The organism is Marinobacter excellens LAMA 842 (assembly GCF_001574445.1).
GTDB lineage: Bacteria > Pseudomonadota > Gammaproteobacteria > Pseudomonadales > Oleiphilaceae > Marinobacter > Marinobacter shengliensis.
On the sequence record NZ_LOCO01000001.1, the window covers coordinates 230,687 to 288,032 of the forward strand.

At 59.2% G+C, this 57,346-nt stretch carries 55 protein-coding genes (2 of these 55 cut by a window edge); 33 read left to right on the top strand and 22 right to left on the bottom strand.

Translation table 11 applies throughout. The features are described from left to right. The 5 genes from J122_RS01030 to J122_RS01050 form a co-directional block, all read left to right on the top strand. Positions 1-166: the 3' end of a TRAP transporter substrate-binding protein gene (locus tag J122_RS01030; protein ID WP_061330748.1), read on the top strand. 911 nt of this gene lie to the left of the window's left edge; 166 of the gene's 1,077 nt are visible here — the last part of the coding sequence; its start codon lies off the left edge, out of view; it ends in the stop codon at positions 164-166. Positions 167-266: 100 nt separating this feature from the next. Beyond that, positions 267-812, top strand: a complete 546-nt coding sequence (locus J122_RS01035; protein WP_061330749.1) for a TRAP transporter small permease subunit — start codon at positions 267-269, stop codon at positions 810-812. Then, positions 809-2,107, top strand: a complete 1,299-nt coding sequence (locus J122_RS01040; RefSeq protein ID WP_061330750.1) for a TRAP transporter large permease — start codon at positions 809-811, stop codon at positions 2,105-2,107. The genes J122_RS01035 and J122_RS01040 overlap by 4 nt, the downstream gene beginning before the upstream one ends. Before the next feature lie 162 nt (positions 2,108-2,269). After that, the gene (locus J122_RS01045; RefSeq protein WP_061330751.1) at positions 2,270-3,583 is read left to right on the top strand and encodes an SAM-dependent methyltransferase; all 1,314 of its coding nucleotides are present in this window, start codon (positions 2,270-2,272) and stop codon (positions 3,581-3,583) included. Then, the gene (locus J122_RS01050; protein WP_061330752.1) at positions 3,583-4,707 is read left to right on the top strand and encodes an NAD(P)/FAD-dependent oxidoreductase; all 1,125 of its coding nucleotides are present in this window, start codon (positions 3,583-3,585) and stop codon (positions 4,705-4,707) included. Before J122_RS01045 ends, J122_RS01050 begins: the two co-directional genes overlap by 1 nt. Positions 4,708-4,765: 58 nt before the next feature. Here J122_RS01050 and J122_RS01055 read toward each other — a convergent pair whose 3' ends face one another. From J122_RS01055 to J122_RS01065, 3 genes are all read right to left on the bottom strand, one after another. Continuing rightward, positions 4,766-5,800 (bottom strand): porin, encoded by a 1,035-nt coding sequence (locus J122_RS01055; RefSeq protein WP_061330753.1) that lies wholly within the window; start codon positions 5,798-5,800, stop codon positions 4,766-4,768. Positions 5,801-5,992: 192 nt separating this feature from the next. Continuing rightward, the gene (locus tag J122_RS01060; RefSeq protein ID WP_061330754.1) at positions 5,993-7,894 is read right to left on the bottom strand and encodes a choice-of-anchor I family protein; all 1,902 of its coding nucleotides are present in this window, start codon (positions 7,892-7,894) and stop codon (positions 5,993-5,995) included. A 164-nt stretch (positions 7,895-8,058) separates the two neighbouring features. Continuing rightward, positions 8,059-8,532, bottom strand: a complete 474-nt coding sequence (locus J122_RS01065; protein ID WP_061330755.1) for a Dps family protein — start codon at positions 8,530-8,532, stop codon at positions 8,059-8,061. Between the two features lie 224 nt (positions 8,533-8,756). On the opposite strand from J122_RS01065, the gene J122_RS01070 reads away from it, so the two are divergent. Next, the gene (locus tag J122_RS01070) at positions 8,757-9,023 is read left to right on the top strand and encodes a DUF2061 domain-containing protein (RefSeq protein WP_197463799.1); all 267 of its coding nucleotides are present in this window, start codon (positions 8,757-8,759) and stop codon (positions 9,021-9,023) included. 46 nt (positions 9,024-9,069) lie between these two features. Here the strand turns inward: J122_RS01070 and J122_RS01075 are convergent, their stop codons facing one another. Continuing rightward, positions 9,070-10,509 carry a dihydrolipoyl dehydrogenase gene (locus tag J122_RS01075; protein ID WP_061330756.1) on the bottom strand — a complete coding sequence of 480 codons (1,440 nt, stop codon included), beginning with the start codon at positions 10,507-10,509 and terminating at the stop codon, positions 9,070-9,072. A gap of 153 nt (positions 10,510-10,662) precedes the next feature. Between J122_RS01075 and J122_RS01080 the strand changes: the two genes are divergently transcribed. Then, on the top strand, positions 10,663-11,334 hold the full coding sequence (locus tag J122_RS01080; RefSeq protein ID WP_082780480.1) for a LysE family translocator: 672 nt from the start codon (positions 10,663-10,665) through the stop codon (positions 11,332-11,334). On the opposite strand, the gene J122_RS01085 is transcribed toward J122_RS01080, so the two are convergent. Beyond that, positions 11,279-12,331 (bottom strand): 3-deoxy-7-phosphoheptulonate synthase, encoded by a 1,053-nt coding sequence (locus J122_RS01085; RefSeq protein WP_061330757.1) that lies wholly within the window; start codon positions 12,329-12,331, stop codon positions 11,279-11,281. The two genes, J122_RS01080 and J122_RS01085, sit on opposite strands and share 56 nt — an antisense overlap. A 363-nt stretch (positions 12,332-12,694) precedes the next feature. On the opposite strand from J122_RS01085, the gene J122_RS01090 reads away from it, so the two are divergent. Continuing rightward, on the top strand, positions 12,695-13,480 hold the full coding sequence (locus J122_RS01090) for a secretin N-terminal domain-containing protein (RefSeq protein WP_058092600.1): 786 nt from the start codon (positions 12,695-12,697) through the stop codon (positions 13,478-13,480). Here J122_RS01090 and J122_RS01095 read toward each other — a convergent pair whose 3' ends face one another. Beyond that, positions 13,481-13,981: a DnaJ domain-containing protein gene (locus J122_RS01095; RefSeq protein ID WP_061330758.1), complete on the bottom strand. Its 501-nt coding sequence runs from the start codon at positions 13,979-13,981 to the stop codon at positions 13,481-13,483. A 332-nt stretch (positions 13,982-14,313) separates the two neighbouring features. Between J122_RS01095 and J122_RS01100 the strand changes: the two genes are divergently transcribed. Continuing rightward, positions 14,314-15,411, top strand: a complete 1,098-nt coding sequence (locus J122_RS01100) for an efflux RND transporter periplasmic adaptor subunit (RefSeq protein WP_061330759.1) — start codon at positions 14,314-14,316, stop codon at positions 15,409-15,411. After that, positions 15,411-18,506 carry an efflux RND transporter permease subunit gene (locus J122_RS01105; RefSeq protein ID WP_061330760.1) on the top strand — a complete coding sequence of 1,032 codons (3,096 nt, stop codon included), beginning with the start codon at positions 15,411-15,413 and terminating at the stop codon, positions 18,504-18,506. Before J122_RS01100 ends, J122_RS01105 begins: the two co-directional genes overlap by 1 nt. Before the next feature lie 58 nt (positions 18,507-18,564). Here the strand turns inward: J122_RS01105 and J122_RS01110 are convergent, their stop codons facing one another. From J122_RS01110 to J122_RS01115, 3 genes are all read right to left on the bottom strand, one after another. Next, positions 18,565-19,524, bottom strand: a complete 960-nt coding sequence (locus J122_RS01110) for an AraC family transcriptional regulator (RefSeq protein ID WP_061330761.1) — start codon at positions 19,522-19,524, stop codon at positions 18,565-18,567. A gap of 136 nt (positions 19,525-19,660) precedes the next feature. Further along, entirely contained in the window at positions 19,661-19,825 is a 165-nt protein-coding gene (locus tag J122_RS23715; RefSeq protein WP_227510035.1) for an EAL domain-containing protein, read from the bottom strand. Further along, complete coding sequence (locus tag J122_RS01115; RefSeq protein WP_061330762.1) at positions 19,804-20,697, bottom strand: sensor domain-containing diguanylate cyclase; 894 nt, start codon at positions 20,695-20,697, stop codon at positions 19,804-19,806. Before J122_RS01115 ends, J122_RS23715 begins: the two co-directional genes overlap by 22 nt. A 353-nt stretch (positions 20,698-21,050) precedes the next feature. Here J122_RS01115 and J122_RS01120 point away from each other — a divergent pair, with 353 nt between their 5' ends. The 4 genes from J122_RS01120 (at position 21,051) to J122_RS01135 (ending at position 24,937) form a co-directional block, all read left to right on the top strand. Beyond that, positions 21,051-21,362 carry a DUF3301 domain-containing protein gene (locus J122_RS01120; RefSeq protein WP_058091449.1) on the top strand — a complete coding sequence of 104 codons (312 nt, stop codon included), beginning with the start codon at positions 21,051-21,053 and terminating at the stop codon, positions 21,360-21,362. Between the two features lie 116 nt (positions 21,363-21,478). Next, on the top strand, positions 21,479-22,405 hold the full coding sequence (locus J122_RS01125) for an esterase/lipase family protein (protein ID WP_061330763.1): 927 nt from the start codon (positions 21,479-21,481) through the stop codon (positions 22,403-22,405). 7 nt (positions 22,406-22,412) lie between these two features. Continuing rightward, positions 22,413-23,507, top strand: coding sequence for a lipase secretion chaperone (locus J122_RS01130; RefSeq protein ID WP_061330764.1), 1,095 nt, complete (start codon positions 22,413-22,415; stop codon positions 23,505-23,507). 74 nt (positions 23,508-23,581) lie between these two features. Continuing rightward, positions 23,582-24,937: a sensor histidine kinase gene (locus tag J122_RS01135; protein WP_061330765.1), complete on the top strand. Its 1,356-nt coding sequence runs from the start codon at positions 23,582-23,584 to the stop codon at positions 24,935-24,937. Here J122_RS01135 and J122_RS01140 read toward each other — a convergent pair. Further along, positions 24,906-25,568: a response regulator transcription factor gene (locus J122_RS01140; RefSeq protein ID WP_061330766.1), complete on the bottom strand. Its 663-nt coding sequence runs from the start codon at positions 25,566-25,568 to the stop codon at positions 24,906-24,908. The two genes, J122_RS01135 and J122_RS01140, sit on opposite strands and share 32 nt — an antisense overlap. Positions 25,569-25,775: 207 nt before the next feature. Here J122_RS01140 and J122_RS01145 point away from each other — a divergent pair, with 207 nt between their 5' ends. From J122_RS01145 to J122_RS01155, 3 genes are all read left to right on the top strand, one after another. Beyond that, on the top strand, positions 25,776-27,092 hold the full coding sequence (locus tag J122_RS01145; RefSeq protein ID WP_227510036.1) for a substrate-binding domain-containing protein: 1,317 nt from the start codon (positions 25,776-25,778) through the stop codon (positions 27,090-27,092). A 130-nt stretch (positions 27,093-27,222) separates the two neighbouring features. Further along, a complete protein-coding gene (locus tag J122_RS01150) occupies positions 27,223-28,518 on the top strand; it encodes a pyridoxal phosphate-dependent aminotransferase (RefSeq protein ID WP_061330767.1) in 1,296 nt (431 codons plus the stop codon). A gap of 50 nt (positions 28,519-28,568) precedes the next feature. Then, on the top strand, positions 28,569-29,393 hold the full coding sequence (locus J122_RS01155) for an inositol monophosphatase family protein (RefSeq protein ID WP_061330768.1): 825 nt from the start codon (positions 28,569-28,571) through the stop codon (positions 29,391-29,393). Between the two features lie 521 nt (positions 29,394-29,914). Here the strand turns inward: J122_RS01155 and slmA are convergent. From slmA to J122_RS01200, 9 genes are all read right to left on the bottom strand, one after another. Beyond that, on the bottom strand, positions 29,915-30,502 hold the full coding sequence (slmA, locus tag J122_RS01160; protein ID WP_061330769.1) for a nucleoid occlusion factor SlmA: 588 nt from the start codon (positions 30,500-30,502) through the stop codon (positions 29,915-29,917). A 118-nt stretch (positions 30,503-30,620) separates the two neighbouring features. Next, positions 30,621-31,430 carry a thiazole synthase gene (locus J122_RS01165; protein ID WP_058091455.1) on the bottom strand — a complete coding sequence of 270 codons (810 nt, stop codon included), beginning with the start codon at positions 31,428-31,430 and terminating at the stop codon, positions 30,621-30,623. 51 nt (positions 31,431-31,481) lie between these two features. Beyond that, positions 31,482-31,682: a sulfur carrier protein ThiS gene (gene thiS, locus J122_RS01170; RefSeq protein ID WP_058091456.1), complete on the bottom strand. Its 201-nt coding sequence runs from the start codon at positions 31,680-31,682 to the stop codon at positions 31,482-31,484. A 17-nt stretch (positions 31,683-31,699) separates the two neighbouring features. Then, a complete protein-coding gene (locus J122_RS01175) occupies positions 31,700-32,050 on the bottom strand; it encodes a DUF423 domain-containing protein (RefSeq protein ID WP_061330942.1) in 351 nt (116 codons plus the stop codon). 34 nt (positions 32,051-32,084) lie between these two features. Next, positions 32,085-32,888: a symmetrical bis(5'-nucleosyl)-tetraphosphatase gene (locus tag J122_RS01180; protein ID WP_061330770.1), complete on the bottom strand. Its 804-nt coding sequence runs from the start codon at positions 32,886-32,888 to the stop codon at positions 32,085-32,087. Then, positions 32,881-33,714 (bottom strand): 16S rRNA (adenine(1518)-N(6)/adenine(1519)-N(6))-dimethyltransferase RsmA, encoded by an 834-nt coding sequence (rsmA, locus tag J122_RS01185; RefSeq protein WP_061330771.1) that lies wholly within the window; start codon positions 33,712-33,714, stop codon positions 32,881-32,883. Before rsmA ends, J122_RS01180 begins: the two co-directional genes overlap by 8 nt. Then, complete coding sequence (gene pdxA, locus J122_RS01190) at positions 33,711-34,721, bottom strand: 4-hydroxythreonine-4-phosphate dehydrogenase PdxA (protein WP_061330772.1); 1,011 nt, start codon at positions 34,719-34,721, stop codon at positions 33,711-33,713. Before pdxA ends, rsmA begins: the two co-directional genes overlap by 4 nt. Continuing rightward, complete coding sequence (locus J122_RS01195; protein ID WP_061330773.1) at positions 34,718-36,061, bottom strand: peptidylprolyl isomerase; 1,344 nt, start codon at positions 36,059-36,061, stop codon at positions 34,718-34,720. The genes pdxA and J122_RS01195 overlap by 4 nt, the downstream gene beginning before the upstream one ends. A 69-nt stretch (positions 36,062-36,130) precedes the next feature. After that, the gene (locus tag J122_RS01200; RefSeq protein WP_061330943.1) at positions 36,131-38,452 is read right to left on the bottom strand and encodes an LPS-assembly protein LptD; all 2,322 of its coding nucleotides are present in this window, start codon (positions 38,450-38,452) and stop codon (positions 36,131-36,133) included. Positions 38,453-38,689: 237 nt separating this feature from the next. Between J122_RS01200 and J122_RS01205 the strand changes: the two genes are divergently transcribed. Genes J122_RS01205 through J122_RS01215 form a run of 3 tightly spaced genes read left to right on the top strand, consistent with a single transcriptional unit; the run spans position 38,690 to position 41,177 of the window. Then, positions 38,690-39,736: an aminoglycoside phosphotransferase family protein gene (locus J122_RS01205; RefSeq protein WP_061330774.1), complete on the top strand. Its 1,047-nt coding sequence runs from the start codon at positions 38,690-38,692 to the stop codon at positions 39,734-39,736. Then, positions 39,733-40,425: an N-acetylmuramate alpha-1-phosphate uridylyltransferase MurU gene (gene murU / locus J122_RS01210; protein WP_061330775.1), complete on the top strand. Its 693-nt coding sequence runs from the start codon at positions 39,733-39,735 to the stop codon at positions 40,423-40,425. The genes J122_RS01205 and murU overlap by 4 nt, the downstream gene beginning before the upstream one ends. After that, on the top strand, positions 40,422-41,177 hold the full coding sequence (locus J122_RS01215; protein ID WP_061330776.1) for a DnaJ domain-containing protein: 756 nt from the start codon (positions 40,422-40,424) through the stop codon (positions 41,175-41,177). The genes murU and J122_RS01215 overlap by 4 nt, the downstream gene beginning before the upstream one ends. 30 nt (positions 41,178-41,207) lie before the next feature. Here J122_RS01215 and J122_RS01220 read toward each other — a convergent pair whose 3' ends face one another. Continuing rightward, complete coding sequence (locus J122_RS01220) at positions 41,208-42,131, bottom strand: DUF3530 family protein (RefSeq protein ID WP_082780482.1); 924 nt, start codon at positions 42,129-42,131, stop codon at positions 41,208-41,210. Between the two features lie 95 nt (positions 42,132-42,226). Between J122_RS01220 and rpe the strand changes: the two genes are divergently transcribed. The 13 genes from rpe (at position 42,227) to J122_RS01285 (ending at position 56,524) form a co-directional block, all read left to right on the top strand. Next, positions 42,227-42,913: a ribulose-phosphate 3-epimerase gene (rpe, locus tag J122_RS01225; protein WP_061330778.1), complete on the top strand. Its 687-nt coding sequence runs from the start codon at positions 42,227-42,229 to the stop codon at positions 42,911-42,913. Further along, positions 42,910-43,599 carry a phosphoglycolate phosphatase gene (locus J122_RS01230; RefSeq protein ID WP_061330779.1) on the top strand — a complete coding sequence of 230 codons (690 nt, stop codon included), beginning with the start codon at positions 42,910-42,912 and terminating at the stop codon, positions 43,597-43,599. The genes rpe and J122_RS01230 overlap by 4 nt, the downstream gene beginning before the upstream one ends. A gap of 236 nt (positions 43,600-43,835) precedes the next feature. Then, positions 43,836-45,323, top strand: coding sequence for an anthranilate synthase component I (trpE, locus tag J122_RS01235; RefSeq protein WP_061330780.1), 1,488 nt, complete (start codon positions 43,836-43,838; stop codon positions 45,321-45,323). A 16-nt stretch (positions 45,324-45,339) separates the two neighbouring features. Beyond that, entirely contained in the window at positions 45,340-45,918 is a 579-nt protein-coding gene (locus J122_RS01240; protein ID WP_061330781.1) for an aminodeoxychorismate/anthranilate synthase component II, read from the top strand. 15 nt (positions 45,919-45,933) lie between these two features. Beyond that, positions 45,934-46,962 (top strand): anthranilate phosphoribosyltransferase, encoded by a 1,029-nt coding sequence (trpD, locus tag J122_RS01245; protein WP_061330782.1) that lies wholly within the window; start codon positions 45,934-45,936, stop codon positions 46,960-46,962. A gap of 164 nt (positions 46,963-47,126) precedes the next feature. Next, a complete protein-coding gene (gene trpC, locus J122_RS01250; protein WP_061330783.1) occupies positions 47,127-47,939 on the top strand; it encodes an indole-3-glycerol phosphate synthase TrpC in 813 nt (270 codons plus the stop codon). A gap of 27 nt (positions 47,940-47,966) precedes the next feature. Then, on the top strand, positions 47,967-49,340 hold the full coding sequence (locus J122_RS01255) for an MATE family efflux transporter (protein ID WP_061330784.1): 1,374 nt from the start codon (positions 47,967-47,969) through the stop codon (positions 49,338-49,340). Between the two features lie 74 nt (positions 49,341-49,414). Then, positions 49,415-51,247 (top strand): IucA/IucC family protein, encoded by a 1,833-nt coding sequence (locus J122_RS01260; RefSeq protein ID WP_061330785.1) that lies wholly within the window; start codon positions 49,415-49,417, stop codon positions 51,245-51,247. Next, complete coding sequence (locus J122_RS01265) at positions 51,234-53,072, top strand: IucA/IucC family protein (protein ID WP_061330786.1); 1,839 nt, start codon at positions 51,234-51,236, stop codon at positions 53,070-53,072. The genes J122_RS01260 and J122_RS01265 overlap by 14 nt, the downstream gene beginning before the upstream one ends. Next, the gene (locus J122_RS01270) at positions 53,069-54,370 is read left to right on the top strand and encodes an AMP-binding protein (protein WP_061330787.1); all 1,302 of its coding nucleotides are present in this window, start codon (positions 53,069-53,071) and stop codon (positions 54,368-54,370) included. Before J122_RS01265 ends, J122_RS01270 begins: the two co-directional genes overlap by 4 nt. Then, positions 54,367-54,636 (top strand): phosphopantetheine-binding protein, encoded by a 270-nt coding sequence (locus J122_RS01275; RefSeq protein WP_061330788.1) that lies wholly within the window; start codon positions 54,367-54,369, stop codon positions 54,634-54,636. Before J122_RS01270 ends, J122_RS01275 begins: the two co-directional genes overlap by 4 nt. Then, entirely contained in the window at positions 54,633-55,652 is a 1,020-nt protein-coding gene (locus tag J122_RS01280; RefSeq protein WP_061330789.1) for a DUF6005 family protein, read from the top strand. The genes J122_RS01275 and J122_RS01280 overlap by 4 nt, the downstream gene beginning before the upstream one ends. Beyond that, positions 55,649-56,524: a sugar phosphate isomerase/epimerase family protein gene (locus J122_RS01285; RefSeq protein WP_061330790.1), complete on the top strand. Its 876-nt coding sequence runs from the start codon at positions 55,649-55,651 to the stop codon at positions 56,522-56,524. The genes J122_RS01280 and J122_RS01285 overlap by 4 nt, the downstream gene beginning before the upstream one ends. Here J122_RS01285 and J122_RS01290 read toward each other — a convergent pair. Next, a complete protein-coding gene (locus J122_RS01290) occupies positions 56,500-56,790 on the bottom strand; it encodes a DUF2218 domain-containing protein (protein ID WP_061330791.1) in 291 nt (96 codons plus the stop codon). The genes J122_RS01285 and J122_RS01290 overlap by 25 nt on opposite strands. 24 nt (positions 56,791-56,814) lie before the next feature. Further along, positions 56,815-57,346: the 3' portion of an ABC transporter ATP-binding protein gene (locus J122_RS01295; protein WP_061330792.1), read on the bottom strand. Its footprint extends 254 nt past the window's final position; only the last 532 of its 786 coding nucleotides appear in the window; its start codon lies beyond the right edge, outside the window — the gene reads right to left on this strand; its stop codon occupies positions 56,815-56,817.

Sequence of the window (57,346 nt, forward strand, 5' to 3'; positions counted from 1 at the left end):
CCAGGCCATGTATGACGCCAATCAGAAATTGCTCAAGGAAGCCGCCGGCAACAATGAGCAGGCTGCGCGTATCGTAAAGTCTCTTGAGGACTACCAACGGGATTCCCGAGCGTACACTCGCATTTCTGATAACGCCTATCTCAATACCATGGCTGAAATCGAGTAAAATTGAGGCCTTCAAGTAACAGAGCCGGGATCGCTCAACGCAGTGATCCCGGTTTTTTCGTTTCACAGATACGCATCCGCTTTGCGGAGGACGAAGTTCCATGTACTGGATAATCAAACTCGACAAGAGCCTGGCCTGGCTCTCGAAACTGTGCGGCGTGATTGCCTGCCTGGCCATGATCCTGATGGCCGTGAACGTTTTCTACGATGTCGTTGCCCGTTACGTCTTCAACGATGTGTCCATCGCCATGCAGGAAATGGAATGGCATCTGTATTCCGTGGTTTTTCTGCTGGGTATTCCCTACGCCCTGCGCACGGATGGCCACGTTCGGGTAGACGTGTTCTATACCCGCTGGAGTAACAAGACCAAGGCCTGGGTCAATATTCTGGGTTCGCTGATTTTTGTCATTCCCTTTGCCTACCTGATCGGCCGTTACGGTTACAGCTTCGCCCTGGATTCCTACCAGATGGGCGAAGGCAGTGGTGACCCAGGTGGCCTGCCTCACCGCTGGGTGATCAAAGCGGTGATACCATTGAGTGCCGTATTCATGGCCACCGCCGGCCTGAATATGGTGACCTATGCCATTCGGGTGCTGGCGGGCGAGAAGGAATACGTGGGCGAGCATAGCGCGGGAGGCCTGGCATGATCGGTATGATTATGTTCGGCGTGGCCCTGATCATGCTGATGTTCGGTTTCCCCGTGGCCTTTACGTTTGGTGGTGTGGCTCTGGTGTTCGGTATCTATGCCGAGGGCATGGATCTGTTTGCCTTCATGCCGTACCGCATCATGAGCGTGATGCAGAATACGGTACTGATGGCGGTGCCCTTGTTCATCTTTATGGGGGTAGTACTGCAGCGCACCAAATTGGCTGAGCAACTGCTCACCTCCATGGGTCGCTTGTTTGGCGGCTTGCCGGGTGGTTTGGCCATTTCCACCATTCTTGTGGGCGCGCTGCTGGCCGCCTCGACCGGCGTGGTTGGCGCCAGCGTAGTGGCCATGGGCCTGATATCACTCCCGGTCATGCTTGCGCACAAATACGACAAACGGCTGGCAACCGGCACGATTTGCGCTTCTGGCACCCTGGGGCAGATAGTTCCCCCCTCCATCATACTGATCATTCTAGGTGATGTACTGGGGCTGCCCGTTGGCGACCTGTTCAGGGCTGCCGTGGGACCTGGTGTGCTTCTTATCGGCCTGTACATTGTTTACATACTTATCCTTACCCGGTTAAAGCCGCAGACCGCACCTGCAATGCCCAAGGATGACGACAGCATTAGCCGGGGCAAAGAGATACGCGATGCCCTGCTGGCAATTATCCCTCCGCTTGCATTAATCATCGTGGTGCTTGGCTCCATCTTCACCGGCATTGCCACCCCCACTGAGTCTTCAGCCCTGGGCGGTATCGGCGCGGTGGTACTGGCGCTCATCTACCGTCAGTTCTCGTTCAAGATGGTCTGGGATGCGGCGAAGGATACAGTCAGCGTTACTGCGATGGTCTTCGCCATTCTGATTGGAGCCACGGCCTTCTCCATGGTGTTCAGTTACACCGGCGGCGACTATCTGCTGGAGGAATGGCTGCTGATGCTGCCGGGCGAGCAATGGGGCTTCATCATTCTGGCCATGCTGGTCATCCTGATTCTTGGTTTCTTCATCGACTTCGTAGAGATTTCCTTCATCATCGTGCCCATCCTGGCGCCGGTAGCCGAAGCCCTGGGCATTAACATGCTGTGGTTTGCCATTCTGGTAGCCATGAACCTGCAAACCAGTTTCCTGACACCACCCTTTGGATTCTCACTGTTCTACCTTAAGGGGGTGGCACCACCGAATGTCCGAACGATCGATATCTACAAAGGCATTGTGCCATTCATACTGATCCAGATTCTGGTGCTGGCGCTGATCGTCATCTTCCCGGAATGGTTCGGCATGAGCTCCACCTACTGACCTGTCAGGCAGGGTCGGGTATGCAACCCGCCCCTGCCTCCTGTCCTTTTTGCCCCCAAACCTGACAAACCCTGATCATTTTCTATACTAAGTCAGAAACGCGACTCTCAGTGATGCATTCGGGAAAACGCCGGAGAATGAACGCGAAGGGAGAGAAGTTTCATGGCACAGGGTACAGCTCCAAAGACGGACTATTCTGACAGCAACACCAAAGCACATGTTCTTAGCCTGCCATTGGAAAACAGTCAGGCTGATCGCGAACCACACAGCTATGAACGCTGGCTGATCGCCAAGTTGATGCGAATGGCCGGCTCACCCGCCATACGCTTCCAGCTATGGAATGGCGAGGTCATCGAGCCAGAACAAGGGCCCGCCCGCTTCACCCTGCACCTGAAGGATCACAAGGCACTCTACTCCCTCGTTGCCAACCCCAACCTCGCCTTCGGCGATCTGTACAGCGCTGGCCGCCTGGAGATCGATGGCGACCTGCCTGATCTGATGGAAAGCCTTTACCGATCAGTCCACGCCGCCCGACAGAAATGGCCAAAATGGCTGGATGCGCTTTGGAAGAATCACAACCCCAGAGCAACCGGCATTTCCGAAGCCAAGGAAAACATTCACCACCACTACGACCTGGGCAACGAGTTTTACCAACTCTGGCTGGACAACGCAGAAATGCAGTACACCTGTGCCTATTACGAGCACCCCGGTAACACACTGGAGCAGGCACAACTGGCCAAACTGGAGCATGTGTGCCGGAAGCTTCGCCTGAAGCCAGGCATGACGGTGGTGGAAGCCGGCTGTGGCTGGGGCGGCCTGGCCCGTTACATGGCCCGCAACTACGGCGTGAAAGTTCACTCCTACAACATATCCCGTGAGCAACTGGCATACGCCCAGGCCGAATCTGAACGCCAGGGGCTCGATGGTCTTATTACCTATGTGGAGGACGACTACCGCAACATCACCGGCCAGTATGACGCATTCGTCTCTGTTGGCATGCTGGAGCACGTTGGCAAGGAAAACTACCGAGCCCTGTCGGAGCTGATCAAGCGCAGCCTGAAACCCAACGGCATAGCTCTGCTCCACAGCATCGGGCGCAACCGGCCCATGCTAATGAATGCCTGGATAGAGAAGCGGATCTTTCCCGGCGCCTACCCTCCCAGTATCGGCGAGTTTATGGAAATCTGTGAGCACAGCGACTTCTCGGTGCTGGATGTGGAGAACCTGCGGCTGCACTATGCCCAGACCCTGAGCCACTGGACGGAGCGCTTCGAGGCCAATGCCGAGCGCGTTACCGAGATGTACGACGAACACTTCACCCGGGCCTGGCGACTGTACCTGGCCGGATCTATTGCGGCATTCCGGGCCGGTTCGCTGCAGCTGTTCCAGGTGGTGTTCACCCACGGTGATAACAATCAGTTGCCCCAGAGCCGGCAGGACCTGTATGCCTTCCTAGCAACACCGGAGGGCAGTTGATGGAATACTACGACGCGATTATCGTAGGTGCCGGCCCCGCCGGTTCCACCCTGGCACGCAGTTTGGAGGAGGCCGGGAAGAATGTGCTGGTCATCGACAAAGCCAGGTTCCCCCGGGACAAAACCTGCGCCGGCTGGGTAACGCCTGCCGTTATGGAAAGCCTTGAAATCGACCCAACGGATTACGCCAATGGCCGAACCCTTCAGCCCATTCGTCGTTTCCGCATCGGCATGATGGGGCAGCCTGCCGTCGAGAATGACCACCATAGCATTGTTAGTTATGGCATACGCCGCTGTGAATTCGACGCTTTTCTGCTCGACCGTGTGAACGCTCCGAAACAACTGGCGACACCGGTCAAATCCATCGTCCGGAACAATGGCAACTGGGTGATCAACGAGCAGTGGCAGGCCCCACTTCTGATCGGCGCCGGGGGACACTTCTGCCCGGTCGCCAAACTGCTGGGCAATGGCCCGGGCAAGCACGAAACGGTGGTGGCCGCCAAGGAAGTGGAGTTTGAGATGACACCGGAACAGGCCGATGCCTGTGAAGCCCGGGGGGATACCCCGGAGCTCTGGTTCTGCAGGGATCTCAAGGGTTATGCCTGGGTATTCCGTAAAGGCAACTTCCTCAACATTGGCCTGGGGCGGGAAGACAACCACAGGCTAACGGATCACCTGGAAGCATTTGTGGATGATATGAAGCAGGAAGGGCGAATCCCTGCGGACATGCCAGGCCGGTTCAAGGGTCATGCCTATCTGTTGTACGCCCATGCCGACCGGCCCCTGGTAGACGACGGCGTATTACTGATCGGAGATGCAGCGGGCCTGGCTTACACCCAGAGCGGTGAGGGCATCCGCCCTGCCATCGAATCCGCCTTGATGGCGGCCGACGTGATTCTTCACGCGCCCGACTTTTCCGGGGCTGCGCTACAGCGCTACGGTGAGCGCATTGCGGAACGCTTTGGCAACCGTGCCAGCGAGCAGGACCCCGGCTGGGAACTGCCTGAATGGCTGAAACAGCCCCTCGCCAGCACGTTAATGCGCTCGCACTGGTTTACCCGAAAGGTAGTGACTGAGAAATGGTTCCTGCATCAGGATGTGCCTACCCTGAAAGCCGTCGGCTGAAACGCAAAAAGCCGGGCCCTTGCGGGGCCCGGCGAAGTGACGCTACATGAAAGAGGTATTACATGGAGAACTTGTGATCGAAACCGATACCAAAGGTAGTGTCTTTGTCTTCGCTCAGGTCTTCCTCTACCTCGGTCAGGAACGCATACACCTTGCTGTTTTTGCCAACCTTGTAATCAGCACCCAGCGCCCACAAGCTGCGCTCTTCGTCTGTCAGATCACCCTCGGTCAGACCATACTGGGCCTTCAGCTTCAGATTGCCGGTTTTAAACGCACCGCTAACCAGGTAGCTGGTGTCTTCCATGTTGTTGTTGGCGCCTTCAGCCAACTGGTAGAGGAAACCGGCTTCAAATGCGCTGGTGTTTACGCCCGCCACAAAACGAAAGATATCGTTCTGCGGATCCTGTGCACCGCCGTCAGAATCCACAAAGCGGCGGGGAGTGCTGCTACCACGGGTACGAGTAGTCGTTTCAGAATCGTAGGCAATCGCACCGTAGAAGATGTCTTTCTGGAACGTCAGTGAGGCGGAAATCGCATCTGCTGGGCCGTCATTGGCATCCGGGTTAGCAACGTCATCAAACTCTTCGCCCGGAATAAACGCAACGTTCAGGGTCAGCATGTCTGCCAGTTTCGGGGTGCTGTACTGAATGATGTTGGTTGCACGCAGCTGGCCGGTCATCAGGAAATCGATGTCGCCCGGGGTATCGTTGAACTGATCAACGCTCATCTCGGCACGCTTGAGCGGGGTATCAAAGTTACCGGCAATCAGTGTGCCTGCGTTGGCGTGTTTGAAACCACCAAAAATGTTGCGCTGGCTGAAAGGTGTTCCGCCATCATCAACGTTGATCTGGTATTCCGCCTGGTAAACAGCAACCACGTCTTCAATGTTCAGGTCCAGTTCACCTTTTACGCCAAGACGGGAAGCGTTGCTCTGCAAACGCCAAGCATCGTTAGAGAAAGAGGCGCGATCGCGATCCTGATTTTCATAGGAAACGTTCACTTTACCGTAAACAGTCGGGCCCTTGTCAGCCATCGCCACAGACGGCGCGACAACCATGGAACCGATAGCCAGTGCCAGCAATTGCTTTTTCATTACGTTCTTCTCCATCAGTGATCATTCTTGATCGGTGTTGAATTTCGTGATGTCACTATGGCGATGGTTTATGAACGATTTGTTAACTATATATGTCAGTTGTGTGAAACCTGACTTTCAGCAAAGGGTTGCGATGCACAAAGACAAACCCCGCCTCACGGCGGGGTTGTTTTAACAGACTGCTTTGGCGGATTACTCGGCGTATTGCAGGACCACCTTATACACAGCAGTTGTGCCACTCACTTCATTACCGGTAAGCAAGAGCACGTCGCCATTTGGTGACTGGTTCGCGGGTATCACAGTGATGTCCTCAATCCCCAGGTCACCGGCGATAGCCAGGTTGGTTTCCGGGTCCAACACCCATTCCTCTCGGGTGTTGAGGTAGTCCACAATCGACGGCGACTGCGGATTGGTGATGTCAAACACCATGACACCACCCATACGCTCAAGACCGAGGAAGGCGAACGTGCGATCACCAAAGGTGGCCGCTGTTACCGCTTCCGGCTCTGGCCCCTTGTTATCCGAACGGTTCAGGAACGAATCACCGGCACTGTGGTTCGAGTTGAAGAACTCAGCACAGGGGATATCTCGCTGCGACCCGGCAAGGCAGGCATCACTGGCCAGATACTGCTCAACCATGTCGCCGGAATCCCACACCAGATCACCATCAGCCGACCAGATCGCCATGGAGCGGCCACCGAACGCGTAAACCGCGTCATACATCAGTCGGTCACCGGCAGGATCCTCAACACCGGAGGTGTTGAACATCACAGGGTCGCCGTTTTCATCGGTACGGTAGCCCATGGTCCAGGTCACCGTGAGGCGGCCCAACTGTTCATCTTCCCGGCAGCCGCCCGGCTCACCGGCACTGGCTCCGCAGTAGTCGAACACCTCGGGATTCAACAGTGCGCCTTTGGCCAGGGCATAGAGCTGTGGCGGCATGTCATCACCCAGGCGGCGCTCAAAACCGTTCTTGTGGAACAAGTGCTTGAATCGTATTTCCTCGACAAAGCCCTGATTGGCATCACCACCAAAGGCAGGGTCTTCCGAATCTTCAGGCCCCCAATAGGCTGGGTTATCCTCACCCCAGGCTCGGGCATCGCCCTCGTTGGCGGTCAGGATGTATGTCTCGCCGTTGTTACTGAAGCTGGCGATGGCATCCGGATGGTACATACCGAGAATCCCCGGCCAGGGTTTGATGTCGATGGCATTGTTGCTATCGCTGGCATCCAGACCCTGACCTTCAGCACCATGATCCTTGTAGCCCAGCGGCAGGATCTCAGTGATGGTGGCCGAGGCGATGTCCACTTTCGCGAGTGCGTTGTTCTCCTGCAACGCCACCCATGCAGTGGTGCTGTCGGCGCTCACGGTGATGTACTCCGGCTCCATATCCTGGGCAACACTGGCACCCGGCCCGAATACCCGAACACCATCCGCCACCAGCTGCGCTCTCTGACTCTTGAAGGCGGTAAAGTCTGCCGTCCTGACCTGCAGGTTGTCAGGGTCAGTCACATCAATGACTGAAACAGAGCCTTCCGGATCAATCTGGTAGTCGTCACTAGGCTCGCCCTCATTGGCTACCAGAAGGTATTTGCCATCAGGAGTGAACGTCAGCATATCCGGCTGAGCACCAACCTCTGCAAAGCCGCGCAGGGACAGTGTCGCAGCATCGTATATGGCAGCGAATCCCGGTTCAGTCTTCGGTGAAGACTCGATCGCGACGGCAACGAGTCCGTTACGGACCGCGACACTGTTAACAACCGCATCATCAGCAATGTCACCAACCGTCAGGGTATCAATCAGCGTTGGTGTTGATGGATCACTCATATCCAACACGTTCAATGACCCTTCCTGGGCGTTCACGACAAACGCTCTGCGGCTGTCGGCGTCATACCCGGTGATTTCTGCAGCGCTTTCACCAAATACACCGGAGCTATATCGCCCTACGAATTCGAGAGTCAGGCCGGTGACTGCAGGGGGTGCCTCTACTAGCGGGGTATTGTCGTTATCGGATGACAGGCAGCCGCTCAGCAAGGTAGCCGTGATACTGATAGCCAGCAGTGATGGTTTGAAAATGTTTTTTGGGTTTTGCACGGAACGCTCCTTTGCTTTGTTAGAAAACTAACTCGGTAGCAAAGAAACCTATTTCACCGCTGTTACAGGATCGGGAAGGAAACAAGACAGGACAATGACATATTGATGAAAGGCACATGGCGGCCTGATACCACCACGTGCCCTTACGGACGTATTATGACGATCTACTGACCAAGGTAACTCCGGTACATCCACACCGATTTTTCCTGCTGGGAGATATAATCACTCATCAGGGCAACGGTGCCTTCGTCTTGAGCCTCGCCGGCCAGATTCAGCAGATCACGCTGCTTGGCGATCAATTTACCGAAGCTCTCTACGATGTTGCCCACGGCTTCTTTGCCATCAGACACATCCTTACGCTCGGGCACATCGGACTTCTCGATGTAGGTGCTGTAAGCGTGCGCCGGGCGGTGGCCCAAGGTCAGAACACGCTCGGCGATCTCATCAATCTTCAGCAACAGGTCATCATACAGTTCTTCAAACTTGGCGTGCAGCTCAAAGAAATTGTCGCCCTTGATGTTCCAGTGATAGCCACGAACGTTCATGTAAAAAATCTGGTAGTTGGACAGCAACTCATTAAGCGAGTCTGCCAGTTTCTGGGTCTTTTCCGTGTCCAGACCAATAAAGTTCTTACCCATATTGAACCTCCTGATTCGCGTTTTGGGTTTATCTGCCAACCACTCTACTCAGTCGTCGGCTATAGCTGAAGTTTAGTTCTTCAATACTTGCGATAGCATAAGATTATATCAAAAACCAAAAACCCATAGGCCAATGCTATCGACGATAATCATAAGATCTATTTGGAAATAATTCTCGTTTGGTCTTCAATACACCCACAGGCCCTACGAAAACGGAGTTGATCATGAGCGCACTGAAACTGTTCGTTCACAACCACAGTGCCAACGGTGACCAGTCACTGTTAAAAACCATCACCTTTGCAATCACGCACTTCGTGGTGGCGTTCTCCGTAGCCTATCTGCTGACCGGCGACATTCTGATCGGCAGCCTGATCGCCATGGTTGAGCCGACCATCAACACCGTTGCCTACTTCTTCCATGAGAAGATATGGGCACGGTATCAGCGAAATGCAACCGCCAGGCCCTTGATCGTACGGCACAACACGCCCTGAAACGGCTGATTCAGATCAATTACGGATATAACAGAAGCGGGCCAGCTCAGACACCAGGCCCGCAATCCATACAACCCTCAGCGGGTTCCGGCCCCAGCCTGAGGTTTCTGTTGAGGTTTTTCAGGGCGGTCCTCAACCCTTCTTCAATCACCGGGTGGTAGAAAGGCATTTCCAGCATTTCACTGACGGTCATTCGCTTCTGGGCACACCAGGCCAACAGGTGGGCAATGTGTTCCGCCGCCGGCCCGAACATTTCCGCGCCCATGAACAAGCCGCTGCCATGCTCACCATACACACGCAGCAAACCGCGATTCCTGCCAATCACTTTGCTACGGCCCTGGTCCTCAAAGCTGACCTCCCCGATTGCAAAGCAACTCTGACACTTCTCGTCCACCTGATGAATGGTCAGCCCGACCGAGGCAATCTGTGGGTCAGAGAACACCACGGCCAACGGCGTCTTGCGCAAGCCGGTGCGTACATCGGGCCAGGCAGCGGCGTTATCCCCGGCGATACGGCCTTCATCTGCCGCCTCATGCAGTAAGGGCCGGTGGTTATTCACATCACCGGCAATAAAAATATGGCTGTCGCCACAGCGCAGTGTGAAGGGATCAAACTCCGGCATGCCCCGGTCGTCCAGCTCAATGCCGGCATTCTGGATATCCAGGTTATCCACATTGGGGCGACGGCCTGTGGCCGCCAGCAGGTAGCCAAAGGTTTCCTGATGCTCCTCGCCATTCTCAAGCCAGGTGATGTGAACGCCTTCACCCGTGCGCTCGACCCGACGAGTCTCCGCCTTCAGGCTCAATGCCAGTTCTTCACCAAACACGCCCTTCGCATAGTCACGGATTTTCTCGTCCCGCAGGCCGCCAATACCACCGCTGACCCCAAACAGCCGAACCCGCACGCCCAGCCGGCTCAGTGCCTGGCCCAATTCCAGGCCGATGACACCAGGGCCGAATACCGCTACAGATTCCGGCAGGTCCTGCCAGTCAAACACATCGTCGTTAACGATTAACCGGTCCTTGGCTTCTTTCAGGATGCCCGGCACGTTAGGTCGGGAGCCGGTGGCAATGATGATGCGATCGGCGTGCACCTCGGTATGCTCGCCAACCACCAGCCGGTGGCTGTCGACAAACCGGGCATGGCCCATCAATCGGTGTTCCTCCGGCAGTTTTTCCATGGACCGAACCACCGGTGCCACAAACTTGTCCCGCTCTGCCCGCACCCGCTCCATCACCAGCCGGCCATCAATCCGTACATCACCCGCCAGCACACCGAACTCATCGGCGGTTTTCAGGTCGTGGGCTCTTTCAGCAGCGGCAATCAACAGTTTGCTGGGCATGCAGCCCACCCGCGCGCAGGTGGTGCCGTACCGTTCTCCCTCGATCAAAACCACATTGTCGGTGGCTTTACGAACCCGCTGGTATGCCACCATGCCGGCAGTCCCGGCACCGATAATGGCCACATCCACTTCACGCTTGTTCATTTTGCCTCCCGGTAAGCTAGAATTCGGCAGTTAAACTGAAAGTATAGAAACCTTATCATTGCCTGACAGGTGAAGCTGGCAAAAAATCCTCAGCAGTGTGCAGGTTTACCTTCAGTACGTTCGTCTCGCAATGACTATACCCGGAGATCTCAGGTGCAGAATTACTGGCTGGAATTTATGACGGTGGCACTGGTTCACTTACTTGCGGTGGCAAGCCCGGGCCCGGATTTCGCGATCGTTTTGCGCCAGGCGCTCACCCAGTCCCGACGTAATGCCTTGCTGAGCGCAACCGGCATTGGCATTGGTATCTTGCTGCATGTGGGTTATTCGTTGTTGGGCATTGGTTTCATTATTCAGCAGTCGGTGATGCTGTTCACCGTACTGAAGGTGGTGGGTGCCCTGTACCTGTTGTGGATTGCCTGGCATTGCCTGCGAGCAAAACCCGGCGGCATTCATGTGGATGCCAGGGGTAGCAACGAGCAAACCGGCTGGGCGGCGTTCCGGCTCGGCTTCCTGACCAACGTGCTGAACCCCAAGGCCACATTGTTTTTCGTATCTCTATTCTCGGTCATCATTAACCCCGGCACCCCGGTGCTGCTGCAGGCGGGCTACGGCCTTTATATGGCTTTCGCCACCGGCCTCTGGTTTGCCCTGGTCGCGATATTCTTTACCCACCCCCGTGTCCGCCGGGGTTTCAACCGGTTCGGACACTGGCTCGACCGGGCCATGGGGGGCATCCTGGTGCTGCTGGCTGGGCAGCTGTTGCTGTCTACAGTGAGCGGATCAGAGCCTCCGTCTGCTCCCAGCCCAGGCACGGATCGGTAATCGAGCAGCCGTAGATCAGCTCTTCACCGTCATCCTGCCTGCCGAATTCCAGGAAGCTCTCCAGCATCAGCCCCTTGATGTGCCGGTTGCCGCTGCGCTTCTGGGCCATCACCTCCCGGGCGATATCCACTTGCCGCTCAGCCTGTTTGCAGGCGTTGTCGTGGCTGCAGTCCACCATCACTGCCGTCGACAAGCCGGCTTTCTCCAGTTCCGCCACCGCCTTAGCGATGCTCAACTCATCGTAATTGGTCACGCCCCGGCCACCGCGGAGCACCAGGTGGGTGTCCGGGTTACCGGAGGTAGAGATCATCACCGGCGCGCCGTTATGGGAAATACCCATATGGTGGTGTGGGTGCGAGGCAGACTTCATGGCATGGCTGGCCACGGTAATGCCGCCATCGGTACCGTTCTTGAAGCCGGTGGGCATGGGCAGGCCGCTGACCATTTCCCGGTGGATCTGGGATTCGGTGGTGCGGGCACCGATGGCGGTCCAGCTCACCAGGTCACCCAGGTAATCCATCATGAACGGGCTCAGGGCTTCCGTCGCCAGCGGCAAACCCAGCTCAGAGAGCGCCAGCAACAGCTTGCGGGAACGTTCCAGGCCCTGCTTCAGGTCGCCCTGGCCGGTGCGCTCGGGATCGTATAAAAGGCCTTTCCAACCCACCGTGGTGCGTGGTTTTTCCAGGTAGGCGCGCATTACTATCAGGAAGCGATCACTCACCTCGTCCGTCAGGGTTTTCAGACGGGTAGCGTAATCCAGGGCGGCCTGTTCATCGTGAATCGAACACGGACCCATCACAATCAGGGTTCGGTCGTCCTGACCGTGCAGTACGGCGCGGATCTGCTCACGGTAACTGGCGATGGCCCGAACCAGGTGCTCACCGGCAGGAAACTGCTGGCGCAACTCGCCCGCGGTGGGCAGTGTGGCTTCCTGTCGGTGCTGGCAGGCACTTGCGATTTGCTCGCCCAGCGTTTCGGATTTCAGCGGCATGTTCATGTCTGTGTTCCCGTTTCCCTGTGTCAGAATCAAAAAAGCCCCGGCTGGGCTACCAGTCGGGGCTTTTTTGAGTCCGGTGGCAGCCTGGGTTGCTTGCCGGGCTGCCTTCCTCGTTAAATTCGGTCGATGAAGATCTTACGGGCGGCCCGGGCTCTGGCTAAAATAAAAGCCATAACCAAACCACCAAAAATACACAGCAGAACCTGCGGCCTTCAGTTTCTCACCGAAAGCTTTCAAAACATTCAATTGACAGGCTGCGTGTGTGGTCTTCATGCTTTTCACTATAACCCCGCGGTTTTCAGATTGGCAACCCGCAATCCGGAATATTTTTGGCGGGTATGTGTAACGGCTCCGGAGGCCCCGATGACTGAACGCACGACCCACTCCATCACAACCAGCCTGTTGGCACTGGTGTTTGCCCTGTTTTCAACCCTTGCCCTCGCCCAGGAGTCTCGCGTTTACCAGCTCAACAACCGCACCTCTGCTGACGTTGCCAACCAGATTAAAGAACTCTATCAGCAGGCTCCCGTCTCAGTCTCCGCCCGGGGACAGCAACTGGTGGTTCGTGGTGAGCCGGGATTGCTGGATGAGATTGGCATGTTGATTGACTCCATCGACGTACCACCCGTGCAGATGCGTATCAGCGTTCGCTACCGGCAGGACATCGGCGGCAAGCAGTCCGGCGGTGGCGTGACGATTTCCGACAACCGGGCCGGCGCCAATGTCGAACGCCGCACCATAAGCACCAATTCCAGCACTGAACGGCAACTGGTGGTCCAGGATGGCCAGTCCGCCCACATCACCTCCGGCAATGTGCGCACCATACCGTTTGCGGTCCAGGGCGGGCGCAACCCGGCGGCGATACTCGAACAGGTAGAAACCCGCAGCGGCTTTATCGTGACACCCCAGGCCATATCCGACCAGACGGTAGAGCTGAATATCGTCTCGTTTGAGGAAGATCCGGCCAGTATCCAGGGCTATGAAACCGAAGCCTTGATGACCATTCGACGGGTTGAACCCGGTCAGTGGGTGTCCCTGGGTGGCACCAGCACGTCCCAGAATCATCGTCAGGATGGCATTACTTACCGGGTAACCGGCAACCGCTCTGAAAACCAGTCGGTGGACGTGAAAGTGGACATTCTGCCCTGATTACGCTGCCCGTTTACCGAGCAGCAGGTCCCGGGCCTCGTTGAGCTTGGCCGCCAGGTAATCGTTACCACCCCGGTCCGGGTGTACCTTGAGCATCAGCCGCCGGTGGGCCGCGGTCACTTCCTCCCGGCTGCAGCCGGGCTTTAAACCGAGGATGTCACAAGCTTCCTGTTCGGTCATCGGGCCCTGAGTCGCCACATTGGCTCGGGCACCTGACGCTCCACCCGGAGCTGGCCCTTCGTTATCACCCATCGCCCGGCGAACCAGGGGGGCAAACTTCAACAGCGCCGGCAGCTTGCGCAGCAACGGAATGATCGCGGCAACCGCTGCCGTCAACACATGGACCCGCCCGGTCAGCACCATAAACAACAACAGGGCGCCGCCCACCACCAGAACCGCTTTCCAGATGGCGGCTTTCTGGCCTTCCGGTGACAGGGCACCCCATTTTTTCAAGATGACAAACACGGCGGCCGCCAGGGCCAGGCCGAGAATTAGCTGCATTACATCCTCTCACCCGTTCACATCGTGACAGGAGCATAACAGATACACTCCCGTGCCATTATGTATGCGAAACTGCGATTTTACATCCGTAAAGCACAAGATCCGGCCAGACGGCGTCATCGTAGTTTCATAGCAGTAGATATACTGAGATTTAGAGGCAAACTGGTGACAAACCGAAGTGCTTTTTGTAGCATCCTATTGGTTATCGTTAAGCCGACGCATTCTCAACAAGCGTCCGCCTGTCGCCGCCCCCTGATGCGCAAGGAAAGCTGTCAGCCTTCCCATCCCGGCGACGTTATCCGTTTAAAGAAACCTAGCCCAGGAACAGACCTATGCGTACCGCATCCCGTTTTGTCATCGTCATCATTTTTCTGGGTGTCGTCCTCGGCGGCATCTTCGGTTACAAGTTCTATGAATTCGGCCAGATGCAGGAGATGTTCTCCCAGCCACAGCCCCCAGCCATCATTTCCGTGACCGACGCCACCACGGAAAACTGGCAGCCGAGTATCAAGGCCGTGGGCAGTGTGAACGCCATTAACGGTATCGAGGTGGCCAACGAGGTGCCGGGGGTCATTGAGTCCATTAACTTTGAATCCGGCGATACCGTGCAGAAAGGTGACGTACTGATTCGCCTGGATGCCGCCATCGACGAGGCGGCGCTACGTACCCGCCGGGCAGAAGCCCAACTGGCTGGGCAGGAGTTCAAGCGGGTTTCTGATCTGCTGCCCAAACGCGCGGTATCACAATCACAGTTCGATGAGGCCAAAGCCAACTACGACGCCGCAAGGGCGCGGGTAAACGAAGCCGAGGCACAACTGGGCAAAAAGGTGATCCGGGCACCGTTTGACGGCACCCTCGGTATCCGCATGGTCGACCAGGGTCAGTACATCCCTACAGGTACGCCGATTGTCGAGATCAATATGCTGAACCCGATCTACGTGGATTACACGCTGTCCGAGAAGTACCTGCCTGAGGTTGACCGGGGTTACCCGGTAACGGTCACGGTGGCCGCGGTGCCGGATGAGGCATTCAGTGGTGAAGTCAGTGCCATCAACACATCGGTCAACCCGGAGACTCGTACGGTTCGCATCCGCGCCACCCTCAACAACGAAGATGGCAAATTGCGCCCGGGAATGTTCGCAACGATTCAAACAGGCCAGCCCAGGGACAACGAAGTGGTCACGGTCCCCAGGACCGCCATCTCCTATAACACTTACGGCAACTTTGTGTTCGCCGTGAAGGAGAATGATGACGGCGAACTGGTCGTTGAGCGCCGTACCGTCACCACGGGCGAGGTCCGGAACGAACGGGCTGCAGTTCTTTCAGGCCTTGAACCCGGCGAGACCGTGGTCTCGAAGGGTCTGCTGCGGTTGCGGGCAGGCCAGCGGGTAGAAATCCAGGACGAGTCCGGGCAGGAGGCGTCTGAGTAATGAAATTCACCGACATTTTTGTCCACCGGCCGGTGCTGGCCACCGTGGTCAGCCTGCTGATTCTGCTGATCGGTGCCCGGGCAGCCATGGAAATGGAAGTCCGCCAGTACCCGAAACTGGAAAGCACCACGGTAACGGTCACAACCGCTTACCCTGGGGCCAGTTCTGACCTGATCAAGGGCTTTATCACCACGCCCCTGCAACAGGCCATTGCTGAGGCCAGCGGCATCGACTATCTGACCTCTACCAGTTCCCAGGGCGTGTCAACGATTCAGGCCAAGATGGTTCTGAATTACGATGCCAACGACGCCCTCGCTGAAATTCAGGCCAAGGTTGCCAGCCAGCGCAACGTGCTGCCCGGCGATGCAGAAGACCCGGTGATCACCTCCACCACCGGTGACGACACGGCCCTGATGTATATTGCTTTCTACAGTACCGAGCTGGAAGTCCCCCAGATTACCGATTACCTGACCCGCGTGGTTCAGCCCAAGCTGCAGGCGCTGTCTGGCGTTGGCAAGGCCCAGCTGCTGGGGCGTACTTTCGCCCTGCGAGTGTGGCTGGACCCGGAGCGGCTGGCCGCGGTGGATCTGACTCCGGTCGAAGTGGCAGACAAGCTGCGAGCCAACAACTATCAGGCCGCTGTCGGCACTACCCGGGGCCAGTACACCGAGATTGCCCTGACCAGTGATACCGACATTGCCGATCCGGAAGCCTTCCGTAACCTGGTGGTCAAGCAGCAAAACGGCACCCTGATTCGGTTGCGGGACATTGCCGAGGTGGAGCTTGGCTCTCAAACCTACAATCAGCTGGCGCTTTATAAGGGCGAGCCCGCAACCTATGTCGCCATCGAACTGGCGCCGGGGGCCAACCCGCTGACCGTCGCCGGCCTGGTGAAAGACGAGTTACCGGACATCGAAAGCCAGCTACCCAGCGGCCTGAATGTGCGCCTGGCCTACGATGCCTCCGACTTCATTGAAGATTCCATCAACGAAGTCATCCGTACCCTGCTGGAAGCCATGCTGATTGTCCTGGTGGTGGTGTTCCTTTGCCTCGGCTCGATTCGAGCGGCCATCGTGCCGTCTGTGGCAGTGCCGCTGTCGCTGATTGGCGGCGCGTTTATCATGCTGATCTTCGGTTTCTCCCTGAACCTGCTGACCCTGCTCTCCATGGTGCTTGCCATCGGTCTGGTGGTGGACGATGCCATTATCATGGTGGAGAACGTGCACCGACACATTGAGCAGGGCGAATCACGGTTTGACGCTGCCCTCAATGGCGCCCGTGAAATGGCCACACCCATCATTGCCATGACCACCACGCTGGTGGCGGTGTATGCGCCAATCGGGTTTATGGGCGGCCTGGTGGGCTCGCTGTTTACTGAGTTTGCCTTCACCCTGGCGGGTACGGTTGTGATCTCCGGCATTGTTGCCCTGACACTCTCACCCATGCTCTCCGGCAAGGTGCTGAAACCCCATGGCAATCCCGGGCGCTTCGAGGTGCTGGTTGAAAAAACCTTCAATGGCCTCGCCAATGCCTACAAAGCTGCTCTTACCTCGTTGATGCAGACCAAGTCGGTGGTGGTGTTCTTCGCCGTCGTGGTATTGGGTTCTATCTATTTTATGGTGATGATGAGCCAGAATGAGCTGGCACCCACCGAGGACCAGGGCATTCTGTTTTACCAGGGGCTGGGGCCGCAGACCTCGACGCTGGAGTATCTGTTTGATCATGGCCAGGAGGTTCAGGAGCGGATGTCCGGCGTGCCCGGCTACAACGAGGATTTCATGATTCTTGGTATCACCAGCCCGAACGCCGTGTTTGGTGGTTTCAAGCTGGCACCGTGGAGTGAGCGGGAGATCAGCCAGTTCGAGGTACAGCCCCTGCTGGATTCCGAACTCAAAAAAGTAACCGGATTGCAGACGGCGGTGTTCCCGTTACCGGCCCTGCCTGGTTCGGGTGGCGGCCTGCCGTTCCAGTTTGTAGTGACCACCGGAGGCACCTACGAACAGTTGAATGAAGTCGCCGACGAGCTTCTTGGCAAAGCCATGCAAAGTGGCAACTTCATGTTCCTGCAGAAGTCCATCAACTTCGACAAGCCCGTTACCCGCATCAACGTAGACCGGGACCGGGTGGCAGACCTGGGCCTGTCCATGCGTGATGTCGGCCAGTCGCTCGCCAGTATGCTCAGCGGCGGATACATCAACCGCTTCAATATGGAAGGCCGCTCCTATCAGGTGATTCCGCAGGTGGGTAATGACTTCCGTGCCAGCCGTGAAGCACTGGACGACTATTACATCCGCGCCGGCAATGGCCAACTGGTGCCCCTATCCAGTGTGGTCAGCTTCAGTGAAGAGGTGGAGCCTTCCAACCGGACCCAGTTCAACCAGTTGAACTCGCTGACTCTCGAGGGCGTTATCATGCCCGGCGTGGCGGCTGGCTCCGCCATGGACTTTATGGAACAGGCCGCAGCCGAGGTATTCCCGCAAGGCTTCAGCTTTGACTATACCGGCGAGTCGAGGCAGCTGGCCACCCAGGGCAGCGCTCTGATGGTAACCTTCTTCCTGTCGTTGCTGGTTATCTACCTGGTACTGGCGGCACAGTTCGAAAGCTGGCGCGATCCGTTCATCATCCTGGTGTCGGTGCCCATGTCCGTCGCCGGTGCCATGGCGTTTATCGTGCTCGGCTTTGCCTCCATGAACATCTACACCCAGGTGGGCCTGATTACCTTGATTGGTGTGGTGTCGAAGAACGGCATCCTGATCGTGGAGTTCGCCAACCTGCTGCAGAAAGAGAAAGGCCTGAACAAGGTGGATGCGGTGATTGAGGCTGCGGCCATTCGTCTGCGCCCGATCATCATGACCTCCCTGGCACTGATCTTCGCCATGGTGCCGCTGCTGATTGCGGTGGGCCCGGGGGCCGAGAGTCGGTTTGCGATTGGCCTGACCATCAGTGCAGGACTGGGTATCGGCACGTTGTTTACCGTATTCGTACTGCCGGCCTTCTACATTCTGCTGGCGCGAGACCATCATGGAACTGCGGCCGATGAGTATACGGAAGCTGACAACAACGACGGGGCTCCGACCACATCCAGCAGCCATTAAACGCTGACTGATGTTAACACATAGCCCGCACCGGTCATCCGCTGCGGGCTATGTGGCGTCAGGTCATGGCAAAGTCGGCGGGTTCCATCACTGGCTCAACCAGCAGCCGCCGTCGCCACTGCACAGTTTCACTGGGTAGCTCGCCGAAGTGTTCCCGATACAGCGCGGCGAAGCGGCCCAGATGGGTAAAGCCCTCGTCAGCGGCATACCAGGAGATGTGTGGCACGTCGCACTGGCAATCCACCAGGCGTTTACGCACGCGTATCAGACGACAGCGCTGATAGAAGCGATAAGGGGTCATGCCGGTTTCCCGCTTCATCAGGTAATACAGGTTACGTTCGCTGGCCCCGGAATGGTTGGCCAGCTCCTGCAGATCAAAATCCCAGTCCCGTTCGCTACGAATTTTCTCAATCACCCTCGCCAGCCTCCGGTCCAGTACTGGCAGCTCTTCGGGCAGTTCTACCCTGCCCGTTGCCAGTTGCCGTTCCAGGCGTTCAAACAGAGCGAGTGTCTCCCGGCTGGCATCCTGATGATCCTGAAAATAGTCCGCCTTCATTAGAAAACGATGGATATGACCAGCCAACGCCACGTCCAGGCCTGGCCGGGGCCATACTGGAACCAGCTCACTCACCGGATACACCAGTACCAGCCGACTGTTCTTACTGATTCTCAAGCTAAATGTTTGGCCAGCGGGAATCATGATCAACGGAAAGGCGGATACACCAGGGCCACCTTCCGACGATATCTGCGCCGACCCGTGAATGGTGGCTACCAGAGGCCTCTGAGGCATACAGCAGTCGGCAAGCAGCATATCCTGAGCGACATCAAGTACACAGACCAAACCAGCCTCTACATCAAGGGCTGACAACGAACCCACCAATCCCTGAGGACGAGTCAGGCCACAGGTTATTCCCCGGCACCCGAGCAGTTCTGTCATGGCGGCCAGCCACTCTCCACAACCTGCACCGCTCAATCGCAGGTAGGCTTCCAATTCCGGTTTGGCATTCAGAGTTCGCATATAGCTCAAAAAGGCAATTAATGAGCCTGCCGTTTTAAAGTAGCTGCGGACAAAGCCCTAGCCAAATCTTGCAAAATGCGCAAAAGCTGAACAAAAGTTATGTTTTTATTGATAGTTGTCAAAACTGCAGAAGCAGTCAGGCCAATGACAGGTCGGCCAGAGGCGTTGGCCTTGCCAACAGAAAGCCTTGACCACGATGGCAGTTCAGTTCCCGCAGCCTGCGGCGCTGCTCTTCCGTTTCAATACCTTCGGCAACGACCTCCAGATCCAGCGCCTCGGCTATGGCCAGAATGGCTGACACGATGCGCGAGTCGCGACCATCCGGCCCGAGAGCTTGGCCGCGTGCATTGCACGATCAGCATTTTGCAGCAGAGCCGAAGCCGTTTTCCCATGCTTTGGAAACACCGCAGCCCCCACAGAGGCCGACAGGAAATGCTCCCGGTGCTCCACCAGCATTGGCGCCTGGAATATCCCGCTCATGCGCTGGCAAACCACGGGTAACTCAGACTCATCCTCCAGCTCAACAATGGCTGCGAACTCGTCTCCGGATAGCCGGGCAACTACATCCCCATCTCGAAGCACACTCTTCACGCAGGCCGCCGCCTGCTGAAGCACTCGATCACCACAGTCGTGGCCATGCAGATCATTGACTGCTTTGAAGAAATCCAGATCGATGTAGACTACGGCGAAACAGCCGTTGCCTGCCTTGCGTTGTCCGACCCTTGCTTTCAGAAACTCCTGGAACAGCGAGCGATTTGGCAGCTCGGTGAGCGGATCATAGTAAGCCAGAGACGCCAGACGCTCGTTACTGGCAGTCAGCTCACCAACATCCATGAAAACGCCGGCAAACAGCCTCTGTCCCTGGTAGTCTACCGGGTAGATATTGAGCCACTGCGGATAGTTCTCGCCATTTTTGCGCCGGTTCCAGATCAGTCCCTCCCAGCATCCGGTCTGATTCAGGCTGCGCCACATGGTCTGATAGAACTCGTGCGAATGCAGCCCGGAGCTCAGCACCGATGGCTTCTGCCCCACGACTTCTTCTGCCAGATAGCCGGTCACCGCCTGGAACATGAGGTTGACGTAGGCAATCCGGGCATCTGGCGTAGCCAGCATGATAGCTCTGGGGTGGTTGTCCACCAACGCCTTGAAATCCTGTTCTCTCAACGCCTGCATCGTCTTGTTTCCTTCCACGCCGAGCCTGCGGTAACGACAGGCTTTCAACCCAGCATAGATTTAAACTGTCGCAAACCTATCCACATCCTGCAAAAACGCCCTACCTTTGACCAAAGGAGGAGAAAAATGTGACTCGTATTTGGCGATTTGCAATATTGGGATACCCCGCACACGGCGACAGGTCGATAGTGTTCCAGCGAGTTCGATAAAAAGATCCCAGGAGCGACCCATGCGCAGAAACGAACCGGTTACCGACGAACAGTAATTTCCCGAGGCGGCGCAATAGGGTAGTCTGGCGATCTGTCGGCTGGTGAAATCAGCCCAACCCACAAAAGCTCAGGATCGCCAGCACCTTGACCCTCGGAAATCTTTTCTGGCTGTTTGTCGCCGGTTTTGCCATCTGGTACTGGTGGAAAGCCAAGGACATCAAAGACTTCGTGCTACAGGCCGCACACCGTTACTGTAAGACCATGGATGTGCTGTTACTGGATGATGCCGTTTACCTGCGCGGACTCTGGTTCAAACGCGACCGCAACGGAAAACTCCGGGTATGGCGCCGCTTCCTGTTTGATTTCACCACCACTGGCGAAGAACGCTATACCGGGCGCATCATCATGCTCGGCCGACAGATTGAGCACATGGAACTGGAACCCCACCGGTTCTGAGCCCAGCACACGTACACCCTTTCACCTCACCCAAATGGGCGATTACGCCAGACCCGACCGCCGGGCAATACTCCTCGTTGCATTACGACAACCAACAAAAACAACAGGAGTCTTTTATGCGAATTGCCATGCCTTTCCGGCTGATGGCCGCGGCCCTCATGCTGGTCTTCTCAATGGTGAGCCACGCCAGTTACACCCAGACCCGCCACCCGATTGTGCTGGTTCACGGTGTGACCGGTTTCAACACCATCGGTGGTCTGGTCAACTATTTCCATACCATCCCCTGGAACCTTGAGCGCAGTGGCGCAAAGGTCTACACCGCCAGTGTTTCGTTTGTGAATAGCAGTGAACAGCGCGGACAACAGCTGGCCAACTACGTAAACAGTCTTGGTCACTCCAAGGTCAACCTGATGGCCCACAGCCAGGGCGCGCCCACCTCCCGGGTAACCGCCTCCCTGATTCCCCACCGCATTGCCTCTGTTACCTCCATCAATGGTGTTAACAAGGGGTCGAAAGTCGCCGATGTCATCCGGGGCATACTGCCTCCCGGCAGCTACGTGGAAGGTGGGGTGGACGCCATCGCCAATGCTCTCGGCGGACTGATCAACGCTCTGTCCGGTTCCAACAACCCGCAGGATGGCGTGGCCGCGCTGGAAACCCTCACCACCCCGGGCACCACCAGCTTGAACAACGCCCTGGGCTGGAAAGGGGTTAACCGAAATGCCTGCGCTGGCACCGATGAGGACGTCTGGATCAACGGCAACCGGGTGAAGTTCTTCTCCTGGACCGGGCGCGGCATCTGGACCAACGTGTTCGACATCACCGATCCGTTCCTGGGAGTAACCTCTCTCGCCTTCGGCAGTGAGCCTAGTGATGGCCTGGTGGGCGTTTGCTCCACCATGATGGGCAATGTGATCGGCACCCACTACGACATGAACCATGTCGATGCCATCAACCACCTGCTGGGTGCACGCTCACTCTGGACCAATCCGGTCAGCCTGTACCGCAGCCACGCCAACCGTTTGAAGAACCGCGGATTGTGAGAACAGTATGACGAACAAACCCATCGCATTGCGTCGATGGGTGCTTCCCGGGGCGCTGCTGGCCGTTGTGGCCGGCAGTGGCCTCTGGTGGGCACTGACGCCGCAAGCAGATACGGGCACCGCCAACACAACACCTCAGCAGGCAACTGAAAAGGCCGCTCAGCAGTCTGGTTCAACCAGCCTTGCCCCGACGGCCATTGTCGCCCCCAGCGCACCGGTTGCTGAAACCCGAACCCCGGAGTCCCTGGGTCCCAACCCGTTTGCGCCCTCACTGCAGGGTACCGATATAGACGGCGTTCTGCAGGCGGACGACAACGGTCAGCTGATCGTGAATCTGGAGGTCAGGGATTTCTTCGATTATTTCCTGAGCACCGCCGGCGAGGTATCACCGGAAACCGCCATCGGCCAGATTCAGCAAATGGCCCGCCAACACCTGCCAGAACCCGCCGCACAGCAAGCCCTGGCCCTGCTGGATCAATATCTGGCTTACAAACAGGCTTCTCTGGAAGTCATGCAAACCGAACTGGACCCGGCCCGCCAGCATGAACCGGCCTATCAGCTTTCTGCTCTGGGTAATGCCCTGGCTCAGCTGAAGGGTCTGCGGCAACAAACCTTCGCACCCGACGCTCATCAAGCCTTCTTCGGCATGGAAGAAGCCTACAGCGAATATACCCTGGCCACGCTTGCCATTCAGCAGCGGGCCGACCTGACCGATCAGGGCAAACAGGCCCTGGTGGAATGGCACCGCAACCAGCTGCCAGGCACCCTGAAATCCACCGAACAACGGCTGGAAGCCAGCGCACAACAGCACCAGGAACGGGTTCTCGCGGTGGAGTCGGCCACCTCCCCGGAAGCGGCGGGACAACGACTCACCGAGCTGGGGCTTGATCGCCAGAGCGTTGACGGCGTGGTCAGTTACCTCCAGCAACAGGAAGCCTTCCAGGCTCGGTTCGAAAGCTTCCGGAAGGACCTGCAAAGCAGCGTTGCCGGCGGTCTCGTGGACGCCGAACAACAGCAACATCAGGAACAATTGTTACAGCAACACTTCCAGGATGAACAGGAACAGACCTGGGCAAGACTGAAGCTGCTGGATCAAAGCTGATCATAATGTGCGGAAGCGCCTGAACTCGGCGCTGCCGCGTATTACAATCGGGCGAAGACGCAGTAGGACCCGATATGAACGCTGAACAAATCCAACAACAGCAAGCGCTGGGCTTCAGGTCTCTGAACTTTACCCCCAGGCTGGAGCCCGTTTACCGGGAATCCAGGTCAGCCATGATTCGGCAACGGGCAAGGCCCGTGTCGATTGCCGGCCTGGCCCTGTACCTGGTCTATGCGATCGTAGACATTCTCACCCTGCCTCCGGAGCTGGCCAGTATAACCGCCGGGGTTCGCCTGGCCGTGGTCTGCCCGATAATCATCCTGGTGCTCATCCTCGCCTATCAGGACAAGCCTTCAGACCAGACGTTCGAGAAACTGTATACCGCCGCCTACCTTGTTGGTGGTGTCGGCGTGATCGCCATCATCCTGGCGGCCCGAAAACAGGACTATCCGCTGCCCTATGAGGGCATGATCCTGATGCTCATGTTTGGCTATTTCGCCATGGGCCTTCCTTTCAAAACTGCCGCTGTGGCCTCCAGCCTGCTGGTCATCGCCTATCTGAGCACAGAGGCCTTTGCCGGCACGCCCACCCCCGCCGTCCTGAGCAATGGCTTCTTTCTGTTGACCGCAAACGCCATCGGCATGATTGGCTCCTGGGTCAGTGAATACCGGCATCGCGCGCACTTTCTGGACCGCCAGCTATTGGACCTGATGCACCAGGCTACTGAAGCTGAAAGCCGGCGGAAGACCGAACTGATTACCGCCGCCAGCCACGATCTGCGCCAGCCATTGAATGCTATTTACATCACCCTGGAAAATCTGAAACCAGGCGAACAGGATGGCCATCAGAGCTCGGTCATTGCTCAAGTCAAAGATATGGTGGCCCAGCTACGCCGCCTGCTCGGAACCGTGCTCGACAGCGCTCGCCTGAGTGAAGGAATGATCCAACCAGAAATAGTGCCGGTCAGCCTCGAAGCCATGGTTCAGGAACTACACGACCTGATGAACGAGACGCTCGGCCAACACAATATCACTCTGACCATTGAACCACAGCCTGCCGGTTATCCCGTTCTGGCTGACCCGGGCCTGTTGCTGCGTATACTGCAGAACCTGGTGATCAATGCGGCCGACCATAGCGGTGGCAATACCATCACCGTCAGCAGCCAATGCCAGGACCACAGGGTAAGGCTACAGGTAGCCGACAACGGCAAAGGGGTGGCGCCAGAGCTGGGGGAGCAGTTGTTCCAGCCCTACGTTCGTGGCACCAGCCCGGCGCCCTGCCCGGGGCTTGGTTTGGGGCTGACCATCGTCCGGGAATTCACCGGCCTGATGAATGGCCGGTGCGGTGTCGACTCCCGGCCTAAACAGGGTAGCGTGTTCTGGGTTGAGCTACCGGCCACTACAACCAGCCAAGCGCCCGGGCCTTGTTAACGCACTCTGTCCGGTTGTGAACACCGAGCTGGGTGAAGATCGCCTTCAGGTGGGTTTTCACGGTGTGTTCAGTCAGGTCCAGGCTTTGGCAGATGCGTTTGTTGGGGAAACCCTGAGCCAGCAGGGCCAATACCTCCCGCTGCCTTGGCGTCAGGGGAAGGTCGTCAGTAGCGAAAGCCGTCAGGCCACCGGGGAAGTAGCTCTGCCCCTGTCCCACTGCTCGCATCATTCGCACCAGTGATGCCCTGCTTGCGGATTTGGCAAGAAAACCTTTGGCACCGGCGGCCCTGGCGGCCCGCACCGTCCCTTCGTCATCGCTGCTGGAAATAATGACAATGGGCGGTTTGGCACTCTGACCAGACAGCCGGGCGAACAGAGATAGCCCCACCTCACCGTTGAGGGCGACATCCAGCAGCACCAGATCAATGTTGTCATCGTGCCTGAGGGCATCGGCAGCTTGTTCAACCGACGAGACAATTTTCACCTGCGCTGCCAGCATCTCCTGCTGAATCAGACCCGCCAGTCCTTGAGCAAACAGCGCATGGTCGTCCACCAACAGCACCCTCCCGAAGAGTGATACTGCCGATGCCGGGGCGGATTCGGCACCCCGACCAAGCGTTGTCGCAATCATTCACAGTCTCCCGCACTGTTTATTTTTGTTTCCGGGGATACGCCACTATAAGCCAGCCAGACCAATCACTCAGCGGCCTGCTTAACACTTTATTACATAGGTGCCTGTTCTTATCCGCTCACTGCAACCGACTGAAACACAAATGTCATAATTCTGAAGCATGCTTCCCCTTATTCAACCATCTGTTATAAATAGGTTTTTCAACTAATGGCGAAACCACCAAGGAAGTTTTTCACTCTCTGCCTGTTCGTTCTCGCGGCGGTCATGCTGTCTCCGGCATCCGCCCATGAGCTTGAAATTCACGGGTCGAACACCGTTGGCGCCACACTGGCCCCCATGTTGGTCTCCGGGTATCTACAGCAGCTGGGCGACGACAACCCCAGCAGCCGGCCCACTGGTGAGGAAAATGAACAGATCCTCAGTGCCAACGCCGGCGGCCGCAATCTCAGTGTTCTGGTGGCGGCGCATGGCTCGAGCACCGGCTTTCGAACCCTCGCCAGCGGCCGGGCCGGCATCTGGGCATCGTCCCGACCGGTGAAGCCATCCGAGGCCGACCAAGTGCGCGCGCAAGCCGATCTCACCGCGCTGGAAAGCGAGCATGTGATCGCCATTGATGGCCTCGCCATCCTGGTGCACCCATCCAATCCGATCAATCAACTCAGCATCGACACCATTGGCCAGATCTTTGCCGGTGAGATTCGCAACTGGTCAGAGCTCGGAGGCAGTAACCGGGCTATCACCCTGTACGCGCGGGACGACCGCTCCGGCACCTGGGACACCTTCAAATCCCTCGTGCTTGGCAAGAAATACCCGCTGGATCCTTCGGCAATGCGTTACGAATCCAATGATCAGCTCTCTGATGATGTGTCCCGAGACCCGGGTGGAATCGGTTTCTCAGGCCTGGCCTCGGTACGCAACAGCAAGCTGTTGGCAGTTTCCGACGGCAACGCACCGGCCCTGAAACCGAACCAACTGACCGTCGCCAGTGAGGACTACCCGTTGTCCAGGCGGCTGTTCATGTACACCATGGGTGATCGCACGCCGGAATTGGCCGCTCAGTTGATCGAGTTTGCCCTGGGCACCAACGGCCAGGCCCTGGTGGCCGAATCCGGGTTTATTTCCCAGAACCCGATTGCGGTGAAGCCGGACTTCGATGCCTCCGTGCCGCTCACCTTCCGTCGCCTGACCGAGAACTACCAACGGCTGACCGTAAACTTCCGGTTTGCCGAGGGCCACACCAAACTGGACAACAAGGCACAACGGGACCTGATGCGAGTGAAGCATTATCTCGAAGCGCAAGGACGCTCAGCGGAAGACCTGTTGCTGATCGGCTTCGCCGACACCCAGAGCCATGAACTGAGGGCCCAGATGATCTCCGAACTGCGGGCGCTCTCTGTACGCAAGGCGTTAAACGAGGCAGGCCTGCCCCGGGTCGCCTACACTGGTTATGGACACTATATGCCGGTGGGCGGCACCGGCAATCAACGTAACGGCCGAGTGGAAGTCTGGATCAAAGACCGATAGCACCGGATAGACAGGGGGTTCGACGAAAGTTTCGCCCAAGCCTTCGGCAATCCCCTATCCGCACTGGTATCACAGATATGTTTGGGTTTCCTATACTGCCGTTGTCACCACCAACCAACAGACCGGGACAATGGACATCAAAAAAGACCACCGCTTCGCCATCAACCTGAACGTTCGGGGCATTCAGCCCTCTTCCACCCTGCGGATCAACGAGCTGAGCAACCAGCTACGTTCCGAGGGCAAGGACATCATCAAACTTGGCTTGGGCCAGTCGCCATTCCCGGTGCCCGAGCGCGTGGTTGATGCCCTCAAAGAGCACGCCCACGAGAAAGATTACCTGCCGGTGAAAGGCCTCAAGGGCCTGCGCGAGGCCATTGCCGGTTACATTAACCGGGCCGAGCGCATGCGTTGCACCTGGGAAGACGTGCTGATTGGCCCGGGCTCGAAAGAGCTGCTGTTTATTCTGCAGCTGGCCTACTACGGTGACCTGCTGATTCCGCGCCCGAGCTGGGTATCCTATGCGCCTCAGGCGCGAATCATCGGCCGCTCGGTACACTGGCTGCCCACCCACGCGGAAAACAACTGGCAGCTGACGGCGGAAGAACTGGACATCATCTGCCGGGACGACCCGTCGCGCCCGCGTATCCTGATCCTGAATTACCCGTCCAACCCTACCGGTTGCACCTACACCGACGACCAGTTGCTGGCCATCGCCAACGTGGCGCGCAAGTACAACCTGATACTGTTATCGGATGAGATCTACGGTGAAGTGCACTTTGAGGGCAAGCATAAATCCATCGCCCGTTATTACCCGGAAGGCACCATCATCAGCACCGGCATGAGCAAGTGGCTGGGTGCCGGCGGCTGGCGCCTTGGTGCCTTCATCTTCCCGCCGGAACTGCGCCCGCTACAGGATGCCATGGCCATCATTGCCAGTGAGACCTTCACCTCCACCGCAGCGCCCATCCAGCATGCCGCCATCACCGCCTTTGACGGTGGCGAAGACATCGACGAGTACCTGAAACAGTCCCGTCGGGTGCTGAAAGTGGTGGGTGAATACGTTTACACCCGTTTGAGCGCCATGGGTGCCGTGGTGCAAAAGCCGGAGGGGGCCTTCTACCTGTTCCCGGATTTCTCCAGCTTCAGCGACAGACTGGCCCGGAGGGATATCAAGACCGCCCAGGCGTTCTGCACCGCTCTGCTGGAGGACACCGGCGTGGCCATCCTGCCCTCCAGTGACTTCGGCTTTGTGCCGGACCACCTGGGCGCGCGCCTCGCGTTCGTCGACTTCGACGGCACCCAGGCCCTCGCCCTGGCCGGTGGCGACTATGCTGAGCAGGCGCTGGGTGACGATTTCGTCAAACAGGCCTGCCCGCGCATTGTGCTGGCCATGGACAAGATGGAGAAGTGGCTGAGCAGCCTGTAAAGCCGCGCCGTGCTAAACTGGCACCCTCACGTTGTTCAACTGGGGGTGCCATGTCTGATTCCGTTTCTCTGCGCGAAATCACCGATTTTGCCGAAGCCCTGGCCAGGGAGGCCGGCGAGCTGATCCGCCACGAGCGCCAGGAAAACACCCTGCGCACCGACTACAAGCAGCAAACGGAACTGGTTACCCACGCTGATGTGATGGCCGACGAATTCATCACCGGCGCCATCCGCGAACGCTTTCCCAATCACCGCATCCTGTCTGAAGAAACCATGCCGGACCTGTCCCAGGCAGAAGAGCTGGACACGCCGCTGTGGATCATCGACCCCATCGACGGCACGGTAAACTACGCCTACGGTCACCCGCAGGTGGCGGTGTCCATTGCCTATGCGGAGCGCGGCCAGGTTCAGGTGGGTGTGGTGCACGCGCCTTTTCCGGGCGAAACCTTTCGGGCCACCAAGGGCGAAGGCGCTACGTTAAACGGCCAGCCCATTCGCCACAGCGGCGCAACGGAACCCCGGCAAAGCCTGTTTGCCACGGGCTTCCCCTACACCAAGGACAATCTGGAACCGCTGGTGCGCCGACTGGATGCCATGATTCACCAATGCCGGGACCTGCGCCGCATTGGCTCGGCGGCCCTGGACATCTGCTGGGTGGCCTGTGGCCGTCTGGATATCTACTACGAGAACGTCAGCCCCTGGGACTTCGCCGCCGCCCGCCTAATTGCCTGGGAAGCCGGCGCCACCGTCGGCCACTTCGGCGACGTGCCCGATGGCTACCCGGCCGATCTCTGGGGCCGCGACATCCTGATCTCTGCACCGGCGGTATGGGAACCCGTGCGGTCCATACTCCGTTCTGCTTCGGGTTATGACTGAGGCCGTTTTTTTTGTTTCTGCCGGTTTGGGTTGGGAGTTTAGATCTGCCTAGCCTGCGATTTTGCGCGGTTAGGCACTGGCTGGAGGCCCTTTCCCGAAAACGCTACGAGCACATCCATGTGCGCTTCGCTCCGGCCATCCCTGGCCTCCGAGATTTCGGGAAAGGGCCTCCAGCCAGTGCCTTTCGAACTTCACGGGAATCGCATTAACAGCGCCACTTTTCTCTGTAAACCAGCGATAAATCCAGTTCGGTTTCAGTGAATTGGGTATATCACCGAAATCCGATCGTTGTGGGCGGGGTTTGCCTTCGCAGAATCTCGAAGGCCAGGGATGGCCGGAGCGAAGCGCACATGGGTGAGGCAAGCGTTTATGAAGCGAAGCTTCATGCGCAGCCGAACGACAGCAATCTGTGATTGCTGGCTGGACCCGCTTGCGGGTGCTCGTAGCGTTTTCGGGAAAGGGCCCCCAGCCAATGCCTAACCACCAAACAGATCAGGCTAGGGGTAGACGAACACCAAGCCTCAACCCCAAACAGCTTCGGAAACCAAGCTCCAAGCCTCGTCGAAATCAGCCGAAGGCAAACGGGAGAATGAGGAACGAACGAACCGCTGGATGCGGCCTTCGAGGAACACCATCACAAAATCTGCACCGCGAGCCGCGCTGGTTCGAGGCCGCAGGCTCTGGCGGATTTCGCCCTCTTTCAGGGTCTGACGGAACTGGGTTTCCAGGCGCTCGAAGAACTGGGACGCGCGTTTGCGCAGTGTCTCGTCTTCGCCCATCAGGGCATCGCCGGTAAGCACGCAACACAAACCCGGGTTACGCTCTGCGAACACCAGCACCAGATGCACCAGCTGCTGAAGGCGAACCCGCACATCTTCCTGCTCCTGCAACACCACCTGGCAGCGGGAGAACACCGCCTCCTCGGCAAATTCGATCAGGGCCTCGAACATTTTGCGTTTGCTGGGAAAGTGCCGGTACAAGGCCGCTTCGGTAACGCCCACGGTTTTGGCCAGGCCGGCGGTGGTGATCCGGGCCCCCGGGTCATTTTGCAGCAATTCAACAAGGGCCTGCAGGATGGTCTCCCGCCGGCTGGGTTTCTGAGTGGTCATATCAGTACTACAGCGCTCTGTTTTTTTGGCCACCGACAACACGGACCTGCTCGGACACTGGGATTATCTTTCTACCCGTGTCAGTCCGTGCCGTCCGTGGCTAACGTTTTATATTCTTTTAGAAAAACGTGCCGTCGATCGGCGACGACGCACTGGCGTAAAGCTTCTTCGGCATACGTCCAGCAAGGTAGGCCTCGCGGCCGGCTTCGATGGCCAGGCGCATGGCGTTGGCCATTTTGATCGGGTCTTTGGCCTGGGCGATGGCGGTGTTCATCAGTACGCCGTCGCAGCCCAGCTCCATCGCGATGGTGGCATCCGAGGCAGTGCCAACGCCCGCGTCGACCAGTACCGGCACCTTGGCGTTCTCGACGATCAGTCGGATGTTGTAGCGGTTCTGGATGCCAAGGCCGGAGCCGATAGGCGCACCCAGGGGCATGATGGCCACGCAGCCCATTTCTTCCAGGCGCATGGCCAGCAGCGGGTCGTCGGAGCAGTACACCATCACCTTGAAACCGTCTTTGATAAGCTCTTCGGCGGCGGTCAGGGTTTCCGGCATGTTGGGGTACAGGGTTTTGTGTTCACCCAGCACTTCCAGTTTCACCAGGTCGTGGCCGTCCAGCAGCTCCCGGGCCAGCTTGCAGGTGCGTACCGCGTCTTTGGCGGTGTAGCAGCCGGCTGTGTTGGGCAGGATGGTGTAGGTGCTCGGGGAAATGACATCCAGCAGGTTCGGCTCGTCCGGGTTCTGGCCGAGGTTGGTACGGCGCACCGCCACGGTCACAATCTCGGCACCACTGGCTTCGATGGCGTGGCCGGTTTCCATCAGGTCGTGATACTTGCCAGTGCCCACCAGCAAGCGGGACTGGTACACCTTGCCTGCAATTTCCAGGGGTTTGTCTTCGGGGAGCTGGATTTCCGGGGTATCTGTCATAACCTACCTGAGTTCAGTGAAAAGAGGGGGCGCGTTCAGCTGAACGCAAACTTAACCGCCGCCGATGGCGTGCACCACTTCCACCCGGTCGCCATCGCTCAGGGTGAAACTCGGGTGCTGACTGCGGGGCACAATATCTTCGTTGACCTCAACCGCGACCCGTTTTCCGGCCAGCGTGAGATGCTCAATCAAGGTCGCAATGGTTGCTCCACCGGGGAGTTCCATGTGCTCACCATTTACCTGAACCTGCATGGTTCGGATCACCTCCGTTACTTTTTCAGGGCCGCAGCAACCAGCAGGGCCCAACCAATCATGAAGCAGACACCGCCAATGGGCGTAACCGGCCCGAGCCAGTGATGGCCGGATAACACCAGCAGATACAGGCTGCCGCTGAACAGCACAATGCCTGCGAGCCAGAAGCCGCAAGCAATACCCAGCAGTCGCCGGGACAAGCCCAGGGCCGGCATCATGCTCGCCGCCACCAGTATCAAGGCGTGATACATCTGGTAACTGACGGCGGTCTGGAACACTTCCAGGCCCCGCTCGCTCACCACTTGGCGCAAACCGTGGGCTCCGAAGGCACCCGCCATCACCGCCAACAGGCCGCCCACAGCACCCATCACCAGAGCCCAGCGAATCACCGCTTCTGAGGGTTTAAGCGCAGTCACAGTGAATCAGCTCCCCGGAATCCAGGTTCATCAGCGTCAAGGCGCCGCCCCAGACACAGCCGGTATCCAGGCCGATAAACCGGTCGCTGCCGGTGTTGCCTTCCAGCGCAGCCCAGTGGCCGAAGATCACCTTTACGTCATCTTGCCGGGGGTAGGTAAACCAGGGTGCGAAGCCCGGCGGTGCATTATCCGCCGACTCCTTGGTGGCCAGCTCCAGGCTGCCGTCTTCAGCGATAAAGCGCATCCGGGTGAAGTAGTTGGTGATCGCCCGCCAACGGTCCATACCGGTGAGGGTATCACACCAGCGCTCCGGCTGATTGCCATACATTTGGCTGAAATAGTCCTGCGCCTGGTCGCCCCGGATCACCGCTTCTACTTCCCTGGCGCAGGCCACTGCCTGGTCCACGCTCCAGATATGAGGCAGCCCGGCATGGGCCATAACCAGGTTACGTTTCTCGTCGTGCACGCACAGATATTGTTGACGCAGCCAATGGATCAAACGGTCATGGTCCGGTGCATCCAGGATATCGTGCAGGGTGTCTTTGCGCTTCGGGCTGTGGCCCCCCAGGGCAACCGCCAGCAAGTGCAAATCGTGATTCCCCAACACCACCACGGCAGCGTCGCCCAGGCTTTCAATGTAACGCAGGGTTTCCAGTGAGGCGGGCCCGCGATTAATCAGGTCGCCCGCCACCCAGAGCCGGTCCCGGGAGGGCGAAAAATCCACTTTCGCCAGAACATCCCGCAACCGTTCATAGCAACCCTGAATATCGCCAATGGCGTAGTCAGTCATTACTTACCTCATCTACCTCGACGTTAAGCGGGCCGGAGTCCGCCAGCAGGTCGGCAATCTTGACGTAGTCGGCCAGGCTCAGGTTTTCCGGCCGCAGGCCGTCGTTGATGCCCACAGACTGCAACTGTTCCACCGTCACCAGGGCCGCCAGTGCCTTGCGCAGGGTTTTCCGGCGCGCGTTGAAGGCGGTGCGCACCACGGCCTGAAGGGTCTTGAGGTTCTTGGCCGGGTGCGGCAATTCTTTGTGAGGCACCAGCCGGACGATGGCGGAATCCACTTTCGGAGCCGGCCGGAAAGCCCCCGGGCCCACTTCAAACAGCGGCTGCACCTTGCAGAAGTACTGGGCCATGATACCCAGTCGGCCATAATTATTGTCGCCCGGCGTGGCCGCCAGCCGCTGCACCACTTCTTTCTGCAACATGAAGTGCATGTCCCGAACCACCCCGGACTGCGCCAGCAGGTGGAAGATCAGCGGCGTTGAGATGTTATAGGGTAAGTTGCCGACGATTCGAAGTGGGCGACCATCGACCACCAGCTGGCTGAAATCGAAACTCAGGGCATCGGCTTCGTGAATCCGGAACTCGGGATAATTGAAGAACTTGGTGCGCAGCACCGGAATCAGGTCCCGGTCCAGCTCCACCACCTGCAGGCGCGGATTAACCGCCAGAATCTCTTCGGTGATCGCACCGAGACCAGGACCAATCTCGACGATGGCATCGTCCGGTTTCGGATTGATCGACCGGACAATCTTCTCGATCACGCCCGGATCATGAAGGAAGTTCTGGCCGAAACGTTTACGGGCCTTGTGGCCCGGATGGTTACTCATGATGACTCTCCGGCAATAGCCGCCCGGCGGCAGCGGGCCATGTGTTCGCCTACGCGAATGGCGGTGTGCAGGCTGCCGGCGTCGGCCTTGCCGGTGCCGGCCAGGTCCAGGGCGGTGCCGTGGTCTACCGAGGTGCGGACAATGGGCAGGCCCAGGGTGATGTTAACGGCCCGGCCAAAGCCCTGGAATTTCAGTACCGGCAGGCCCTGGTCATGGTACATGGCCAGCACGGCATCAGCGTTATCCAGCCAGTGTGGGGTGAACAGGGTATCGGCCGGCAGCGGGCCGGTCAGTTTAATACCTTCGGCCCGGAGTTTATCCAGGGTCGGCTCGATCACCTCGATTTCTTCCCGGCCCAGATGGCCACCCTCGCCGGCGTGTGGGTTCAGCCCAGCCACCAGGATCCGTGGTTTTTCAATGCCAAAGAAGGTTTTCAGGTCGGCGTTGAGAATGCGCGTTACCTGGGTCAACCGTTCGGGGGTGATGGCCGCAGATACGTCCTTCAGGGGTAAGTGGGTGGTTACCAGCGCCACCCGCAATTCCTCAGTAGCCAGCATCATCACCACCCGTTCAACACCGCAGAGTTCCTGCAGAAACTCGGTGTGGCCGCTGAACGCGATTCCGGCTTCGTTGATCACGCCTTTGTGAACCGGCGCGGTCACCATACCGTCAAAATCGCCGTTCAGGCAGCCCCTGGCGGCGGTGGTCAGGGTATCGAGCACATACTGACTGTTGCCGGCGTGTAACCGGCCCGCGACTGTAGACGCGCAGCCTTCCACATGGCACACCGACACATGGCCAGCCCGGGTGTCCGGCGTCTGGCCCGGGTGCCAGTCGTGTAACTCTACGGCCAGGCCAAGCTGCCGGGCACGATCTGCCAGCAGCGTTTTGCAAGCCACCACCACGATACCAGCCTGGCGCGGTTCAAGCGCCAGTTGCAGGCACAGTTCCGGCCCGATGCCCGCTGGCTCGCCGGCGGTCAAAGCCAGAATCACCGGTGTCGTCATGACGCGTTGTTTTCCTCACTGGCCGGGTTCAGATCGGCGTAGTCCCCTTTGAACTCGACAAAGGCTTCATCGCGAATTTCCCTGAGCCAGTTCTGAAGTTCGGTTTCGAACTTGCGCTGGTAGATAGCTTGCCGGGCCTGGGACTCCCGGTTTTCAGCAGTCACGTCCTGTTGCCGGCGCTCTTCTACCTGAAGAATGTGCCAGCCAAACTGGGACCGCACCGGCCCGTAAATCTCGCCCACATCGGCCTCCATCATGGCCTGCTCGAAAGCCGGAACCATCTGGCCGGGGCTGACCCAACCCAGGTTGCCGCCATCAGAGCCGGACACCGGGTCATCCGACAACTCCCGGGCCAGGGCCGCAAAGTTCGCGCCGTCCTGCAATTGCTGGTAGATATCGCGAATGCGGTTTTCAGCCTGGGTTTCGGTTACCGCTTGGGAGGGACGAATCAGGATATGACGCACCCGGTGCTGCTGGATCACCGTCAGCTGTTCGCCACCACGCTTGTCCATCACCGTCACCAGGTGAAAACCGCTGTTGTTCTCAAGCACCTCTGAGGGCACGCCTACTTCCATGTTCGGCACCACCGGCGCAACCAGGGACGGCAACTGGCTCTCTGTACGCCAGCCCATATCGCCGCCTTCAAGGGCGTTTCCGGCATCCGATTCGGCAACCGCCACTTCCCGGAAGTCGCGACCATCGATGATCTGCTGGCGCAGGTTTTCCGCTTTTGCGCGAGCCTGCTCAACGGAATCCTCGTTACCGGGGTCATCTACCTGGATAAAGATATAAGCCAGGCGGTATTCCTCAGCATCCGGCCCCCGGCCGGCCTGGGCCTGCAGGTAATTCTCAACCTCCCGGTCAGTGATACGGACCCGGTTGCCAACCCGGCGCTGCTGCACCCGGCCAGACAACATTTCATTACGGATCTGTTCCCGGGCCTGCTGGTAGGTAACGCCCTCTTCCGCCAGTTGCTCTTCAAACTGCTCCAGGCTCAAGCCGTTACTACGGGCAATATTAGCCAGGGTCTCGTTCAGCTCGTTATCGCTGATGCGCATCCCCATCTGGTCCGCCATCTGCAACTGAAGAGACTCGGAAATCAGCTGTTCCAATACCCGCTCTTCCAGCAGTTGCCGGGGCGGCAGGCCGGTGCCCTGGGCGCTGAGACGGCCAACAATGGTATTCACCCGCGCATCCAGTTCGGTCTGGAGGATGACATCGTCATCCACAATGGCAACCACCCGGTCCAGCACTTGTCGCTCGGCGTGGGCAGAAACCGACACAGCCAGCATGGCCATGGTCAGCAGCAGTGTCAGTCCGTGGCGTAACGTCGCCTTCATAATCACCTCTTGATGTGTACATTCCCAGCCAGGCCTTCGGAACAGGCTGGCTGATGACATTGGTTCGTTTTAACGGCGCGGAGTTCCAAAACGGCGGCGCTCGCGTTCGTCATAGCCGTAGATGGCATCAGAAATATTGTCGGAAGCGCCACCACTACCCCCGAGCCCTTTCAGTTCAATGCGGAACAGCACACGGTTGTCCAGCTGTTCATCGTCCGTCAGGTAGTTCTGGTGAACCACCTGAACACTCCAGCAGCAGTTGTTATATTCAATACCCGCCAGGGTACCAACCGTCCGGTCCAGGCCGGAATCATAAACCCAGCGGCCGATCCCGCTGACGCGGTTGGTCACTGGGAAAACAACACCAACATCACTCTGTTCCAGCTCGTCTGGTCGGCTGTAGGTGTGGCCCAGGGTGGCCAGGTAACGATAATCCTGTGAGTGGTAGATTAGCTGGCTTCGGCCTTCTTCAGTTTGCTGGGTGTCGGGGTCCCACAGGCCGGCACTGCGAATCTCCAGATTCTCCAGCGGATTCAATACCAGCTCACCGGCCAGCGGTGAGCGGCTTCTGTCGGAGGCTCCCTGGCCGAACAGATCCACTTCCCGATCATCGAAATAGCGCACCTGCCCGATGCTGACCCTGGCACGCTCCGCCCCGGTCACCAAGTCATTGAACCGGCTGGTCAGGGCGACGGTCAACTGGTTGGCGTCACCCACCCGGTCACCGCCGGTGAAGCGATCCCGCTCAAACAACTGGTCGAAGCGGAAACTCTTGAGCCCGGTATCAAAGTCCGGGATGTGATTCTGGTCAGCATCGGCATCGGCCCAGGCGTAATAAAGCCGGGGCTCCAGGGTCTGGTTGTACGGCACATCGAACAGGCTGGAGCGGCGATCGAAATACAGCCCGTTATCCCACTCAAACACCGGCACCGTTCGGTCAAAGCTGCCGCTGCCCTGAGTGTAATCTTCCAGGTCATAGCGGGTGTAATCCAGACTGACCGACGGCCGGGTGAAACCCCAGAGCCTGCGCACAGGCAGGGCCAGTTCCGGAATGGCCCGAACCCGCTGGCCGTTGGCCCGGTCCAGGCCGGTCAGATTCTCGTTGTCGCGATAGAACCAGGTGTACTGGCTCTCGAGATTGGCCTCGACGTGCCCGAATTCGCCGGTTCCGGCGTAAAGAATCTCCGGCAACTGGGCGTAGGGCTTGTCGACATCGGCGATCCGGTCCCGGATGGTCTGGTAACCGTTCAGGTAGGCATCGAAATACTGGTTATTGCCGGAATAACGCACACCCCCGCGACGTTGCAGGTGCGTTGCCTGATCGATTTCCAGGGAGCGGTTGAGGTCACTGAGGTAGTCCTGGTCAGAGACCACCGAGTAGTCCCCGTAACCGGTCCAACCCCCGCCAAACCGGGCCCGGGTGGTGAAATCCAGTGCCCAGCGATCGCCACCCTCGCCTGGATTGTCAGCCTTGAAGGCGGAATCGTTGTCGATATAACCCAGTTGCAGGACCGATTCACCAAAGCGACTCAGGTAACGCCCTTCTACTTCGGTAAACAGCCCACGACCATGAATGTACTGGGGTGTCAGGGTGGCATCGTAATGAGGTGCAAGGTTCAGGTAATACGGTAAGGCCAGATAGCCGCCACTGCCGGCGCTGGAGGAACCGAACTGGGGGTACAGGAAACCGGTCTTGCGGCGGTCATCAATGGGAAAGGTGATGTAGGGCCAGTAGAACACCGGGGTATCCAACACTTCCAGGCGAACGTGGCGGGCGGTGCCAAATCCTTCCTCCTGATCCAGGGCAATATCGGAAGCAACAATAGACCAGTCGTTCTGATGAGGCCCGCAGGTGGTCAGCATGCCATCGGTGATCAGCACCTGGTGCTCCCCCACCCGGGACAACGACGATGCCCGGCCCCGCATCTCGGCGTCATGCAGCAGGAAGGTGGCGGTGTTGATGTCCAGTTGCCCGGACTCCACCGAGTAACGGGCGCTGTCGCCGGTCAGTAAAAACCCGTCGCCACGGCTGACCAGCGGACCGACAAGGTCCAGCTCCCCCGTTTGCTGGTTATAACGGGCTTCAGAACCTGTAGCCTGGAATTCACCCTGGCGCAGGCGCACATCGCCCTGCAGGAACAACTCGGAATTCAGCTCATAGCGGGCGTTCAGGGCGCTGGCCTCCAGCGGTGCCCCGCCGGTCTCCGCTCCGGACAGCAAGGGCATCTGGCCGCCAGCCGACGACGATGGCAGGTATCCGCCTTCACAAAATACCGGTAATCGATCCCTCACCTCGGGCGGCAGCTCACTACGGGGGCGCCAGTCGATTTCCGCCGCACTGGGAGCCTGCTCCTGGGCGTTTGCTACTCCGGAAACAGGCAAAAGCGCCATTGCCAACAGGAGCCTGGCGAACCGGTGCTGGGGCCACGACAGGTAACGGTAACGGCTGGGCACGGTAGCGAAGTTCCTGTTCCGGGTGAATGGGGCTTGAAGAAAAACAGCTGCCTAGTTTACACGCGCCCCACGGGCTTGTTAACGGAAACACCGCTGCAAATCCGTTTTACGCTCTTTATACTGCTCTGCTAACGTTTGCACTCAGTCATTGAACTCAGGAAGCGCAGCATCATCATGGATATCCGCCTGCAACGGCTGACCGAATGGGTCAGGCACATACCCGGTTTTGAAACTGCCAGCCCCGAGCCGGTTTCCGGTGACGCCAGCTTCCGCCGGTACTTCCGGGTTTGGCAAAGCACCACTGGCAAAACCCCGGTGCCGTTTATCGTTATGGATGCCCCTCCCGAGCACGAAGACTGCCGGCCGTTTGTGGCCATCGCCCGACACTGGCGCCAGCAGGACATTATGGTCCCCGCCATTGCCGCTGAAGACCTGGCCCTGGGCTTCCTGCTGCTGGAAGACTTTGGCGACCAGCTGATGCTGCCGGCCCTGGCCCAGGCCAACGCCGAGACACTGTACCGGCAGGCACTGGATGAGCTGGTCAAGATCGGTCAGGTGTCCTCGCCGGGCGATTACCCGCTGCCACCTTACGATGAAGCGCTGCTGGACAGGGAGATGGCGCTGTTCCCCGACTGGCTGCTGGAGCAACACCTGCAACTGACACTGAGCAACCAGGAACGGGCACTGCTGGACACCACCTTTGCGCTCCTGAAGGAGAGCGCCCTGGCGCAACCCGAGGTCACGGTGCACCGGGACTACCATTCCCGGAACCTGCTGGTACTGGCTGGCAGCAAGCGCCCAGGGGTGATTGATTTCCAGGACGCGGTGCGCGGACCGGTCACCTACGATGTCGTTTCCCTGCTGAAAGACTGCTACGTGCGCTGGCCCGAACACCAGATCGCCGACTGGCTCGAATATTTCCGCACAGCCGGCCTCGCGGCCGGCCTGCATCGCGCAGACCCGGATACCTTTCGGCAATGGTTTGAGCTGATGGGCATGCAACGGCACCTGAAGGCCGCCGGTATCTTTGCCCGCCTGGCAATCCGGGATGGTAAAACCGGATACCTGGACGACATCCCCCGCACCGTTTCTTACCTGCGAGATGCCAGCGCCCGGCAACCGGCGCTCCGACACTTCCATGAATGGCTGTGCGACCGCGTACTGCCCGCCATTGAACAGCGCATTGGCCCCGTTCCCAGGCAGGAGAGCAGCCAGCTGTGAAAGCCATGATCCTGGCCGCCGGCAAGGGCGAACGCATGCGCCCGCTGACCCTGACCACCCCGAAACCACTCCTGGTCGCCGGCGGCAAGCCGCTGATCGTTCATCACCTGGAACACCTGCGTGACGCGGGCTTCCGCGACGTCGTCATCAACCACGCCTGGCTGGGTGAGCAGATAGAGCAGCAATTGGGCAATGGCAAGCAGTTTGGCCTGAGCATTCGCTACTCGGCCGAGGGCGAGCCACTGGAAACCGCCGGCGGCATCGTCCGGGCGCTGCCGTTGCTTACCGACCGGGGAGACGACTGGTTTCTGGTGATCAATGGCGACATCTGGAGCGATGTCTCGTTATCGGACCTGCAGCCTCCGGAACAGGATAACTGCCTTGCCGTTCTGGTGATGACGGATAACCCCGAGCACCACCCGGAGGGGGATTTTCACCTTGAAGCCGATGGCGCCCTGATCACAAGCGGCGGCAGCAAACTCACATTCACCGGTATCAGCCTGCTGCATCGAAAGCTGTTCGATGGCCTGGATGACACATCCGGCAAGCTGGGCCCGGTGCTTCGCAAGGCCATGGCAAGCCATCAGGTTCGGGGCCTCTATCATGGTGGCCGCTGGGTGGATGTTGGTACCCCGGCCAGACTGGCCAAGCTGGACAGGCAACTCGCCGACGGCAGGCACCAGGCATGAGCAAACCCAGCACGCCACCGTTACCCGCGAGACTGGAGTCGGTGTTCTCCGACCTGCTCAAAGAGCTGTCCAGTTGCGGGCACCAGGCCAGCACCCTGATGGAGAGAGCAAGGCTGCCGCGCTGGTGCCGCAAACCCCTGTTCTTTTTCCTCGGCTACATTGCCAAGGCCGACGGCCGGGTGATGGAAGCAGACATCCGTTACGCCGAGGCCCTGATGAAAGCCCTTGGCCTTTCCAACCGCCAACGCAAGAAGGCGATTGATCAGTTCCAGCGGGGCAAGGCCGCCAGCCAGCTACCCCTGAGGCAGGGCCTGCTGTTCCGTTTGCTGGCAGCGATATGGCCCGGACCAGCCCTGAAGACGGCCATCTGCCTGTGCCACGGTGCCCAGGTACTGGGCCAGCCCGGCAAAGCCCGGCGCTACCGCTGCGAAGATGCCATCGACCACATCGGCCTGCCCGTGGCGGTCAGCGACGACATCTTTGAAAGCTACGCCAGCAAAGTCTGGATCCGTAACGCCGGCCCTGCAGCCAAACCGGATACCTATGAACAGGCCTGCCAGATCCTCGGTGTGACCCGACGGGACGACCTGGAATCCATCAAACGGACCTACAGAAAGAAGGTGTCCGAATGTCATCCAGACAAACTCGCCCAGCAGAAACTGACACCATCAGAACTGGCCATGGCCAAGGATCGACTGCTTCGCTACCAGCAGGCCTGGGAACTGATCAAGCAGCGCCACCGGCCGCTTTAATCAGATGTTGCGCCGCCGATGCTGTCCCGGTCATCGATTCATCCAGGCCTGAATCCGGCTGGCCACCCGCTCCGCATCGGCCCGTTGTGGTGGGTTTGACAATGCCATGGGTTGGCGCCGATAACCACTGACCTGCTCCCGCGCCAGGGCAGCCGCCCGCGCAACCGCCGGATGCCGGCCGGCGTCATCCATGGCGTGCAGGTCGAGAACCCGCCACGGCCTGTCTGCCGACAACATAGCGGGCAATTCCGGCAACCTTTCACCGGAGAAACGTGGCGCCAGCCAGATCACCCCGGACAACGCCCCCTGGCCCAGTGCCCAGGCCGTCACATAATCGGCCGACCAGCCAATACCCGACACCGCCGGGCGCTCGTATCCGCGCCGCTGCAGCTCGCCAGCGGCGGCATCCAGCAGCTCGCGGATAGAGTTGCGGTAGTCTGACATCACCTCCTCCAGGGCTTCTTCCTCAGCCACGTCAATCATCACCGAGGATTGCAGCTGGTCATCCTCTGGCGGAGCTGGCTCCTGAGGTTCTGGCACCAGCCGTTGTTGTCGGCGCCGAACCACACTTTCCGGAGGCGGCCGAAGCCCCAGCGTCATCACTGCCACGCCACGCTCCGCCAGGGTATCAAGAAGCCCGCCTGCCAGACCTTCAGCCGCGGTCTGCCCTTCGTTTGCCAGCACAATCAGCGCGCCACGTGCCGGTGTTTTCAGCTCTGGCTGGAACAGCGCCAGTGCCCGGCTATCGTCATCCAGATCCAGCCACACCGCCCGCTCAGGAAACATCCGGGCCAACGACCACTCGCCCAGGCCGGTCACCGCCGTCGCCCTGCTTTCCATAGCCTGTTGTGTGCCCTGACCCGGTTCCGGCTCGCTCTCCTGGGCCGATACCGTCAATGCCAGCCCGGCCAACAGCAACCAGAGAACCCCAATACCTGCTCGACCTGTGATCAAAACCGCTTACCTCGCGCTGCGAAAATGCCTGGCAAACTGATAGACTAGCAGGGTTCCTGTGCCGCCGATAACTCACCTGATCAAGAGAGCCTTTGATGAACCCTTACCTGATTGCCCCATCCATTCTCTCCGCTGATTTCGCCCGCCTGGGCGAGGAAGTCGACAACGTACTGGCCGCTGGTGCCGACGTGGTTCACTTTGATGTGATGGACAATCACTATGTCCCCAACCTGACCATCGGCCCCATGGTGTGCGAGGCCCTGCGCAAGCACGGTGTGACTGCACCCATCGATGTGCACCTGATGGTCTCCCCGGTGGATGACCTGATCCGCATGTTCATTGACGCCGGTGCCAGCTACATTACTTTCCATCCGGAAGCCAGCAACCACGTAGACCGCTCCCTGCAACTGATCCGCGACGGCGGCTGCAAGGCCGGGCTGGTGTTCAACCCCGCCACGTCCCTGAGCCACATGGATTACGTGATGGACAAGCTCGACATGGTGTTGCTGATGTCGGTAAACCCGGGCTTCGGTGGCCAGAAGTTCATCCCCGGCACCCTCGACAAGCTCAAGGAAGCCCGCAAGAAGATTGATGCCAGCAACTACAACATTCGCCTGGAAATCGACGGCGGCGTGAAAACCGACAATATCCGGGAAATCGCCGAAGCCGGCGCCGACACCTTCGTGGCCGGCTCTGCCATATTCAACACCCCGGATTACAAGGCCACCATCGACGCCATGCGCGAGGAACTGGAGCAGGCCCGCAAGGTGATTGGCGGATGAGCCTGAAAGGTCTGTTCAACGCCCGCTGGCCGGGCGTGGCCCTGTTTGATCTGGACGGCACCCTGGTGGACAGCGCCCCCGACCTGGCCGCTGCGGTAGACCAGATGCTGGAACACCTCGGCAGGAGCCCGGCCGGGCTTGAGAAAGTACGCAACTGGGTTGGCAATGGCGCCCCGGTACTGGTGCGCCGTGCCCTTGCCGGGAAAACCGACTGGGAACCCGCCGCGCCCAAAGATGACGCACTGTTCAAAGACGCGCTGGCGATCTTCTACCACGCCTACGGACAACTGAACGGCCGCCATGCGGTGGTGTTTGACGGCGTCAACGAATGCCTTGAGCACCTGAAAGGCCTGGGCTGCCGGATGGCCGTGGTGACCAACAAGCCGGACCAGTTCGTTCAGCCACTGCTGGAGAAAACCGGCCTGGACCGGTGGTTTGAGCTGTCGGTTGGCGGCGACACCCTGCCAGTGAAGAAACCAGACCCAGCGCCGCTGCTGCACGCCATGGAACAACTGGGCGGCACCCGTGGTACCACGGTGATGGTCGGTGACTCCAAAGCCGACGTAAAAGCTGCCCTGGCGGCGGGCATCCCATGCGTAGCCGTGAGGTATGGCTACAATTTTGGCGGGCCGGTAGACAGCCTCGGCGCAGACGCTGTTGTTGATTCGCTGGCCCAGCTTTTGTAATCTCGCAAGGACGTTTTACTTTGAACACATCCATTCGGGAGATTCCTGCCGTGCAGGGACTGAATCTGACTGCAGCGCGAGGCATCCTGACAACCCGCGCAACACGATGGTGGCGATGGCGCACCGGCTGAGCAAGCCACAGGGCCCATGGCGCATGCCTGCTTGCCCGCACCACCGGTCACAGCGGTGTAACACCGTTCTGACAAAACGCAGATCAGATTTCAGGAAACCGAACCATGACACCCGAGCAATTCCACGAGCTCGCTGAAGCCGGCTACAACCGTATCCCCGTATACCGCGAAGTACTGGCGGACCTGGACACGCCCCTCAGCACCTATCTGAAACTGGCCAGTGGGCCCTACTCCTACCTGTTCGAGTCGGTACAGGGCGGAGAGAAATGGGGCCGTTATTCCATTATTGGCCTGCCGAGCCGGGAAGTGCTGAAAGTTTTTGACCACCGCATTGAGGTCAGCCGCAACGGCGAGGTGGTTGAACAGGCCGAAGTGGACGACCCCCTGGTTTTCGTGGACGACTACCAGCAACGGTTCAACGCCCCGGACCTGCCGGAACTGCCCCGTTTCAATGGTGGCCTGGTGGGTTACTTCGGTTATGACACCGTGCGCTACATCGAGAAACGCCTGCGCCACAGCTGCCCGCCCGACAAAATCGGCACCCCGGACATCCTGCTGATGGTGTCCGATGAAATCGTGGTGTTCGACAACCTGCGAGGCAAGCTGCACCTGATCGTGCACGCCGACCCATCACTTAACGGTGCCTACCAAACGGCACAGGCCCGCATCGACGAATTGGAAAACCGGCTACACCGCCAGACTGCCAACGCCCCGCGCACCCCGGAACATCTGCGCGGCAAGGTGGTGGACGAAAGCGATTTCATCTCCGGCTTCAGCCAGGACAAATTCGAAGCGGCGGTGGACAAGATCAAGGGCTACGTACTGGACGGCGACGTGATGCAGACCGTTATCTCCCAGCGCATGTCGATCCCGTTCGAGGCACCGCCGCTAAACCTGTACCGTTCGCTGCGCGTGCTCAACCCATCGCCGTACATGTACTTCCTGGATCTGGAAAACTTCCACATTGTCGGCTCGTCTCCGGAAATCCTGGCCCGGGTGGAAGACGAGGAAGTCACCGTTCGTCCTATTGCCGGCACCCGCAAACGCGGCGCCACCGATGCCGAAGACAAGGCCCTCGAAAAAGAACTGCTGGCCGACCCGAAAGAGATCGCCGAGCACCTGATGCTGATCGATCTGGGCCGCAACGACGCCGGCAGGGTATCGGAAACCGGCACCGTGAAGCTGACCGACAAGATGATCGTGGAGCGCTATTCCCACGTCATGCACATTGTTTCCAATGTCACCGGCCGCCTGAAACAGGGCACCAGTTGCCTGGACGTGCTGCGCGCCACCCTGCCAGCGGGCACCCTGAGTGGCGCCCCGAAAATCCGCGCCATGGAAATCATCGACGAACTGGAACCGGTGAAGCGTGGCGTCTACGGCGGCGCCGTGGGCTACCTGTCGTTCAACGGCAACATGGACACCGCCATCGCTATCCGCACTGCGGTGATCAAGGACAACACCCTGCACATCCAGGCCGGCGCCGGCGTGGTGGCAGACTCCATTCCCCGCCTCGAATGGAAAGAAACCATGAACAAGGGCCGCGCGATTTTCCGTGCCGTGGCCATGACCTACAACGACTACGACCATTGAGGCGGAGGAACAGATTATGTTGCTGATGATCGATAACTACGATTCCTTCACCTACAACGTGGTGCAGTACCTGGCGGAGCTGGGTGCCGATGTGCAGGTATACCGGAACGACGAAATCACCATTGAGCAGATTGAAGTCCTGAAACCGGAGCGACTGGTGATTTCCCCGGGCCCCTGTACACCGAACGAGGCGGGCATCTCCATGGACGCCATTCGCCACTTCGCCGGCAAACTGCCAATCCTGGGCATCTGCCTCGGCCACCAGGCCATTGGCCAGGTGTACGGCGGCGACATCATCCGCGCGGGCAAGGTGATGCATGGCAAGGTGTCGGCGGTGTACCACAATGACGTGGGCGTGTTCCGGGGCCTGAACAACCCCCTGCAGGCCACCCGTTACCACAGCCTGGTGATCGACAAGAACACCCTGCCGGATTGCCTGGAAGTCACCGCCTGGACCCGCAACGACGATGGTTCCGTTGAAGAAATCATGGGCGTGCGCCATAAGACCCTGCCCATTGAAGGCGTGCAGTTCCACCCAGAGTCGATCATGACCGAACAGGGCCACGAACTGCTGCGCAACTTCCTGAGAACATAACAAGAGGCCCACCCCATGGACATGAAACAAGCCCTGAACCGCATTGCCTCCAATCTGGACCTGTCCCGGGAAGAGATGAAAGATGTGATGCGCATCGTGATGAACGGCGAGGCCACAGACGCCCAGATCGGCGCCTTTCTGATGGGCCTGCGCCTGAAAAGCGAAACCATCGATGAAATCACCGGCGCCACCGAAGTGATGCGCGAGCTGGCCACCAAGGTCGCCGTCAACGCCAGCCCGCTGGTGGATATCGTCGGCACCGGCGGCGACGGCGCTAACCTGTTCAACGTGTCCTCTGCCGCGTCGTTTGTAGTGGCCGCCGCTGGCGGGTATGTGGCCAAGCACGGCAACCGGGGCGTGTCATCGAAGAGTGGCAGCGCCGACCTGATTGAAAAAGCCGGCATCAACCTGAACATGAAACCGGAGGAAGTGGCCCGCTGCGTAGAGCAGATCGGCGTCGGCTTCATGTTTGCCCCGGCCCACCACGGCGCCATGAAACACGCCATTGGCCCACGCCGGGAACTGGGTTGCCGGACTATCTTCAATATTCTTGGCCCGATGACCAACCCGGCGGGCGTGACTCGTCAGCTGATTGGCGTATTCTCTCGGGAACTGTGCCGGCCCATGGCGGAAGTGCTGCAGCGCCTGGGTGCAGAGCACATTATGGTGGTGCATTCCAAAGATGGCCTGGATGAAATCAGCCTGGCGTCGTCCACCCATGTGGCGGAGCTGAAAAGCGGCGAAATCACCGAGTACGATCTGACCCCGGAAGACCTTGGCATCAAGAGCCAGTCGTTGGTGGGTCTGTCTGTGGATGGTGCCGATGCATCTCTGAAACTCATTCGCGCCGCTTTCGGCCGCAGCCACGACGAAACCACCGAAAAAGCCCGAGACATGATCGCCCTGAATGCCGGCGCAGCCATTTATGTCGCCGGCTTGGCCAGGACCGCCAAAGAGGGCGTCGACATGGCACTGGACGCGATGGGTTCCGGCCTGGCTGCCGGCAAGATGTCGGAGCTGGCGGATTTTTCACAGTGCTTTTGATCACGCGCCTTTAACTTTGCTGCTGGGCGACCGGCTGCGGGGAGGCTTTCCAAAACACGCCCACAAGTACGTCCCTGTAGGGCTTCGCTGTAGCCATCCCTGGCTACAGAGAGTTTTGGAAAGCCTCCCCGCAGCCGGCCTCGCATACCATATACGGGCCTGCTATGACTGACAGACATTTGGACAAAACTCCTACTATTCTTCGGAAAATCGTTGACCGGAAATGGGAGGAAATAGACGAACGAAAACCGAAGGTTTCGATTAGCGATCTGAAAGCCATGGCCGGTGATCAGGCGCCCGCCCGAGGTTTCGCCAATGCCCTTCGGAAACGGATCGACGCACAACGGCCTGCCGTGATCGCTGAAATCAAGAAGGCATCTCCCAGCAAAGGCATCCTGCGCGACCCTTTTGAACCGGAACGCATTGCCGAAAGCTACGAAAAAGGCGGCGCAGCCTGCTTGTCCGTGCTTACTGACAAAGATTTCTTCCAGGGCCACGAGGACTACCTTAAAGCCGCCCGCGCGGCTTGCAGCTTGCCAGTGATCCGCAAGGACTTCATGGTGGACCCGTATCAGGTCTACGAGAGCCGCGCCATTGGTGCTGACTGCATCCTGCTGATCGCCGCCTGCCTGACCAAAGCGCAGATGCAGGAACTCGAAGGCATTGCCCACGAGATTGGGCTGGATGTTCTGGTGGAAGTGCACGACGGCAAGGAGCTGGACGATGCCCTGACCCTGAGCACGCCGCTGGTAGGCATCAATAACCGCAACCTGCACAACTTCGAGGTGTCGCTGAACACCACGTTTGACCTGCACCAGCGCATTGGCCACGACCGGCTGACCATCACCGAGAGCGGCATCATGACCCGCGCCGACGTGGACGCCATGACCAGCCGGGGCATCTACGGGTTCCTGGTGGGCGAGTCGTTCATGCGCGCGCCAGATCCAGGTGAGAAACTGCAGGAGCTGTTTGGCTGATTCACTGAGGTAACGGGCAAGCGAACGATGGACGCAGATACCGGTAAGGAATCCGACAACCCTATACTGACTGGCCCCTTCTGGCCGGTGTTTTTCCGCTATGCCCTGCCCTCGGTGGCGGGGCTGTTGGCGCTGACCACCGCCAACATTGTTGATGGCATTTTTATTGGCAACTTTGCCGGGGCCGAGGCGCTGGCGGCGCTGAACCTGCTGATTCCCTGGTTTACCTTTCTGTTTGGCATGGCACTGGCCCTCGCCATTGGTGGTACGGTTCGGGCTGGCCGGTATCTGGGCGAAGGCAGAACGGAAGCCGCGTCTGCGATCTTCAGCAAGTGCCTGATGGCCACGCTGGCCCTCGCCATAACCGGGGCCCTGGCGGGGTTGTTGTTCCACGATGCGATCTATCGAGTGCTGGGGGCCTCCCCGGACATCTACCCGCTGATGTCCGAGTATTTTCTGGTGATCATCTGGGTGCTGGTGGCTCAGCTTGTCACCATGGTGTTGTATTACTTCGTGCGGGTGGACGGTTTCCCCGGGCTGGCAACCACGGCCCTGGTAACGGGGGCCGCCGCCAATATCCTGCTCGACGCCCTGTTGGTGGGCTATCTGGATTACGGTTTGCGTGGCGCCGCCATCGCAACTGGCCTGGCCCAGGTGCTGCAGTTCGGCGTTCTGGCCCGTTATTTTCTCAAGCCGGAGCGCAAGCTGCGCTTCGGGCTTTATCAAAAACACTGGCGGGAAGTGCCCCAGGCATTTGCCAATGGCGTTTCGGAGTGGATCAACGAGCTCTCGGTGGGGCTGGTCATGCTGCTGATCAACTGGCTGCTGATGACCACTCAGGGTGTGGCCGGGGTAGCCGCCTTCACCGTCGTGAACTATCTGATTTTCCTGAGCCTGATGGTGTTCTACGGCATTTCAGATGCCATGCATGTGCTGATCAGCCACAACCTGGGGGCCGGCAACGCCGAGCGTATCCGGCGCTTTATGGGCTGTGGGGCAACCGTCATCCTGAGCCTGGCACTGGCGCTGGTGGCCACGGTCTGGCTGTTCGGAAACCAGGTCGTCCGGCTGTTTCTCGACACCGCCGCAGACCCCGCCACCGCCGAACTGGCCGACCGGTTCCTGACCATCCTCTGGCCGTTATTCCTGGTCAACGGTATTAACGTACTGTTGTCGGTTTACCTGACCGCCATGCACAAACCCATCCCCTCCGCCCTGGTGGCCTTTTCCCGAAGCCTGATTCTTCCTGCGCTGTTACTGATAGGCATTGCCCAGTTCGCGCCACAGTGGCCGCTACTGGTGGCACTGCCCCTTGCCGAATGGCTCACGTTCGGGCTGGCCGTGGCGCTGTTTTTGCGTTTCCGTCCTCAGAGGGTGATCAACGCACCAAACCAAATGTAAAAAATGTAAAAATATTTCACCTGCACTCGATTCTCATTTAGATTTACTCCAAATTCTGGAATCGGAGTGTCGACATGGGACCGTCTGCCCGGGCGATTGCCGAACAGGCAAGTTTTCAGGCCTTCCTGCATGGCTATCTTCAGGAAATTGATCCCGGCCACTGGCTGGCCGCCAGCCAACGCCTTCATGACCCCGGCAGCTGTTTCTCCGGCTCATGGGTGTGCGAACTGCCCCTGAACACCCAGCGGGCCCGGCTTGCTGTCGATATCCTTTACCGTTCCCCCGTCGGCCGGCACCGCTATGGCAAGGTGCGCCAGTGGCTAAACGGTCGTCATTGCTGGTCAGACATCGAACCGTTCCAGGCCATGTGTCTTCTGGTACGCGAGCTCTATGCACTTTCCGGCGGTATGGTTCCGGAACTTCGTAAACTCCGGGAACTGGAGTTCCTGCACCGACTAACAGACAGCTACGGGGTGATGACCCGTTACCTGGAACAGCGCCGCCACGACCCCCGGCTTTTGACCAACCGATTCATCGATTCAGAACAGTCGTTGTTGTTTGGCCACGCCACTCACCCCACCCCCAAAAGCCGCCAGGGCATGTCGGAATGGCAGCAAACGGCTTATGCGCCCGAGCTAAGCGGGCGATTCCGGCTTCATTATTTTCTGGTCCATCAAGACTACGTGGAGCAAGACTCGGACGGTCCATTGCCCGCCAGCACCATGGCGGAAACCCTGTTGAACAGTGGCCATGCCTCCCTGAACCTGCCAGACAATCATACTCTGGTTCCGGCACACCCACTTCAAGCGCAGTGGTTACTTGCACAGCCGTCGGTGCTGGTCGCCATCGAGCAGGGGCTGATTCATCCGCTCGGCGCTCTGGGGCCGGAGTTCTCTGCCACGTCTTCCGTGCGCACGGTTTACAGTGAACAGGCAGAATGGATGTTGAAGTTTTCCATTCCGGTGAAAGTGACCAACTCGCTCCGGGTCAACAAGGCTCACGAGCTGAAAGCGGGTGTGGTGATGTCCAGACTGATCCGGCAGACCGGGTTCGCGGAGTCTGAACCCGGCTTCCGCATCCTGCAGGACCCGGCCTATCTGACGGTTTCCCTACCCGGGCAGGCCGAGAGCGGCTTTGAAGTCATTTTCCGGAACAATCCCTTCACTGCAGGCCAGGACCAGGGTGTGATCAGCATGGCCGCGTTGACCCAGGATCCAATGCCCGGCCGTAATTCCCGGTTAATGGATCTGATCGAGGGCCTGGCTTTGAACGAGAGTCGAAGCATGGCCGCGGTCACTCTGGACTGGTTCCAGCACTATCTTGCCTGCGCCATTGGCCCGGCGCTCCGGCTTTATGACGACCACGGTATTGCCCTGGAGGCACACCAGCAGAACAGCCTGCTGGATATTGGTGGTGGCTATCCTCGCTGCTATTACTACCGGGACAATCAGGGTTACTACCTTTCGGAAACGTTTCGCAAACAACTGACAGAGCAGTGCCCGGACCTGTCGGAAACCCCGGAACTGTTCTACCGGGATGCCATGATCCGGGACCGCTTCTGCTACTACCTGATCGTCAACCAGGTGTTCTCCGTGATCGCCCGGTTCGGCCTGGACGGCCTGATTCCGGAATCGGTGTTGATCCGGCAGTTTCGGCAGTTTCTCCGCTCCGAACACACCCGGCTCCATGGCCCGGCCCGGGCACTGGTCAATCTCCTGCTCGAGGACAGTCGCCTGCCGTACAAGGGCAACCTGCTGACTCGAGTACACGATGTTGATGAGCTGAATGCCGAGCTGGAAATGGCGGTGTACACCAGTATTGCCAATCCTCTTCGCGGTCTGGCGCACGCAGCGCCGCAGCCAAGTTTTCCTGTTCAGGCTGTTGGGGCAGATCATGGCGCTGCGTGAGCAAACACCGTCACCGATGACAGGGCTAAGCCCGGTCATCTCCCTGACCGAGTCGCCAACACAGCGCGTGCTCCGGCAACTGCTGGAAGCCCTGCTGTTTGAGCGTTTGATCCCCTACCGCCCATGCAATGACAACCGCTCCGGCTGGCAATGGCTGTCGTTCCGGATCGGCAGCCTGCCCGGGCGCTGCCGCGCTCGGGTTCGTGGCTTTGGCCGGTTGCGGCTGGATATGAGCACCCTGACCCTGGGGCAGGAACAACCATCAACCTCAACGTCGCTGGCCAGGCTGGTCGGCCAGTTGCCGGCCGCGAGCACGCAGCAGCAAGCGCTGTTAAAAGAACTTGTCGCCACCATCGGAAACACCGAAAGACTCGACGCCCTGTATCGGGCCCGTGGCCCGCGGGAACGGCGGGCCCTGCACGGCGAAGCGCTGGACTGTGCATTGCACGAGGGTCACCCCTACCACCCCTGTTACAAGAGCCGACTGGGATTCCAGGGCGATGACCTGGTGCGCTATAGCCCGGAAACCAGCATCGGGTTCCGTCTCCATTGGGTGGCGGTTCCCCGACGCTATCTGGATTCGCAGTTGCTGGCTCCGGACCTTGCGTTCTGGCAGTCGGAACTCGGTCGGGAACAGGCCTATCTGCTGCGGGCCGCATTCCACCGGGCGGGCGTTGACTGGCAACACTGCGGTGCCTTGCCAACCCACCCCTGGCAATGGCAGCAACTCTGCCAGGGGCCCCAGGCCTCCCGGCTTTCCGCACTGGGCATCAGAAGCCTGGGGCCCCTGGGAGACCGTTACCGGCCGGGGCAGTCACTGCGGTCCCTGTTCAACGTCAGCCGGCCGGCGAACGCCTGCATCAAACTGCCACTGGGCATCCATAACACCTCGTCCCGCAGGCACCTGGAACCCCACTCGGTGCCTTCAGCGCCGGCCATCAGCCGCTGGCTTGAAGCGATTTTGGCCGCTGACTCGCAATTCGACGCTGCCTACCCTCTCCGCCTGCTGCCCGAATATGCCAGCCTGGGCGTTAACACTGGGCGTGACCGGGGCACAGGCAGTGCAGGGCTTGAAGGAGAACTGGCCGCCATCTGGCGTGCCAGCATCAGCTCCCTGCTTAATGACGGTGAGCAGGCCATCCCCCTGAACGCCCTGTTCCAGTGGCAACCTGACGGCATGCCGTTCATCCACCCGTGGGTAGAGCACTACGGCCTGGGCCCCTGGCTGGAAGCCACGCTCAAAGCCGTCATCCTGCCGGTCTGGCATATGCTGGCGGCCCACGGTGTCGGCCTCGAGGCCCATGCCCAGAACAGTCTGCTGGTGGTGCGCGACGGCTGGCCCAGGGCGCTGATGCTTCGGGATTTCCACGACAGCGTCGAGTACGCCCGTGACTACCTGCCCCCGGCCACTCCTGAACCAGACTTTGGCCCGCGACAGGCGCTCTACGATCAGGCACCAGACGACCAGTACTACCGTATGAGCGGCCCGGAAGCCCTGCGGGAACTGGTCATGGATACCCTGTTTATCTTCAATCTGAGTGAGCTGGCGCTGCTGCTGGATGAGGCCTACGGATTTAACGAAACCCGCTTCTGGGACCGGGTCAGGACGATCCTGACCGATTACGCACGGCAACACCCGTATCTGACCTCCCGCTTGCACAGGCTGGCCTGGGACCAGTCAACACTTCAGACCGAATCCCTGCTGCGCCGCAAGCTGCAGCCAGACAACCAAAGCCATTGCCTCCGGGTAATCAACCCCCTGGCTTCGGGACCGGATTCCACATCGATGCCCCCTACCGATCACCATCACGAGAGGTTACCGTGACTGCACCTTTGTTTTACGTCGACAACACCCCCTACAGCCAGGCCGACTGTGATCATATTGTCCGGGGCCTGGCGGAGCGGCCCGAGTTCCAGTCGCCGGTCGGTTGCCGATTTGCGGTCTGCCTGCAAGACACCGCCCACTGGCTGGCCCTGTGTCTCTGGCTGAAGCCCCTTGGCGCCAGCGTACTGCCCATTCACCCCGGCACACCCTACCCTGCTGCCAAAGCCCTGGCCGAGGACACCGGCTGCAGCTACCTGCTGTTCGGCGAGCAACTGCAGGAGGTAACGCCGGAAACTCTTGGCGGGGTGACACGGACGGCTTCGGCCGAGGGTGGTGAGCTGATTCAGCTCAGCTCCGGCACCACGGGTAAGGCCAAGACCATCACCCGGCCCTGGCGCGACATAGACCGGGAACTGGCCGCCTATGTCGCCCATTTTACTGAGGCCCGGGCCTTAACGCCGGTGGTCGCCTGTCCGGTCACCCACTCCTACGGTCTGATCTGTGGTGTGCTGGCTGCCCGGGAGCGGGGCATCGCACCCCATGTGGTCACCAATCTGAACCCACGATTCATTATTGCCCGACTGCGTGCGGTGCCTGAGCACCTGCTCTATGCCTCACCCACCCTGATTAGCCTGCTGATGCGGATGCTGCCGGAACAGGAAATGCTGCATGCTGTCATGCTCTCCGGGGCTCCTTTGCCCGCGCCGGTGCTGACTCAGCTTAGGGACCGCTGTCTGCGGCTGCGCCAGCAGTATGGATGCTCCGAAGCCGGCTGCGTGGCTGTGAGCGCGGACGTGACTGAGCCGGGCCTGCTGGGCCACCCGCTGCCTCACCTGTCGGTGCAGGCCGGTGCCTCCGCCGGGCAACCGGATGAAATCCTGATCACGGTAAAAGCCACCGGACAGCGCATCCACAGTAAGGATCTGGGCTATTTCGACCACCGGGGCCAGCTGCACTTCCTGGCCCGCACCGATGACACCATTAATGTCGCCGGCATTAACGTCTACCCGGGCGCGGTGGAAGACGTGTTCCTTGGCTACCCAGGAATTCGCGAGGCGGTGGCTTTCAAGCAACCCGATGCCTTTGCCGGTGAGCGGGTTTGCCTGCGTTTCGTGGCGGATTCAGACATCGACACCGACCAGCTTCGACAATGGAGCCGCGACCGACTGTCACCTCACCAGGTGCCGTCACTGATCGAACAGGTGGAAAGCATCAGCCGGCTCCCGAACGGCAAGGTCAGCCGCCGGCTGTTAAGCGAATCCCTCGCTGACAAGGGTCAGCGGGAGGTCCTGGCATGAGCAAAACCAACCTGACCCGAAGCGCCATTGAAACGGTGATTCGAAACCATCTACCTGACGCCCGGCTATCGGTGTTTTCGGCCAAGGCCCGCCTCAACGCCGACCTGGCGATTGATTCCATCATGCTGCTGCAACTGATTGTGCACCTGGAACTTGAGCACGGCCTGCATGTTCCGGAGGAAGCGCTGCTGACCCATCAGCTCGAGACCGTTGAGGATCTGGAAGCGCTATTGGTCGCCACCGGCAATCCGGAGGTTTCCCTGTGATCAAAGTGCATTGTTTTGTCAGCTGTGTCTGCGAGATCATCAAACGCACACCGGGTGTGGACCACCGCCCCTTCTACTTTGGCGTCTGGGATGCGGACTTCTCGGTCAGTGAGGAGCAGGTTCTGTCTTACCACTCGCCCCATACCCGCCACGACCAGTTCCGGGAGTGGTACCGGCTGCTGTATGGCGTCACCATTGAGCCCTGGTACAACCACCAGCAATCGAAAGAGGCCAACATCGACCGGCTGATTGAACTGGTGGAAACGCGCCCTGCCGATCGTCAGGTCATGGTCATGCTGGACCTTTACCGGTTGCCGGAACGGGAGAACAAGTTTCACCAGAACCCGTTTCCCCACTACGTGATGCTGGAAGCCACGGACGACCCGGAGCAGTGGTTCATGTCGGACCCGGATTTTCGCTGGGAGGGTGTGCTGCCCAAAGCCCGGATTCTGGAATCGGTCCGATCCCCGGCCGCTGCCGGTGGTTTCTGTTTCGACGGTCTGGAAATCCGGCATACGCCCGCGGAAACGGTTGCCGCCTACTTTGCCCAGTGCATGAAAGCGGATACCAATCCGTTTACCGATGCCCTGCGGCAGATTCTGCGCGCCCATACCGGGCCCGATGCCAGACAACCACTGGCGAACCTGCCCCGGGCATTTCGGGAGATTCCGGTGATGGCGATTCGCAAGTACGCCTACGAGCACGCCTTTGCCTGGCTTCTGGAGGATCAGGGCCGCACCGCCGAGGGCGATCCGTGGTTCGAGGCCCTGTGCGAGGACATTGACCGGCTGGTGAAAACCTACACCCAAATCCAGTACCGGGCGCTGAAATTGGTGATGTCAGGCAACCCTGCCCTGCTGGCCGGGGTCGAGCAGCTGCTGGACGAGCAGGATCGGCGGGAGTTCGCCATCAAGGACAGCCTGCAGGGGCTGTTCCAGGAATGGCAGCAGCAACACCCCGACCTCACCGGCGCCACCGCCGACACCCGGATGTCCGACCTGGAGGTATTGCCATGATCCGCTTCCACCTGTGTACCATCTCATTCCGCCACCAGTTGGTGTCGTTACCGGAACTGGCCACCTGGGCCGGGGCCACCGGCTTCGACGGCATTGAACTCTGGGGCGTGCATGCCCGGCACCTGTTACAGCAACCCGGGCTGGATGGCCGCTGGCTGAAAAGCCAGGGACTGGGCATTCCCATGGTCAGCGACTATCTGCCACTGGAGGGTGGTGAACAGGAGGCCATCCGCTACACCCGCGACCTCTGCCAACTGGCCCGGCACTGGCAGGCACCCAAAGTGCGAACGTTTGCCGGCCATCAGGGCAGCGCCGAGCTTGACCGGGGGCAGCGCAAGGCACTGACCCGACGCCTGCAGACGCTCACCCGTTGCGTCGCGGACGAAGGCCTGACCCTGGTGGTGGAAACACACCCCGGCACCCTGGCCGATACGGTTGACTCTACCCTGGAAATGTTGGCAGACATTGACCATCCGGCGCTGGGCATCAACTTCGATGTCCTGCATGTCTGGGAGGCCGGTGCGGACCCACAGCTTGCCCTGCAAAAGATGGCGCCCTGGGTCAGGCATTTTCACTTCAAGAATATCCACCAGCGGGATCAGCTTGGCGTGTTTGCCCCGGCCAATGTGTACTCACCGGCAGGCTCAAGGCAAGGCATGGTGCCGGTGATGGAGGGCGCCTGTGATTACCGACCACTGCTGGACACGCTTGCAAACTGGCAACAGTCGCTGGCCAACCCGGCCCCTCTGGACATCTCCCTGGAATGGTTCGGCCCGGACAGCTACCGGGTGCTATCCAGCGACCTTCGCCAGCTGAGGCTGCGGGTTCCGGAAACCGGCGATCAACCTCAGTCGCTGGCGGCCTGCCAGTGAACCTTATCCACCTCATCGCCGGCAAAGCGGATGAGGTGGGAAGCTACCACCTGGCCCAGCTCCTCCAGCTCCGTCTCGGTGGGTGACTGGCACCGCATAAGCAACTTACCGTCTGCTGCTTCGAGCCGGCATTCACCGATGGAGAAAGTCAGCCTGCCATCGGTCCCGGTCCACTCAGCCTCAATCTTGTGGCGAAAGTGTTTGCACAGGCGATTGATCAGGCGACCGGGATCGGTGGTGGCCACTTGGGCGTTCATGGTTGGCATGGCAGATTCCTCGACATCAGTGGGTCAATTAACACTGGCGGATAGCGGACGATCCGCCAGCACGATGGGGTGTCCACGAGAGCACTGTTCGATTCTGGCTTCGATACCATAGGTTTGGGCCAGCAGCTCCGGCGTCAGTACCTGTGCCGGTGAGCCCAGCACGGCCTGGCCGCCGGGAGACAACACCAGAACCTGGTCGCAATAGCGCAGGGCCAGATTGAGATCGTGGCTGGCCACCAGGGCAATCGAGCCGGTCCGGCTGGTGGTGTCACGCACCGCATTGAGTACGTTGAGCTGCCAGTGCAGGTCCAGGGCGCTGGTAGGCTCATCCAGCAGCATCAATGGTGTCTGGCGTACCAGTACCTGAGCCAGCCCTACCATCTGGCGCTGACCACCAGACATTTCCGACAGTCGCCGAAGCGCCACTTGCCGGATACCCAGGGTGTCGAAAATCTCTTCGATCGCTAGCTCGGTCTCTTCCCGGGACCAGTCGCCGCGGGCAGAGCGGCAGGCGCTGAACACAGTTTCGTAGGCCACCAGGGGAATGGCCTGGGGC

Coding starts and splice junctions, on each gene's coding strand:
- J122_RS01035 (WP_061330749.1), top strand. CDS start 267: ATGTACTGGATAATCAAACTCGACAAGAGCCTGGCCTGGCTCTCGAAA.
- J122_RS01040 (WP_061330750.1), top strand. CDS start 809: ATGATCGGTATGATTATGTTCGGCGTGGCCCTGATCATGCTGATGTTC.
- J122_RS01045 (WP_061330751.1), top strand. CDS start 2,270: ATGGCACAGGGTACAGCTCCAAAGACGGACTATTCTGACAGCAACACC.
- J122_RS01050 (WP_061330752.1), top strand. CDS start 3,583: ATGGAATACTACGACGCGATTATCGTAGGTGCCGGCCCCGCCGGTTCC.
- J122_RS01055 (WP_061330753.1), bottom strand. CDS start 5,800: ATGAAAAAGCAATTGCTGGCACTGGCTATCGGTTCCATGGTTGTCGCG.
- J122_RS01065 (WP_061330755.1), bottom strand. CDS start 8,532: ATGGGTAAGAACTTTATTGGTCTGGACACGGAAAAGACCCAGAAACTG.
- J122_RS01070 (WP_197463799.1), top strand. CDS start 8,757: ATGAGCGCACTGAAACTGTTCGTTCACAACCACAGTGCCAACGGTGAC.
- J122_RS01075 (WP_061330756.1), bottom strand. CDS start 10,509: ATGAACAAGCGTGAAGTGGATGTGGCCATTATCGGTGCCGGGACTGCC.
- J122_RS01085 (WP_061330757.1), bottom strand. CDS start 12,331: ATGAACATGCCGCTGAAATCCGAAACGCTGGGCGAGCAAATCGCAAGT.
- J122_RS01090 (WP_058092600.1), top strand. CDS start 12,695: ATGACTGAACGCACGACCCACTCCATCACAACCAGCCTGTTGGCACTG.
- J122_RS01095 (WP_061330758.1), bottom strand. CDS start 13,981: ATGCAGCTAATTCTCGGCCTGGCCCTGGCGGCCGCCGTGTTTGTCATC.
- J122_RS01100 (WP_061330759.1), top strand. CDS start 14,314: ATGCGTACCGCATCCCGTTTTGTCATCGTCATCATTTTTCTGGGTGTC.
- J122_RS01105 (WP_061330760.1), top strand. CDS start 15,411: ATGAAATTCACCGACATTTTTGTCCACCGGCCGGTGCTGGCCACCGTG.
- J122_RS01110 (WP_061330761.1), bottom strand. CDS start 19,524: ATGCGAACTCTGAATGCCAAACCGGAATTGGAAGCCTACCTGCGATTG.
- J122_RS01115 (WP_061330762.1), bottom strand. CDS start 20,697: ATGCAGGCGTTGAGAGAACAGGATTTCAAGGCGTTGGTGGACAACCAC.
- J122_RS01125 (WP_061330763.1), top strand. CDS start 21,479: ATGCGAATTGCCATGCCTTTCCGGCTGATGGCCGCGGCCCTCATGCTG.
- J122_RS01130 (WP_061330764.1), top strand. CDS start 22,413: ATGACGAACAAACCCATCGCATTGCGTCGATGGGTGCTTCCCGGGGCG.
- J122_RS01135 (WP_061330765.1), top strand. CDS start 23,582: ATGAACGCTGAACAAATCCAACAACAGCAAGCGCTGGGCTTCAGGTCT.
- J122_RS01140 (WP_061330766.1), bottom strand. CDS start 25,568: ATGATTGCGACAACGCTTGGTCGGGGTGCCGAATCCGCCCCGGCATCG.
- J122_RS01145 (WP_227510036.1), top strand. CDS start 25,776: ATGGCGAAACCACCAAGGAAGTTTTTCACTCTCTGCCTGTTCGTTCTC.
- J122_RS01150 (WP_061330767.1), top strand. CDS start 27,223: ATGGACATCAAAAAAGACCACCGCTTCGCCATCAACCTGAACGTTCGG.
- J122_RS01155 (WP_061330768.1), top strand. CDS start 28,569: ATGTCTGATTCCGTTTCTCTGCGCGAAATCACCGATTTTGCCGAAGCC.
- slmA (WP_061330769.1), bottom strand. CDS start 30,502: ATGACCACTCAGAAACCCAGCCGGCGGGAGACCATCCTGCAGGCCCTT.
- J122_RS01165 (WP_058091455.1), bottom strand. CDS start 31,430: ATGACAGATACCCCGGAAATCCAGCTCCCCGAAGACAAACCCCTGGAA.
- thiS (WP_058091456.1), bottom strand. CDS start 31,682: ATGCAGGTTCAGGTAAATGGTGAGCACATGGAACTCCCCGGTGGAGCA.
- J122_RS01175 (WP_061330942.1), bottom strand. CDS start 32,050: ATGGGTGCTGTGGGCGGCCTGTTGGCGGTGATGGCGGGTGCCTTCGGA.
- J122_RS01180 (WP_061330770.1), bottom strand. CDS start 32,888: ATGACTGACTACGCCATTGGCGATATTCAGGGTTGCTATGAACGGTTG.
- rsmA (WP_061330771.1), bottom strand. CDS start 33,714: ATGAGTAACCATCCGGGCCACAAGGCCCGTAAACGTTTCGGCCAGAAC.
- pdxA (WP_061330772.1), bottom strand. CDS start 34,721: ATGACGACACCGGTGATTCTGGCTTTGACCGCCGGCGAGCCAGCGGGC.
- J122_RS01195 (WP_061330773.1), bottom strand. CDS start 36,061: ATGAAGGCGACGTTACGCCACGGACTGACACTGCTGCTGACCATGGCC.
- J122_RS01200 (WP_061330943.1), bottom strand. CDS start 38,452: ATGGCGCTTTTGCCTGTTTCCGGAGTAGCAAACGCCCAGGAGCAGGCT.
- J122_RS01205 (WP_061330774.1), top strand. CDS start 38,690: ATGGATATCCGCCTGCAACGGCTGACCGAATGGGTCAGGCACATACCC.
- J122_RS01215 (WP_061330776.1), top strand. CDS start 40,422: ATGAGCAAACCCAGCACGCCACCGTTACCCGCGAGACTGGAGTCGGTG.
- rpe (WP_061330778.1), top strand. CDS start 42,227: ATGAACCCTTACCTGATTGCCCCATCCATTCTCTCCGCTGATTTCGCC.
- J122_RS01230 (WP_061330779.1), top strand. CDS start 42,910: ATGAGCCTGAAAGGTCTGTTCAACGCCCGCTGGCCGGGCGTGGCCCTG.
- trpE (WP_061330780.1), top strand. CDS start 43,836: ATGACACCCGAGCAATTCCACGAGCTCGCTGAAGCCGGCTACAACCGT.
- J122_RS01240 (WP_061330781.1), top strand. CDS start 45,340: ATGTTGCTGATGATCGATAACTACGATTCCTTCACCTACAACGTGGTG.
- trpD (WP_061330782.1), top strand. CDS start 45,934: ATGGACATGAAACAAGCCCTGAACCGCATTGCCTCCAATCTGGACCTG.
- trpC (WP_061330783.1), top strand. CDS start 47,127: ATGACTGACAGACATTTGGACAAAACTCCTACTATTCTTCGGAAAATC.
- J122_RS01255 (WP_061330784.1), top strand. CDS start 47,967: ATGGACGCAGATACCGGTAAGGAATCCGACAACCCTATACTGACTGGC.
- J122_RS01260 (WP_061330785.1), top strand. CDS start 49,415: ATGGGACCGTCTGCCCGGGCGATTGCCGAACAGGCAAGTTTTCAGGCC.
- J122_RS01265 (WP_061330786.1), top strand. CDS start 51,234: ATGGCGCTGCGTGAGCAAACACCGTCACCGATGACAGGGCTAAGCCCG.
- J122_RS01275 (WP_061330788.1), top strand. CDS start 54,367: ATGAGCAAAACCAACCTGACCCGAAGCGCCATTGAAACGGTGATTCGA.
- J122_RS01285 (WP_061330790.1), top strand. CDS start 55,649: ATGATCCGCTTCCACCTGTGTACCATCTCATTCCGCCACCAGTTGGTG.
- J122_RS01290 (WP_061330791.1), bottom strand. CDS start 56,790: ATGCCAACCATGAACGCCCAAGTGGCCACCACCGATCCCGGTCGCCTG.